Raw genomic sequence first — 56671 nt, forward strand, 5'->3', positions numbered from 1 at the left:
TTAGCTAACAGTAATTACAGCGGTGTCAGTGAAACCACCGTCATCAGTTCGTACCGTAATAGTTGCGGTCTGTCCGGTTGTAGCCCCTGCTTTAACAGTGACAAGGCCATTTGTATCTACGGTTGCGACATTTGCATTACTGGTCTGATAAGTGACCGCTTTATTTGTTGCGCCTGATGGCGTAATGGTTGGTGTTAGCTGTTGAGTACCACCAGCCGCCTTTGATGTGGTTTTAGGTGAAACGGTGACACCCGTTACAGGCGTTTCATGCGGAAACCCCACACTCAGCAATTCACCATCAACAACCATCACAATTGCTGTACCGCCGCGCTGAGTGTTTGATTCGAAGCGAAAACGACTTTTATCGCCAGAATTGGCAACGCCCCATTCCATATAGCCGGTAGTGACGTTTCGGCCTTTCGGGACTGCCAAATCACCCACTTTCGGGGATTCACCCGATTTTACCGCTACGCGGATCGGACCATTTTCAACGATACCAATCGGGCAATTGATAGTGACAACACCGATACGGGTGTTACTGCCAAATCCCGGCATGGCTGGCATGTTGGAATGTGCCGTAACCGCAATACCGATGGCATCAGTAACATCACCACCATCAGGTAATGCAACACAGGTAGAATCGTTACCTGACGTGAGTTTTACTGCATCACCGGGCGCGACTTCACCACCAGCGCGGCGGGAAGATACACGGGCAGAGGAGCGAAAAGACGGCAGGACAGCTAAATCACCGGGCAATCCCGCGTCAAAATCACCTTTAATTGTGGTCTGCATTATTTTGCGGCCTCTTTTTTGCCAAACATGCGGGACTGATAATCACTGTGCGCATCATTGCTTTTGCCTGCACCTGATTCATCGTTGTTTATGCGTGGATTACGCGGCTTTTGCTCAAACTTTTTACCGCAAGCCACCAGCGCCATTGATAACGCAACATCAACCTGTTCATCGCTCCAGCTATCCATGTTCACTTCTGGATTTGCCTTACGGATGATGGCCTGCTTAACGAGACTGATATCGCCCAGGCTGTCGGTATTGATGTTCAGTCGTTTAGCCGTGTCTTTAAGCTGATGCTCCTGACGACCGTCAGCAACGCCGCGCTCGTAGGCTTCATTGCTGGCTGAATCCATATTTACCAGGCGGTTATTTGCTTTAAGCAAGTCACCTCGTACTGTGCTAAGGTCACTGGTGAGCGTTTTTTTGTCCGTCTCCAGTTGTTCGATTTTGGCTAACGCTTCTTCTAATTCCATCGGTTCACCGTCCAGATTGAATGTTGCTGTCTTTACCCGTGGGTTGCGCACTATGCTCAGGTGGTTGTAGTTAATACCCTTCTGCACCGTGTCAAACTCTTGCCCGTCTGGGGCTCGTCCCGTTTGTTTGGGCTTTTCGTCACACTGGTAGCCAGCCGACGCCCCGCGTAATCTTTTGTCCTGCTGAATCAGGCGAATGGATCTCTCATCCTGAACCAGAGCGCGGGCTACCAATTCATCGCCCTGACGCATTACGGCAGTAACCACACCAGCACTGACAGCCCGGTAATTTTTTGACGTCACCAGACCATTACGAGGATGTGACACCGTAACAGGCTTGCCGATTAAGGTATTCATTGAGTCCTGGTTAAACAATTCATCGGCTGAGCGGTACTCTTTTGCCGTGAATGCATCACCGCGATTGCGGTCATAAACCAGTACGCCCGGACGGGCTATAGGGATATCAATCTGGAGATAACCTTCCGGGGTTATCTCCCATTGTTTTATTGCATCAACGTTAACCTGTGTTTCTTGCTGCAATTTCTTTCTCCGCTTCTTCCACATCCGACGCAGAGAACAACCATTCAGGAAAACAGCGGCAACCGTTAGGTTGACCCGGATTCCCGTCTCGTGGCGGTCTGGTCGGCGTGTATGCCTTACCTTCGCGCCCAACATGCTCTTTTCGCTCGCGTTCGTCTAACATGCCCCGCCAGCGGTATATGCTCATCCCGGCAATACGTGCATTGGCTTCCTCAAGGTTCCATGCCTGATTGCCAATCTCATTGCGGGCAACGTTACGGGCTCGCCGGAAAGGTATCTCCATTTCATCAGCCAGCTTATTAGCGATGTAATCGACGCCGCGCCCCTCGCGTAACCCCTGCTGTACTGTGTTAATCCCGCGTTGAAGTGCTTCATCAGAAACATTCTCCATACGCCCCATACTTTCGGTTAACCAGTCGGCGGTTTGCTGCAATAGCTTTTTATCACCGTCATAAATATCGACCGCTATCAGGTCTGCCATGTTCTCATGCGGAATTGTTATACCCGGTGCAAGGTCAACATTTGCGGCGGCTTTAATGATGAGCCTGAAATCATCCAGAGCAGAATCGGCAAGTTGCGTGGTGGTGGTATTTATCGCTGGCAGTGATGGGATAACACAGGTTGTGCGTAGTGAATCAGATAACTTTGCTACCTGTTCGGAGACTGCCCCCGCCGTGTCTGGCGTAGCTGGTAAGCCTTTTTTCAGGTCAATCAGGCTTACACTATCAACGCGGAAACGCTGGTAATAGCTTTGCCAGTATTCATCGGTGAAACCAAAATTCCCGTTTGCGATAGCGCTCTGTATTTCATCGGCGGTGCGGTTAATGATGCGAATATAAGTATCAGGCTTAGTGTTTGTTACTCTGGCAAAATCTTTAGCCAGATTTATACCTGCCTGCCTTCTGACTTCACTGATGACATACGCCGGAACCGCGCCAAACTCCCCATCTTTTAATAACGCGGGTATTGCTTTGAGGAAAATAGACGCATCAGGCAATAGCTCCTGAGTTACAGACCGTATAAGCCTTTCTTGTTGCTCCCGCGTCATGCGGGAATAGTTTTTACCCGCTCGTTGCCTGATGTAAACGCGCACTTTTTTAACCGTTGCGGCGGCAATAAAATCTCCCAGCACATCATCAACGGATACATCTTTACCATCAGCCGCATCAATATTGAGATGTGCGCCGGATTTACCGATTGCCCGGTAAGTCTTTAAACAGGCTTCGCGAACCCATTTACAAAAAAGCCGGGTGTTATCACCCAGCTTTTGCGCGTAAACCAGTTCTATAGCCAGTGGATAACCAGCGTCATAACGTGGTTCACTTTTCGGCATTATTGGCCTCACTATTGCTGTTTTCGGTATTGTTCTGGTTCAAATCCTTGTCATTCTGGTCATCAATTGTGCCTGTTGCTGGCGCTGTCTCAGTCAGGAGTGTTACGGCGGCGGTTTCCTTCGCGGTTGCCCTGGCTTCTTCGCTGGTGATGGCTCTCATCTGGTAATAAAGTTGCGCCGTTTCCGCTACCTTCTTGTCCCTGTCTACCTCGCGGTCAATCTGCCCCTGAGATTTGTTAGGAATAAAGTCAGCTTTTACGCCCAGATAGCGCAACGTCAGCTTTTTAAGTGCCGGGATAATGTCATTGGTGGTGATGTGAGAAACAAGGTTTTGCCATTGCGCATCGGCGCTGGTATCGCTGTTAGATAAGCCTGACCGCCGCTCAGCCAGCATTGATACCGGAAATCCCGTTTCAGCGCACACCAGTTTGATAGCCATATCAACAAGGTCAGCGGTTCCCGTCATACTGGACTGTAAGCGCGTTATATCTTCATCTTTATCTATTGCCACCATGTCATTCAAATGCCTGGTAGCTGCGATACCAGCCAGACGACGCGCCGCCATAGCTTCGCCCTTCGCTGACTTTAAATCTTCTGCAAGTTCATCTTTTTTATAAATATCCTGTACGGACAGCGACAAAATACTGATGATTAACTCATGAGACAGGCCAAGACGTTGTAACGATGCATAAGGTTTACAGAGAACCGGCTCGCCAAATTCGACACCTGCACTACCGTAAATCGGTTGGTATTCTGGATCGCCAAAAAGGAGTGAATCATCTTGCTCAATAAAAACTTCGCCACCAATCGGGCTTTTAAGCTGAATACGCCAGCCTTCCGGCAGACCGAAAAGCGGATCGTTATAATCAGAAAACCAGTCATTTGACGGTGTAATCCAGTTTGCGCCGTGGCTTCTAACCCAATCATCACCCATGACCAGTACCGACCAGCCCTGATGACGTTTAAGCACAGTGGCACGTTCGACGCTCTGCCAGATACGCATATCATCAAAAAGTTGTTTTATTTTTTTATCATCTTCCGGTTTATCGGTGATGATATCGAACCCGTTAAGCATCGCTGCAGCAACCGGTTCGCTGATGATGCGCCAGCCTATCCCGGATGTTTCGCCAGCCAGAGCCGCCACCAGTGGAATTTTTCCCTCTGCGGCTCTGGCCTTCATCCGATTTGCCGTTGGCGAACCCATCCCGGCAGCACCTTTAACACCATGTGACACGCTTTCCATCATGGTCACGTAGCTGTCAATGTTGTAGCTGGCAGGCTGTAAGCCCTCTTTTGTTAGAATTCCCTCAGTGGGAATTAAGCTGGTTTTGTTCGTCATTCTATAATTCCTGATTTCATGCGTACCAGATGGGGGAATATGGCGTCGGCATAGTCCGTGGACACACCCAGCCGTTTTTTAACTTTCGGTTTTGCTTCAATTTTTATCTTGTCTTCTGGCGTGGTTTCCCACATGACACCAGTAGAATCAGAAAGGATGCGATCGAGATATCGGCGTGGTATCTGGTTTGAAATAGCAAATAAGCCATCTGGCGGCATAATTCCCGTTTCCATCCACCGAACAGAGTCATTAACCGCGTCACGATACGCCCACCACGCCTGAGCACGTAGGTTTTCAAACGTATCGCCGTTCGGCCTTCCACCGCGATAGCGTGATTGCTTGCGCAACACTTCGCCCTGAGCCACAAACTTACGAAATTCAATGTCTGAATCGTCGTATTTGTTAAGTTCGCCTTTAACACCTGAACCAACGCCCACAGAGTCATAAATCAGTACGGAACAACCTTCTTCTGTTGCCAGCTTTAACGCCTGTTGCGCTAGTTGAACAGTGTCACGTGCCTGTAATCGCTCCATACGGTACAAAAAACGCCCGTCAAAGAATGACAACACCGAATCATCATCACCTTCATCGGCAACATCGAGCACCGCTGTTTTAACGCCTGTTCGACAGGCTTTCGCCAGTTTTGAATCAGGCGACACCACCAGCTTTTCCAGATGACCACGGTTGACGACTGCGCCCGGTAAATCACTGACAGGAACACCATTCCAGATGTTGTCGTACTTATCCGGGTAATATTTCAGGGTGTAGCGTCGCTCTTTATCCAGAGTCGAATTAAAGTACGGGTTGTGATACCAGTTCACCTCCTCTACAAACCAGTCATCCTCAGCGTTGAGCACGAAACGAACGTATGTTTCATCCCAAGCGAAAGCCGGGTTAAAGGTAATCCACAATTCAGCACCTTCACGGCGTAGTGTCGGTGCAAGCGTTTCCCATGCCTCAGCAGATATCGCGTGTGCTTCTTCCACCCAGCAAATATCCACGCCTTCAATGGATTTAATGCTGTCGAGATTTGACTGAAAGCCCAAAAAACTGAATTCCGCGCCAGATTTAGCCTTTATACTGTTCTGCGTTATCGTGAATTCAGACTCATAACCCAGACGGCGTATCGTGTCGCTAAGTAGCTTATGCGATGACGCGTCTATAGATTTCTGTACCCTACGCAAACAGAGAATTCGCAGGTCATAACGTACAGTCAACTCAATTAGCGCTTCAGCAATGCGCCATGATTTACTGGAACCACGACCACCACGCAGACACTTTACGCGGTGCGGCCTAGTAGTCAGCTCTCGCATTGTTCGCCGCCACTCTGACATTTTCTTTTTGTCAGATAGCCAGTAGTTACGGCGCTCTAAGTCGTTCTCTGGCGTTATTTCAATCGCTGTCATCGCCGCCAATATCCCTGTAGATTTCAGTCAGCGTGTCTCGCGCGATTCGTTTGCCCTCGTCCGTTATTGGTTTACTTACATCGACACCCGCCAGCGAAAGTATCCGCGCCGCAAGGTGAGATTTATCAAGCCCTTCAACCTGCCAGCCATGCTTTGTGCGTTTAATATTCTTCACAGCGCGGGTATCAATCGCTCTTACCATGCTTTTGTATACCTGTGGATCAAGCCCCTTTATCTGGTCAATTTCCCGTAGCTGTAGCATTACATCTGCTGCATCCGGCGCACGAAAACGGGCTGAAAGGTCAATTAATGCCTCCTGTCTGCCAAAAATATCTTTAGCAATGATGTGTTTTCGATAAACGCTAACGGCCTGTTGTATCTCGTTGTCTTTAAGCAACTTTTCAGCCTGATAATCATCATTGAAACCTTTGTATTCTCTGTTGCGAGATTTTGCATAGCTGAATCCAGGCGCTTCCCGCTCACTGGCTACCAGCTTTGCAAACACATCATCTCGTTTACTTATTTTTATGGTCACAACGCCCCCTTTGTGAGGCTTGCAGCGTAGCGAGGAAAAAGGAGGATCAAAAACAGCGTTACCGCTGGCGTGTAGTACAAATAAAAAAAAGCCACTCCGGGGGCGGAATGGCTCAACATCACAAAGAGTAAGGCAATGGCTAAACAGGCAGTTCGCTACCTGTCCGTGGCAGATGCCATTATGGTTTTTTGATGAGATAAGACAAAAGATAGTGCGAGAGGTAACAATAGATAAAGAAAAGCCGCCCCCGAAGGAGCGGCGTTTAAAGGTGCTCAGGCTGTACATCGCAGTCAGAAAGGCGGGGTGTTACCCCCGCCCTGATTTAGCGACTCTCCTTAGCTTCGTAGGCAAACTTTGCCGCCACTTGCACACCTCCCTGTCCTATTGACGCTTCGCAAAGCGTCCGGTTTAGAGCGGTATATGCCAGTAGCGCCGCGATATAAATCGCGATGAACAAAAAAACTCCTTTGTAAAACAAAGTTGCCTCCTTAGTTATGGGGAGGCTATAATCGGATTGCGAAGTCACGATAAGAGCCTCGTTGGTTAATGAAAATTGACCTTCGGGGCTTTTCTCTATCTGCCGCACGGTAACATGAGACAGATAGCCTCAAGCACCGGGCGGGATTATACCCACATCCCATAGCTCACTGCAAAATTTCTATCCCTTCCCCATCCGACTTATTTGTAGTCTTTATAAGATGTTATGCCTCTACATGGTCTAATTAACCAGTGTAATCTGGCCTTTGACTTGCAATACACTCTGAAACTTTTTCGATTACACCCAGGCAATTTTCGATAAAAGCATCATCAACTTTTACAAGTCCAGTTACGCCAGAAACATCCCCTTCCTCATAAACGGGAGTATTGGGGGTTTCAACCAAAAAACCTAGTGCGTTAATGTTAGCTACCAGTTTGTAATAGCTTGCCCCATCACCGTGTTTAAGGGCATTAATTGCAAGATAATAATTATGAAACTCATCTTTAAGCGCTTGTTTTCCTGCTTTTTCCAGTATCGACTCTGCTTCTTTAAAGCCGTTTTGACAGTTAAGCCCCCTTTGTAGGTGCGCCTCAAAGATAGAGAACAAGCCTACTGCATGAATCATCTTTTGAAGATTGAGTGCCTGTAAATTTTTGACTGGTGGTGTCGCCCCGGTTTCATTCAATTCTTCTGCCGTTTTCTCATACGCATCGTTTATAGCGTTTAACGAAAAGTGAGTACATCTGTATGCTAGTTCGGTGAATTGATGCATTAGATTTAAATTCCTTACATAGCCAAATCCGGCCTTGATTCTAATTTGTAGTTGAAATAAGATCTATATAGGTGCTCAAAACACCTTTAACCAGCGGATAAGTCACCCCGTCAGCGTGATTTTTTTGTGCCCGTATTTTATGCTCTGATAGCTTCTGCTATGTGAGTTCTGAATTATGGGGTGGAGTGCGGAGAATAGCGCGGTGCATACCTGCGTAATAATCCCGCCGTCTGGTTACGGTTTTGAGCTCCACCCCGCCCATCTCAAAAGTGGGTTTTCAGTCTCATAACCAGAGAGCACAAAATATGTCTACTTTACTCACTATCCCCGATGCCGCCGAACTGCTGGCACACACCCTCGCCGCCCTGAAAGCTGCTGGCTATGCCAGTGCCGCTATGATGCCCGTTCATCGTAACGACTCAAACGAAGTCGAAAAAACGGAAACGCCAGCCACAACCGCGCCAGAAGTCTATGTAGCACCCGGCAAACAGTACGCTAATGCACAAGAAGCGCTGGCGCACATGGTGCGCGAACTGAAAAACCCGCAACGCGACAACTACAACGAAACACTGGATTTTACGTTTGCTTCGCTGGCGCAACTGCTGGACTTATTACGCGAGCCGATTTACCAGCATGGCCTGATGCTCAAACAGGAGTTTGAGAAAGGTGATGAACTGCCTTTAGATATGGTGACAACGTTTATCCATATCCCAACCGGCACGGAAGTTTCTTTCCGTCTCCCCGCCTACATCAAAGAAGATAAACGCCTGGATGAATGCCAGCGTGTGGGCGCGTCGTTTACCTATTTTCGCCGCTATGGTCTGCGTCAGGCGCTGGATATTACTGACGGTGATGACGATATCGACCAGGCTGATTCTAAACGTGAACGCCGGAAGGCTCGCGCACTGAACAGTAGCCGCAAGTGGAAGCCGACCACCAGCGCCCGGACAAAACCAGAATCCATCCTCAATGTGCTCGTTGCTTCTGGTGAGTTTTCCGGTAATGCCACCATCGCGCAGGCTAAAGCCCGTAACCCGTTTCTGCGTACACCTTCTGAACTGGCAGAGGATTTTATCAGCGGCGCAGATCGCATTATGGACGATGAAGGCATAGCGCGTGATACCGTCGCCCGTTTTGGCCTGACCGATACATTCTGGCAGGATTTCTACAGCGGCTATCGTGTTGATGGTGATGAACTGGTAGACGATAAAACCGGGAATCATGTTACTGCTGATGTGGCTATGGCGATTGCTGAATCAATCACGTCATGGGCTGTTTCTGCCGCTGATGCTAACAGTGTTGTTGATACCCGCGATATGGTCAGCGTTGTTACATCACCTTCTTTTGTACCTGACAGACGACCAACCACCCCGGAAGAAGAAGCCTTTATTTCTGCTGTTGGGGTTGGTCATGATGATGAGATAGCGGAAATCGCAGAGCGTCTTTTAGGCGCTGATATCGCTATGGGGCTGGATATCAAAGCCGAACGCAATGACACGCGCTACGCTCGCCGCAACTGGCTCAATGCCTGCAAGGTGTTTTACTCCAATGCGCTGCTTGCCGGAAATGTAAATTTTGATGCGCTTCCCTCCCTGCTTGCACAACCTGAGTCGCAAATTGAAGCACCCGACGAAATGCAACAAAAAGCCGATATAGCGCGTGAAATTGCATCGGGTAACAGTGAAACAGATATCAAACTGCAACAACTACATGAAATAGCGAAACGATGCGACACGCACACAGCCAGCTATATTGATACTCTCATCCTGCATGTTGAATGCGACGGGCTAAACACAGATTTGCCCGTATACATCCCAGAATCAGATTTACCGTACTGATTTGCGGGGTGTTCAACATGAAAACTATAGAAGAAAAGTTACAGTGTAACTTTGAGCGTCAGCGCACGTACCAGCAACGCGCCATTGAGCGCCAGCGCGAAAAACAGGCTAATCCTGAATGGCGTCAGGCTCAGTATGAAAAACAGCGGGAACGGCAATCCCGCAATATTGAACGAGCAAAAAACAAACCGTTTAATCGCGGATTAAAGGGGCGAACACCCCGCGCCGCTGAACGGTCATTGATGGATAAAATAGGTGCGTTACCCTGCATTGCGTGTTATGTGCATGGCGTGATTAATGAAGTTGTCAGTTTGCACCATATCAACGGACGAACGATTACCGGCGCTCATGCTTTTGTATTACCGCTGTGCAATCACCATCATCAAAATGCAGCACCACCAGTAGTACGCGCTATTTATTCCTGGCTGGTTCCCGTTCATGCAGATGGTAATTGTGGCGGCAAAAGTGCATTTGAGGCTCTCAACGGCTCTCAGGAGCATTTATATAGTCTTTGCCTTGAAATGATAGCCTGAATGCCTGACAGCGCCGCCAGTGCTAATCTGGCGGCGTTACCGCTCGCCCCCTTTACTGTATCCCTTCCCCGTCATGTCTTTTAATCACCCCGACACGATTAAAAGAGGTGTTTATGTCCGAAAATAATTACGGCGCCTTAATGCTCAAGTCTGCACTTGATACCAGTGTGGATGTAACCAAAATTATTGCGCCCGGTATATACCCGGTAACTCAGGGCAATGCGAGCGCCCCTGATTCAGTTGCTGGCTTGCTTACCGTTGCACCTGTTCCATTAGGATCAAAAGTTACTTTTGAGAGACAGGATTCCAGCGTTGTCTATTCATTAATTAATGGGAAATGGGTAAAACCAGCGGCTACCGATGTTTCTGCGCTGGCATTGTCTACCGTTTCATTTTCGACAGGGACGGATTTTAACAACGCGCCAGCAGGTTCGACGTCTTTTGTATATGGCGCGGCATTAAATGCTCCGCCCGTTAACTGTGCTGTTATTGACTGGTGGGGGTTGCATGGTCCGTTCGGTGATAATCCCGGATACAGAGGGCAAATAGGTGCAGATTATACTAATGGACGTTTGTATTTCAGAACGTTTAACGGTGATAACAATACCTCTACTCCGTGGGATATTCTGTATTCAGGCAGGAATCCCCCGCCTGTATCCTATCCTGTCGGTGCTCCTATTCCGTGGCCTTCAGATACACCACCAGCTAACCACGCCATTATGCAGGGACAAGCGTTTAATAAAGCTGCCTATCCGTTACTTGCTGTAGCGTATCCATCCGGCGTTATCCCTGACATGCGAAGCCAGACGATAAAGGGCAAGCCTGATGGTCGTGCTGTATTGTCTCAGGAGCTGGACGGTATTAAATCACACGACCACGGCGCAACGGTTGCATCTACCGACCTCGGAAGCCGTGACACCACCGGATTTGATTACGGTAATAAATCTGTTTCGGCTTTTGACTATGGCACGAAATCAACAAGCAGCGGAGGCGAACACGCCCACGCGTTAGATGTTTATTATCTCAACACCTCCCAGCAGGCTGCGAAAGTCGGTGCAGGTGGACAGTGGGCTGGCGGGGTGGGAACTCAGGGAACTTATGCAGGTGGGGCGCATGCTCATTCTGTTGGTATTGGTGCGCACGACCACATTGTTGGTATCGGAGCACATGCCCACTCTGTCTACATTGGTGCGCACAGCCACGGCGTGACCGTTTCGCCGTCTGGTCATGCAGAAAACACCGTAAAAAATACCGCATTTAATTATTTAGTGAGGCTTGCATAATGGCTTTTAAAATGACCGATTCCAACCGGGTAATCACAATCTATAACCTTTCATCTTCGACGAATGAATTCATTGGTCAGGGTGATGGATTTATTCCTGCTAATACTGGCTTACCCGCATACAGTACCGATATTGCACCGCCGTCAGCGAAGGGCGGTTTTGTCGCTGTATTTAATTTTGAGTCAGAAAAATGGTCACTTATTGAAGACCATCGAGGGAAAACGGTTTACGACATTCAAACAGGGGAAGCCATCACAATTAATCAGTTAGGTGCGCTACCGGATGACGTTGTTTCCATTGCGCCCGAAGGCCATTTTATGAAATGGGACGGGAATAAATGGGTGCATGATGCTGACGCAGAAAAAACAGCGCAGATTACGCAGGCGACACAACAAAAAGAAAGTCTGCTGGCTCTGGCGGCTTCAAAAATTGCCCCCTTACAGGACGCAGTTGATATTGGTATTGCAACAGAAGCAGAAACGACACTTTTACTGGCTTGGAAAAAATACCGCGTTTTACTTAACCGCATAAATCCAGATGATGCGCCTGAGATTAGCTGGCCTGATATGCCAGCATAGACCACAAAGGCCGCACTATGCGGCCTGTTCTTTTTTTGCCCCTTTGTGATGCACTTCCCATAGTGTTATCCCTATCGAGTCGCAGAAATCGCCCAGGTGGTTTAACCCTGACCATTCCCGGATACCTCCCCTTGCCGCTTCCACAAATATTGCCGCATCCACAGAACGATGCAGCCCGAATAACCGCCATTTCCCTTTATCCGTTTTGGTCGCCACTATGCGTGTGAATGTGCCACTTTCGTAAAAGTCGCGGAATGCCGGTTTTTTGCGTGTTGTTACTTTCATAAAAGACAAATCCCCGAAATGTTATTAACAAATCGGGGATATGTTGACACAAATCGACGGAATGACTTTTTAATTTCTCAGCGGTCACGATGCCTGAGCAATATCCCGCGCTGATGGTAATGGGTTGCTGTATACCATGCCGCTGATTAGCGGCGCTGTGTTCATCTGGCTTTCATTCTTCCGCTTAAGCGTAATTGACAATGCGCGGCTTGTTTCCTGACTTGTAAGGGGCTGCGTGGACAGCAAAATCATCGTTAACGGGATGACCACCAGCCCGGATTGCTCCAGAAACCGACGCTTACCGCCCAACTTGTACTTTGCGGCGATGCCCGTCACGCCAAGATTGAGATAGTTAGCCGGGGCGGTATCCGTTGCCGTTTTTGCGGGGCAGAAGATAACCGCTTTATCGAAACCTGAAACCGTAAGCTGTAGTGCTGATAAATCTGGTGGTGCTGATAACGGGGCGTTTTCGCCGTGGTATATCTCCAAATCGCACACAACGCGCTGTAACGGATTTTGAAACTTTAGCGACCACGAACCAGCAAGAAGCCCACCAAACACATCTATGGTGTGCTGTGGGTATGGTATACAGCTTATTGGCGCACTGCTGCCGCGTATCTCTGCTGGCATAAGCCAGTCAGGTACAACGCTGGAATCGTCAATTGCCGCCCGTTCAAGGTCGGATATTGCTACCAGTTCTTCCGGTGTTAATGCCATTATTTCCCCTTAGCTGTAAGAAGCTGGTCAATGTGCGCGGCTTTGGCGTACAGGTCATTAAAGATGTAATTTAATTCTGAAAAATCAACGGTATCACCCTGAATCGGCTCCCCTGTCAGGCTGATGTAACACGGTCTGAAACCATCAGCCTGCTTTGTAGGTGATGGTTGTTTGACGCTGGCATATTTCGAACCGCGAAAAGGATAGATGCGGCTTATAGTCGCAAAGCTATTCATCACGCATTTACCCTGGCTAATAAATCACGATATTTTTTGTATAGGTCATTGAGAATGAAATTCATTGTTTGTGCCGATACACCATCCCCAAACACCAGATTACCGTTTTCATCAAAATACGTTGGAGCAAAGCCGGTAGCCTGCAATTCTTGTGATGGTTCCTGCTTATTGGGGATATCGGTTCCCCCTTGCCCTTTATAGGTTTTATCTGTTTCCGCCCAGCTATCCATTTTTCACCTTCATTTGTTTGACTGTTACCAGCGTACTGAATGGCGTAATTAGTTCGCCGCCGTTTACCGTCGCAGTGCCATCAATACGGGTTAACAGAGATTTAAGCGCTCTGACTCTGACGCCTTGCGTTGCAGTTGCCCGGATCGTTTTTTGGGTTTTCTCGTATCGGATGCCAGCCCATACGCAAGGGAAAGCATTTCCGGGGAACATTGGCGCATGATGGGTGAGATTCACATTTGGCGGTGTTGCAGTGCTGTAGATATCCCCGCCGAACGTGGCAGATACAAGAGAATCGGAGAGCTCAATATCAGGAGCCATACCACCACACTGCACAAACACTGTACGCAGAGGCACACGATTAAAGGCCGCGCCTATTGCGCCAGTGCTTAGCCCTACCCGATTTAGCGGTAGCCAGACAAGTTTGTATACCTGCTGCATGTATGCGCCCACTGATGGCCTTGATTGCGTGGAAACGCTTTGTTCGCCTCTGGCTTGTTGCAGCGCATTACGATAATCATCATCGTCGCGCCCTTCTCGCTGAATGCTGTATTGCTCCCCCCATGCGTCTAAAAGCGTTCCCGTTGAATCTGCCAGAGAAAACCCTTTTTTCATGTATTCAATCGCTGCAGCCATGCTGCTGTTGCCGGATTTTAGCCCTGCGATTAGGTCAATATTTCTCTGGATGCGTACTTTTGACGTCAGGCGCTCTTTTGCTAACTGCTCAGGGCTTTTAATTACAGGTTCCATCAAACCACCGTTACCGATGTTGAATCAGTGACCGCAATAATGCCGCTGCCTACAGAAACATGATTATCTGTTGGCGGGGATATAATGCCGATTTTTACTGTTACGTCCGTCAGTGTTGAAAATGCTGTTAATAAACGGGCATATATTTGACCAGCAAATACATCTTTTCCCGGTGTAAGCTGTGAAAAATAGGCCGTTACGGTGTTTTTAGCCACGCTGATATAATCTGCTGGCCTGCCCGTTGTTTCCTTATCCCATATATCGCCTGACACACTGACATAAACAAGTTGAAAGCTCTGGCGGCTGAAATAAACCGTTTCCGTTATCTCTCCATCGGTCGCTGTTGCGGATACATCACCATGAAACCCACATTCAGCGGCGGAGGCATCATAAATAGCCTGTGCTATTTCATTATCGTCACCACCAGCGACAAAAACCTGAATTGATTTACCGGGTATTCCCTCCGCATTAGTGTTAATTCCCCGGTTAACCTCAACAGAAGCATAAGAGACACCGCTGACGGCTAATACGGCATTTTTAACGCCGGGGCGCGATGCGCTGATGTTCACTCTGGCTGCTGCCGCTGCTATCTGTATGCGCTCACGATATGACTCATCGTCTTCGATGAGATAACCCTTAACACCGTTTGCCAGTACCAGAATGTCATTGTTTGCAACGTAGCCAAACAATACCGATGGAAACTCGGTATTGCTTTGGTAGTAAGCGGTTGCAGGTATACCAGCACGAACAATTTCAAACACATCATCAGCAAAGGAAAACGGAATAATTGTTCTTCCATCAGCGGCATAAAGCAAAGTCCCGTATGATGATTGATATGTTGTAAGGGATGTTTCAGCCGCTGTGATTTGCGTGTACAGGCGGCTAAGTATCGAGTCTGACGTGTCACCAGCCTGAAATTGTGTAGAGTGCGGTTTGCCAGAGATGTTAATGGTAAATGTGTTTCCGCTGGTGATGGCATCCTGACGGACTTTTAACACAAATCCAGTAGCTGACTTTCCATCTTCTTTTACTTCGTGGTTTATAGCCCACTCGCCAGCGCTACCAGAGATAGTAAACCCATCACCAGCGCTGATGACCTGCCCCGGCTGTAAAAGGTAAAGAACATAAGCCAGCGAGCGAGTAAGACCATAACGATGAAGGTTGAAACGCTCGCCAAGACCGTCTAACTGTGCGCCCTCTGCCATTGAAATGAAAAAGCCGGAAAATACCCAGCCAATCGCCTCAATGATGTTTAAGTCATCTTCCGAAACTATCGCTATTGTTTGCCCGACCAGTGAGTCGCCATCGGGGTTAACATCACCCAATGCGCCCTTTAGCTTTTCGTATTTGTCGCCTCTTAGCTCCGGCAATCTGGCACCGTGCCAGCCACCATTATTCACTAATTCCACTTGTTACCTCTGTGCTTTCTGAGCCAATGTAGACCGCAAAGCGGATTGTGTAATTTCCCTTCACATCGTTAATGGCGGTGGTTTTAGCGTCGCTGACTTCTGGTGTGCGTTTGGCCTCAGCATTAATCATATTGGAGACAATCGACGCTGGCAGGCGTGATGCCATAATGCCAGGCACCCACGGCAAACCCTGAGTTTCATCAAGCCACCATTCACCGCGATTTGTCCCGACTCTTATTTCTGCCTGTTGTGCTACACCATCAATGCCGCCGTCTAACACAAAATCGCCGTTACGAAGAATCACCCCATTTTCGTCCTGCATAATGTCCAGCATCAGTAATTCATCCCCTCAACGAACGCCAGTTTCGAAACCCATACAAGGCATCTGCTTGTACCTACTGACTCAACCCTTTGCACCAGACCAACGGGAATGATTCTTTTACCCCTGCACGTAGGCATAACCAGTGTTAATGATTCGCCTGGCTGCGGTCTGTGAGTGGAAAGGAAGCAACCTTTCATACCGTGTCGATATTGTGTTGTTGTGATGTTCATTCTGTGTGCATCCACTTTTCAACGTGAACCACCGTTACTGCCGCATCCAGTGATTCAATATCCAAAAGGTCATCAAGGTCGAAACCTTCCCCTGCATCGTTCAGCATCTGCGCCATTGCTGCCAGATGTGGTAATTCAAACGGCAAATCGCTGTAAAAAGGCATGAACTGGTCTTTGCATTCGCGACAGGTCGCCATGACCATATAAAGGGGCGCATTAATCAGTGGGATGCACTCGACGCGATCCACAACAAGCCCGGTACGTTCAGTAATGTTGATAATCTCGCCCTTTCTGATGGTTGTGCTGTAGTCACCAGCCATCAGAAAGCCTTTGTTTGAAAGCGCAATTTGCGCCGCATCATCATTCAATTTCATGTCGTTTCCTTATGAAGGCTTGTTAGTCTCTTTGCCCTGACCATTTGAAATGTGGGTATGGTCTTTACCTGACTTACCGCCGCTGATATGGTCAGCCGCTTCGCTTTTCCCGGTTACTTTCACGTCGCCGCCAAATTCAGCGTTGCCACCGCCTTCAGCGCCCTGACTGATAGCGCCGGAAATCGTTAAATTCCCGTTTATGGTGGTCATGGGGGCAGTCATATCGATGCCGCCCGGTGCGTTAACGGTCATTTTGTTGCCCGTAAAGGCAAAGGTTGCGCCCTGTCCGGTATCACCTTTAATGCTCCCGTCATCCCATTCGATGAAGGCGCTACCACTGAAAACGCGTATGCCGGGGCTATCTGGCATCTGATGAATTGATTTGTCGGAAAAGCCGCACAGGGCAACGGCATTTGAGAAGGTTTTATGGTCTGGTTCGTCACCGTCGCCGTGGGATAGCGCTATCAATAAGCATTCATCACCCGGCAAAACTCGCCCGCTGATGCCAGACTTGCCGCCATCCCAGACCAGAGTAATAAGGCGCACATTTTCAACCACTGGATAATCGACAGGCTCTGGATTGTCGCCAAATGAACGTTTTGGCGTTGGCCTGACGGTTGCGCGGCCTTCACCTACCGATACAATCACAGCTTCCAGAGCAAAAATTGCTGAGTTAAGCGCCTGCTCTACGATTGCGTTAACCTGACTTCCCGTCCTCATGCAATGATGCCCTCCCATGAGGATGACCATGCCTGACGGTCACGCGTACTGAATCTGTGGGAAATCTTTTTAACAATGATGTTCCAGCCTTCTCCCATAGAAGGCGACGAAAGCTCTACCTGTTCGCCAATCTCAACACCACCACGTAAAAGCGACTCCCAAGTAATAGCCTCAATAACGCCCATTTGACGGCGAGCGCCTTTTGCGTAGTCAACCTGAGAGCCTTTAGGAGGCCACTGGTATGTGGTTATGCTTTTGTCGTGTTTCTTCTGGATTTTGTCTTTTTCTGATGGGTTCTTTTTTTTGGTGCGCTTTGGTGAATGGATCTTCAAAAATGGAGCGCCAAGTAAGCCCGTTTCAGGTGAGAAAATGGCAGCACCAGTGAGAACAGAATCACCGGCTGTAACAACTATCGACTGATATTGAAGTGACCATGTGGCATTAACTGGCTTACATAAGCTGGTCAGTACATCGCGGGATAATGCAACGCCGCTGACATTCTTAGGCAATACTAATGTTGCTGCAGTTTTCGAAACCTGACACCCCAGCCCCATATCTGACGCAACCAGCGACACCGCCTCTTTGAGGTTTTGCCCCTTTTTAAAAGTGCGAGATGTGACGCTGGCGCGAAATGGAATAAGCGCCTCATAAATTTTCATTTTCAGACCGTAAACCTCGTTAGGCTTAATGGTTACGGCGCTGATTAGCTCCCCCTGAAACAGGGTGAACATGCCTTCATCTATATAGCCAGCGGCAATGCTGACAGTTGAACCAGCCTGAGCGATTGCATTTTGCGTCTGAGGCGTAAGCCCCCACATGGTCAAGTCAGCTTCGTTCGGCTCTTTTTCATCGTCACGCACAGATGAAAAATCCACATCTACATCCGTAATGTGGATCGTCTCGCCATCTGTGCAATTAACGGTTATCTCGAACTGACGCCCGTAAGCCATAAAAATCACCTCCTTATATAGGAGTGATTTAAAGGCAACGCCCAGGCTAATTACAGAAACGCCGCCAGCGGTAATGCGTCAATATTTAGTACAAGGTTGAATCTGTGGATAAACATGGCGAATACCGACACCTGCACGATTTATGTTAGTGGTCAATATCGCTTTGAGGTGGCGTTAATGCTGATTTTTAATGTGGATAACATTTATCGTGCCAGCTTCAATGTTGCACTTTTGTTTTAATTGTTGTGGATGGTTTTTGCACATTTAATATGTAACATCCCCGCCGCCTTTGAACGGGCAATTATTTACCCGTTACAGTTTGGAGCCAGAAAGTGATAGAAAACGCCTGGTGCTGGTGGAAACAAGCCTGAGCGCGGTTTAAATTGTTTTCGCTTCCTGCCTCATGCCAGCTTTCCACTTTTGTGACTAACTCATTATCTCCATGTCAATATGTTAAAACATCTGGTCGGATGAGGCTGTAGAAACATTTCCGAACTTTTTTATGGAGTTCTCTCTTTGTGTGAGGCTATCATTTTGATTTATAGAGAATTTAAATGATGCCATCTTTTCCGGCTTTATTTCAGACAGAAACATTTATTAATGGTTATGTGGTTTTTGTCTATTCTTCGAACAATCCCATCATATTTTTCAGAATGTCCAACCTTATATATCCGTTTGCCTCACCTATGTACGCTTATGATTTATATGGTGTATTTTGTGGCTCAATTTTTTTGTTTTGTGTTGCTGGCAAAATACAATGTATTGACGACAAAAAACGCACATAAATTGCATTAAAAACAACCAATTTCTGCAATTGATTGTTTTTATTGAGTTAAATATTCTTCCGTTGTTTTTGTCTATAAATTGACTTTAATCACATTACTTTGTTATGCGTTATGGTTCTTATAAACTTATCCACATAACACATATTTAACTTTGTTGTTAACATTTTTAACATTACTTGTGTTTATATTTTGTTAAGTGGGATTTAACGATTTATTCACACAAACTTTATTGGATGTGTTTTTTGCAGGCATAAAAAAACCCGGCAAATGCCGGGTGTGTTCTGCTGACGTTATTTAGACCATGCTACTGAATGCCGTTTCTACTTCTGCTGCGCTCAACGTTGCTATGTCCCGATAAAGTGCTATTGCTTCCTGAGTCGTTTTGCGACCTCCCATCAATATCTTTTCACCCTCACGACTAATCATTTCCACTCGATAAATATCAGGTTTCGCTTTTAGGTTTGTACGCAATTGGAGTAATTTAAACAGACAATGTCTCGGATATTTCTTTTGATACATTACATCATTATCTTTTATTGCTGGCACTGACATTCCCTACCCCCTGACCTGTAAATATTCTTCTATCGAGTTAGTTAATATTTTTCTCATTGCTGCGAATGGTGGCGACTGTAAATAAACAGATGGTACATCTTTGACGGCGTGGTTAAGTATTAATTCTGTTGCAAGAAAATCCTCACCACGAACAGCAGCAGAAGTACGGAACAACTTACGCAAATCATGACAACGCCACTTTATACCAGCGCGGGATATAGTTGTTACCAGTGTGTTATATTTTATTTCTGATTCCCCGATTACAGATAGCCACTCATCTATCAGTGGAATGTATTTAACTGGAATAGGTAAAAGCAGGTCAGCATGCGTCTTTGTGCAACGGTCTGGAATAAACAGCCTGCCACCCGATATAAGAGAGTTGCTGGATAATGAGAGTGTTTCAGACGCCCTTAGCCCGAAACATAACATCATTCGAGCGGCTGTTCTGTATGGTTCGCGTAGAGATTCTATTTCGTGAACGACGGCGGTGTATTCATCAATGCTTACTCTTGCTGGTTTACTTAATGCCCGATGGCGCTTAATTCTCTTTCCAATTGCCCTTGCTGCGGTTCGCATAGCCTCCAGCATTCTACCCAGTGAACCGGGCGCGGCTGGTTTGAATTTGATATCAGCATGAATCACCCAGGCAACGACAGCAGCAACACAATCAATGCGTTGACGGATAGTTGACGCCGCCAGCCCACTATCTATGCATCTGTCGGCATATCTAACCCATGTATCCGGTACGCTGGCGGCGCGAACACCAAGAGAAAGGACAGGCTCCAGCATTCGAACAGCATGACGCTCGTTAATGATGGTTTTTTCGCGCAAACTGACCGCCTGAGCACGGCGGTCAACCATAATCAGCAAATCACTCAGCATTTTATTAATATTTACCTCGTAATTTAGAGCAAAAATATCTACAGGCCACACATGCCAGACTAATTATTTTTTCAATGATAATGATTCCCACCATGAAGAATGTAAGTACAGGCCAGAAAATCGCGAATAAAATAGCTTCACGCGGATTTCTTTCAAGGTCGCATTTCGCATCTCTCCATAGGGAGTAATAATACATGGCGGCAAACCCCAAAATATATGCCGCTAAAAATGCAAAACAGGCATGATTAGTCATTAGTACCACCACTCAGACTATGTGTATGACAGCCCGTAAACGCAGTAGGTTCTGCAATATGTAAATGACCTAAATTACAATAAAAGCTAATGCAGCCAATATGCGCAAGCACCCCATGTGGAATACATTCACCTTCAATTGGTGCTACGGAATATATCGAGTCTGTCCCCGGACATTCGCGCAACAGGCCATATATACGCTCATAAATTCTGATTATGACGGACTGCTTACTGTTAACATCTTCGGTGTAGTCATGGCGTACCTGCTCACGTTCCGGCGCTGGCTGCGGGGCGGTGTAGAGTGGCTTGATATTCCAACCTTTTGAAAACCAGCTATCAGCAATATTACGACTTCTTGTTATTGCTGGAATACCGATACCATTATCAGAATGGAGCCACGCCACTGGCTCTGCGTTATCAGCTTTGCGGCGTTTCTGTAGTTCGCGTAGAGCAAACACAGCATCACCCAGCGCCATTCCCGTTTCAGTACCGTTCAAGCGGTACGAATCGCGGGTAAATTTGAGCAGGATTTCGTGTATACGCTCGTCTGTTAGTTCTGGTTTATTGGTCATTTAATTAATCTCCGGCAAACGGTAAAGCGGGATAACCTTTGCACCCTCGCCACTTTCATCGTCAGCGGTCTGTAATTCATCGCTAAGGTGCGCCGGGTTACTGCTAACACAGTGCTCTGCAAAATATGCCATGCCGTCGCAGTCTTCTATGCCGTACATGAAAGGCTTTACCGTTAGTACTGCCAGTACGATTTCAGCCAGTGCCAGATTTTTAGCCGCCGCTACATCATCAGGCCGCGCATCAACGGCGCATTGCGCCAGCATCCGGCAATCTTCCGCCCATTCTGTTAGCTGGTCTTTGGTGAATTGCGTTTTATTATTCATTGATAATCACCTTAATAGCGAACACCTTCACTGGCTTATCGCCGAAATGTGGGTGTGTGATTGTTTTAATTTCGTATCCGTTGTATTTCACGCTCAAGCGCCGGGATTTATCGTCGCGGCGTGGATAGCCCTTAGTGATAATCAAGCGGTCATACTTTCTGGGAGCGATAAATTGGTCTTCGAGAACCAAGCGGGCGCGCCAGTATTCGTTATAAAGCCGATATTCTTCCGTTTTTTCGCCTTGCTTCATGGCGTCGAAGTATTCGCCCTTCACTGCTAATTGCAGGTTAACCATTCTGTTATCGCCCCTTATGGGGCGACCTCCGTAAGTTGTTTATTGATACCGCGCTTAGCCTCTTGACGCGCTCTATGTTTATTAGCGCGAGTCTCTGATTCATAACCGTTTCCCTTGCGATACCCACGAGAACGACACAGAGCGCAAATACAGCCATCTACTGAATAAAATTTTCCGTATGGTTTCATTTGTCGTAATTACCCTTTAACAGCCAGCGCTGTACGGATCGCATTCGCGATAGCAGCGTAAAATGCGGCATCCTCATAATTTTGTTGCCCTGCCCATTCAAAAATTACGGCAGTAAATTTCATATTGCTGATGACTGTTGATGTTGAATCGCTACGGGCATACAGAGCCACCCATACCCCCGGCTTGATAACCTTGCTCTTAACAACACCCAGCGCCGGAATTACTCCGCGAATGGCTGAGGCATGACGTTTAGCTGTATCCTTGCTCACCCCTTCACGTTCACTGCGGTCTGCCACCAGCCTTAACGCTTCTTCAATAAGGTCACGCGATAATCTTCGCTCGTTTCTTTTGGTCTTAATTTTGTCCATTCAAATCACCTTTATTAATCACCCAGGCTGTTGCATTCGGACTTAAACGAACCTCAGTTACCAATCCACGCGAAGCCATATTTTTTAGCTTCTGGCGAATGTCATACTGGAGAATTACCTTGTCAGGGTGTACGCGGCACACAGCCTCACGAATGAAGCTGGTATGCATCTTCTGGTCTTTCAGTGTTGGGCTTGTCCAGCGCTGAAAAACATCAAAAATATCCTTATCCGTAATGATGTAACGGCGCATTGCTACCTCTTTGCCTTTTCTTCAATAACCGGAAAATCAATACCAATGCGCAGAGCGGCAGCGGTATTAAAAATCAAACCTATGCGTGGTGTAGCTTCCAGCCCTTCAATGCGGCGTATCGTCGAGCGCATGACGCTAACCAACCCTGCAAATTCTGTTTTATCCATACCTAATTCACGGCGTAAAGCACCGCTAACAAGCAGGTCTGTTAATTGACCTATCGTCATACGGCGCTTTTCTGCCATGACCTTTTTTACTGTTTCATTGGACATAAAACCCCCTTACGAAATGCTTACCACATACTGGTTATCGCTCAATTTAAAGGCGTGGATAGCCGTTCTGGATGCAACCCAGCCATCCTCACCACGTAGAAGTAATGGAATTGTTTTTTCACTGTTAATTAAATTTTCTATTACATTTTTAGTGTTTTCGTCATTACCAGTGTCAAACATAAGCGCACGTTGTTTAACTTTGATAACATTGATCTTTTCAGATCCAGTTAAATATTTGACCAGAGTTATCTCTTTTTCCTTAACAGGATTAATCATGAGGTTTTCAATTGAGTGCTTCATGTTTACCCTGTGAGGGTTTTTATATTCAACTTCCCCGGCAATGCTTCCGTTTTCCATCAACCACACAATATCTTTCAATGGGTAATGACTACCCTGAATTAATACGTGTTCTTCCCCTTCCCGTACTCTGATAAATACCGGATTACCTTGTTCACCCATCCCTTTACGGGATTTGCGGAACAACTGCCCATCACGGTATTCAAAAAGTTCATGACACTTTTGAAAAAGCCATGCCTGATTAATATCCTCACTCCCTGATGTTGCTCCATTGATTAAATCAGCGAGGCAGGAAACATCAGCATCGGCAACAGACTTAAGCGCAGCACGCATCACATCAGGCAGTTGTAAGCCACCATTTTTAACGCGCTCTTGAGCGCGACTATAGGTTTCTTCGTCTGCCCTAAACTGAATAATTTGTGTTCTTTTGCTCATGTTTTTCTCAAATTAAGTTAGGTGGAATGTAAATCCCGGTTGAAAGCGCTTTATGAAAAGCGTTAGCCATACGACAAGAGTTAATTTCGTCCTTTGACATTGCTGGACGCGGTTTTATAGCCTTCTTCTTTTCTTGCCGTGCTGATTTCAGGGCGCGAGTAATTGCCCCGCTTACAAAGAAGTTTTTTTGTGCATGTTTCAGGTGATAAAGATATTTTCCAGTAGATTCACATTTGATCTTCTCTATTTCCACATAGGGAGAGCGAAACATGTTCCAAATTCTACGAGCGATGTTCTTTGCAGTTTGTTTTTTAAATTTGGCGTTAACTTCTTCTCGGATTTGGCTCATTGACATGTAACGACCTGTCATAATTTTAACGAGGTCTTTCGCTGTTACATTGCGTTTTAACTGGTTGTAAGCCAACAGAAGTGACTCACGAAAGTAGTCACGGGCAGAGCCGCCGAACGTCTCAGCCCCCTTTCTTGCCAGTTCCCACGCATGCCGGAAAATCAGAGCAAAATCACGCATGATGCGCCCCCTATGCGTTTCGGCTGAGATTCTTAGGATGTGTGGCAATGAAAATGCCGGGATTTTTTCCGTGCGGTGCTACGTGAAAAAACAGGCCGCGACGTGATATTTCGGAGAGGATTTTTGCTGTGCGTTCAGGTAAAGACTGAACATTTTGGCGTGGTGATATATCGGATACTTCATCGCCGAAAAGATGAGCGGTGTTACTACCCTCACCCATTCGGCAACAAATCAAGAGTAAAGCATTAACAACATGCTGTGTGTTGCTGGTTTTGGTTAACTTCACACTCAATATAGCCATAACATTCACCCATAATATCTATGGACTACGTGTTATCGCTCTACCGAATGTATATTATGTTAAATGCAATTTGATACGTACTCAGTTGAATCCCCATGTGGCCCACGTTTGGCCATTGACCTCCTCTGCTCATTACAATCATGAAAGCCTGAGAAACAGAGTTCGTTCCTGCAGTTGAGATGCTTTGAATCCGTGGTGAAGATAAAAACGTTTAGCTTCGTCTGTGAGCGCATGCACCATAACGGCACGCACGCCAATATTTTCTGCCACTTTGTAACACCGCAGTACCGCATCGTGAAGCAGATCGGCCCCTAACCCTTTTCCACGAACAGAAAGATCTACGGCCAATCTGGCAAGGATAATTACGGGTATTGGATCTGGCATGTTACGCCGAAGATTGCCTGTTGCTTCTGTGTGGTTGACGCTACCAGTGGCCAGTGAATAAAAACCAGCGACTTGTCGCGAGTCTGTTTTGCAGACAACAAACGTCCTGGCTGCGCCGAGAGCCTGATTTTTTAGTCCTTTTTGCTTTAACCAATCATCGAGAACAATTTCTCCGCTGACAAATTCCGCCAATTGATGAATGTGAGTTAGTGGCTCAGGTGCGGTTACAAATCCCACTGTGGTTTCCTTGCCAGTAGCTTCCTGATAGCGGGATCTTCGGCAACCGGAGCATCAAGCATCTCGATAAACTCAGCGTATTGTTCATCATTAAAATTAAACACTCGGCGATCGAGAATGACGTTCTCTGCCGCCTGGCAGGCCATTTCCAGAATAAAGTCTGTACGCGATTTATGTAGAATCTCTGCGGCCGTATCAATAAGCGCGCGTTGGGATTCTTTAGCTCTAAGGTTGAGCTGGACATCTGATTTCATTATTAAGCCTCTTGTATAGCAATTGCTTTACAAGCATACCATATGGCTTATGTATAGCAACAGCTATACAGTCTCGTACAACTCAATACTCTGATAAGCAACAATAAAAAACCCGCCAGTGCTGGCGGGTTATGGCATGGTTTGTCTCTACAGTTAAGGAGTTACCATGTTAAACCAGAAATCAAAGCTATCTAAATACCCGAGGAACTCATCAAGCTTGGCGTGATTGCCGGAAATTTGCACATCGCCCTTCTCTTCTGCCTGTTTCAGCGACTCTTCCTTGAGAATAATTTTGTTCAACGTTGCACGGTTAAGCGTAATGGAGGCATCAGCGTTGCTGGCCTGTACATCAGCGCTATGGTTAAGAACACCGTTTTCCAGTTCCAGTTTGTATTTACCGCCGTCAGCACCTAAATCGACGTTGAAGACTGCCTGCGCATTTGCCGCTTTTTCTCCGTTAATATGTACCGCGAGATAATCAAAGAACATCTCAGGTGACATGGCTTTAACGGTATCCGGGCTGGCGGTATTTGGCGTCGCGCCTTTTACCACACCGTTGCGTAATTCTTGTGCACCAGTCAGATAAAAATTACGCCATGGACCGGACTCAGCCTGGTAACCCATTTGTTCAAGGGCATCGGCTTCCAGATTACGGGCTTCTTTATTGCTCGGATCAGCAAAAACGATATTGTTAGTGACTTGCGCCACCCAACGGTAATTGCCCTGGGCGTAATCCGTTTTCGCTTTTTGCATGATTGCATCAGCGCCGCCCATATAATCGACATATTTCTTCGCGGCATCAACGGGCGGTAATTCATTCAGTGTTGCCGGATTACCGTTGAACCAGCCGAGGTAAAAGACATACGTTGCTTTCACATCATGGCTGACAGAACCATAGTATCCACGGCTGGCCCATGATTTTTCCAGACCAGACGGCAGTTTGAAGTTAGCAGCGATTTCGTCACGGGTCAGCCCCTGGTTAGCCATGCGCAGCGTCTGATCGTTGATGTAACGGTACATATCACGCTGACTTTTCATTAACTTCACCACATTTTCATTACCCCAGGTCGGCCAGTGGTGCTGAGCAATAATAATGTTTGCCTTTCCACCCCAGCGGCCAATAACGTCATTGATATATTTTGACCATGCCAGCGGATCGCGGATCTTCGCGCCACGTAATGAATAAGTGTTATGCAGCGTATGGGTGACATCCTCTGCAGCTTCGATCATTCCCTTCTCTTCTACATACCACAGCATTTCAGAAGGTGCTTCCGATCCCGGCGCCATCATGAAATCATAGGTTAGACCGTCGATAACTTCTTTCTGCCCGGTGTGGGTAATATAGTTAGTGGGTTCAATCAGCGTCACCGTACCGGCGGAGGTTGTCGTTCCCAGACCCGCACCGACCTGACCTTTTGCATCCGGTTTCAACAGATTGCCATACATGTAACTGGCTCGGCGACTCATGGCGTTACCTGCCATAATATTTTCAGATACAGCTTCCTTCATAAAACCAGCCGGTGCATATACCTTCACTTTACCGGACTTCACATCCGCTTCATCAATCACGCCGCGGACGCCACCGTAGTGGTCAACATGGCTGTGCGTATAAATGACGGCAACAACGGGTCTTTTACCGCGATTCTTATAATAAAGGTCCATTCCCACTTTCGCGGTTTCTGCCGATACCAGCGGATCAATGACCGTAATACCCTCTTTCCCTTCCATAATTGTCATATTCGAGAGATCAAGATTACGGATTTGATACACGCCATCGGTGACCTGGAACAAACCGCCAATATTGATCAACTGCGACTGACGCCACAGGCTTGGATTAACCGTGTCGGGGGCTTTTTCGCCCTCTTTGATAAAGGCATATTGCTGAGGGTCCCAGACAACATTTCCCTGCTTACCTTTAATCAATTCACTGGGAAGCGGAGCAATAAAACCTTTATGTGCGTTTATAAAATCGGTTTTATCAGTGAATGGCAATTGACCATATAAGGCGTCATTCGCACTTTTGGTCTGAGCAGTCGCATCTTTTGCCCCTTCCTGTGCCAATACAGGTAGTGATATTAATGATGTTGAACACACACCAGCTAAAGCCAGATAACTTACTAGTTTATTAAGTTTCATAAATCCTCGCTAATAATATATTATCAAGAAGAAAGAAACCCTGCTGCTCTGATTGTTGAGAAGCTTCCGTAATACTGTATTTATCAGGTTTCTATGATCTAATGCTCGTAGGCTAACATGGTCTTATGAAACAATGTAATGCAATGACATTTATTTTTAAATTTCCTTTTGTTTTTATTTAAACAAAATAGCTGTAGACACCTGACTGTATAAAAAGATAATGGCTGGCATCCATTGCCTTTAGAACACTATATATGCGCACTCTCTATCTACTTCTCATCACTGGGATACTTTCTGGCTGTAATACTTCTCCCCCAGAGAAAGTTGTTAAAATCAATAAAATGGTGATCCCTGTTGTTCAGGCACAACCCGAGTCAAAATCAAGTAGTGACTCGGCATCCCTGTCCTTATACCAGGATAATAAACAGCAAATTGAAAACGTCGTGATTTCGTTAAAAAATGAATATCTTCATGAAGTTAAGCCAAGAGAGATGTTTGACGTTCATAGCCAGGCATACCAGGTTTATGCTTCTTTAACCAAGCTCGAACAAATGCAGAAAATGAACAATTTTTATTATAAGGAGCATAATCAAACAGGACTGTTAAGCATTAATCAGTCCGTGAACTCTCTTATTGAATAACAAGAAATCCTCCTCAGAGAATGATGAGGAGGTTTTTTTTACGATTGATATATAGCATGCCACTACAATAGAATATTAAAGTTAGATAATCGATTTGTAACTTGTTTGTGGGTTTATTTAAAAGCGCTCAGGCAATTTATTGATGGAAGTAAGATACCCTCCGCGTTCAAAATCAATATACCCTCCTTTTTTTAACGCAGATACAACATTTAAAACACTGCTGCGCGATAAGTGGGTCCGATCCTGAGTATAATCCAAAATAGAGACTCGCTTGCGAGTCTCTTCCGGTAACAAAATCATCTCTTCGAGGTGGTTACGTATCACTGAATAAGTACGCTGCTGTACGACTAAATCATCACGATAAAAGAGATAGCCCGTATGATATGAAAGCACTGCCGCCGCATCTTCCCACAAGCCTTGTTGATGAAAGAGTTCTCGTGCTTTATCGGCATCGACGCGTAATAAGGTTGATTCAGCTTCAGCGCGCAATAAATGGCCGTGTACCGGTTGGATCATTTCGGCAATACCGAACAGATGGGGTTCATAGACGGTCACGATTAACAGACCATCAGAAGAACGTAAAATGGACAGCTCCCCTTGCAAAAAAAGGTAGAGTTGAGGCTTATTCTTGTATTTCCACATGATACGCCGCCGCGGCACAACCTTCATCTTTTCTGCAATCGGTTCAAGTGCTTGCATTAAACGTTGTATGCTTTGTTCTGGGCGTACCGGAGGTGAAATTTGCATAATCAAACCTGTATTATTTAGATTGAAAACAATATGCTTTTACCTATATTCCATGAATGGTAGTACAGATTCATATTAAAACCATAAATTGCTCAATAATAAAAGTACAAATTTGTTTTTATTTAAACGAGCGTGTGTGATACGACCACCAGCAGACGGTTACCAGACACTGTCGGATAGATAATCCGCTATGGTGACTATTAACAATGCGTGAGATATTTAATCGGGAATAACGGCGCTAGAATTGATAGCTGTAGTTGACACTGGCAAACCATAACCACGGGTTCTTATACTGGCCTGCAAAGATATCAGATTTGACGTTGGACGACTGCATGTGCAAATACTCAACGGCAACGCCAATATTGCTGGCTGGCGTAATCTGGTACTGTGCACCGGTGGCAAGTCGCCATTCATCGCCGGTTGGCATCGAAAGCGCTACATCACTTTGCGATTTGTACGGTGAACTGTCATACGCAATACCGGCATTAATGCGCCACTGCTCATCGGGATGATATTGCACGCCCAACGCTGTATGCCATGTATCTTTCAGACGATTATCACGATCGCTTTGCTGACCATTTATTGTAATCTGCGGGCTGCCAAACTGACTCCAGTCCTGCCAGCCAAGATCGCCCATCACTGACCATTGACAGTTGATATCGTGAACCAGACTAAACATCACCTGCTGCGGAGCACGGACCTGTGTGGAGATCGGCAGATCATATCCAATATTAGGTATATTGGGAAAACGCGCTGTCCCGTCTATATTAAAATGATAATCAGTCTTGCTGGTCCAGGTTACACCCGCCCGAGTATTGTCAGTTATGTCCATTAATAACCCAAGGTGGTAATTCATCGCCCAGTCATGATCGCTTTGTTTCTCATCGTGGCCATCGACATCTCTGCTTAGCGACAGAAAACCATAGTTTAGCCCTGCAGCTGCGCCAACCGACACCTTATCACTTAGTTTCCATGCAACGGCGGGACTCAGCGTCATCGCAACCATGGTACTTTGTTTAATTAACCGATCCCCTGCCCAGTTGCCGAAGTCGATACCTAACCCATAGTTACCGTACAAACCCAAACCGGCAGAAACGGTATCACTCAGCCGTTGCGTATAAAACATGCTGGCATTGGGGAAAAGCGTCATTACATTACCGGGGCTTTGTCTGCCATCTGTCGTATTATTCAGCGTATAGGGAATATCTCCGCCCATCGCCTGTAATCCACCGGTGACCATATGGTCAGGTAAACGAGTCATCCCCGCAGGGTTCGTTAACAGCGTAGAGGCATCCTGAGCACGAGCGGCCTGCCCTGCACCAGCCAGTGCGGTATCCTCCGTTCCGATTTCATAGAAATAGAGCGCACTGGCGTGACCGACCGACGAAAAGATCATCCCGGAGAGAAAAATTATATTTTTTTTCATTATATTACCTGTTTGGAGGGGCGTTCTTTACTAAGGAAGGTGCGAACAAGTTCCTGATATGAGATCATCATATTCATCCGGAGCGCATCCCAGAGGGACATCATGAGCCATCAACTCACCTTCGCCGATAGTGAATTCAGCACTAAGCGCCGTCAGACCCGAAAAGAGATTTTCCTCTCCCGCATGGAGCAGATTCTGCCATGGCAGAATATGACCGCTGTCATCGAGCCGTTTTATCCCAAGGCGGGCAATGGCCGACGGCCCTATCCGCTGGAGACCATGCTGCGTATTCACTGCATGCAGCATTGGTACAACCTGAGCGACGGTGCCATGGAAGATGCCCTGTACGAAATCGCCTCCATGCGCCTGTTTGCCCGGTTATCCCTGGATAGCGCCCTGCCGGATCGCACCACCATCATGAATTTCCGCCACCTGCTCGAGCAGCATCAACTGGCCCGTCAATTGTTCAAGACCATCAATCGCTGGCTGGCCGAAGCAGGCGTCATGATGACCCAAGGCACTTTGGTGGATGCCACCATCATTGAGGCACCCAGCTCGACCAAGAACAAAGAGCAGCAACGCGATCCGGAGATGCATCAGACCAAGAAAGGCAATCAGTGGCACTTTGGCATGAAGGCCCACATTGGTGTCGATGCCAAGAGTGGCCTGACCCACAGCCTAGTCACCACCGCGGCCAACGAGCATGACCTCAATCAGCTGGGTAATCTGCTGCATGGAGAGGAGCAATTTGTCTCAGCCGATGCCGGCTACCAAGGAGCGCCACAGCGCGAGGAGCTGGCCGAGGTGGATGTGGACTGGCTGATCGCCGAGCGTCCCGGCAGGGTAAAAACCTTGAAGCAGCATCCGCGCAAGAACAAAACGGCCATCAACATCGAATACATGAAAGCCAGCATCCGTGCCAGGGTGGAGCACCCGTTTCGCATCATCAAGCGGCAGTTCGGCTTCGTGAAAGCCAGATACAAGGGGCTGCTGAAAAACGATAACCAACTGGCGATGTTATTCACCCTGGCCAACCTGTTTCGGGTGGACCAAATGATACGTCAGTGGGAGAGATCTCAGTAAAAACCGGAAATAACGCCAGAAATGGTGGAAAAAATAGCCTAAATAGGCTGATTCGATGTGTTTGCGGGAAAAAAATCGGCCCAGATCCGCGAAATTTTAATCAGCGAGTCAGCTTGGGAAGAAATGACCTGCTTATTCGCACCTTCCCTAAACGTAGGGTCAACTATCACACGGTATTGATTTATGCTAATAGCATAATCAGGCATCAGGAATGATGTCGTGTTAAATTTCATCCAATATTAAATTTTATAATTCAACACAATAACATCTTAAAAGTCGACTTAATGAGAACTCTTCTTAATAAGTGATTTGACATAAATTCTAATGTAAAGAAATGAAAATTTAATCTTTTCATAAAAAAGTATGAGTGAAGTCGCCAACGGAAAAACCATAGTTATGATCATCACATAACTGTAATATGCGTTTTAAAAAGTAAAACCTTTACAGCCTTGAGGAGACCTTGTCTTCTCAAAACTGCGTGTCTCGAATATACCTTTAATTTCAATGGGGCACGATGATCATCAACCGCTCAAACCTAATATATAAGTGAGGTGCATATCTTACTGTGCTAACTAAATTTCAGGAGAATAATGCTAATCAAGTCGTAGATACTTCATTTTTTTAAATATGGAGTTTTAATCATGCAATAACAATCAGGTATCTGATACGACTCATTCTTCTGTCATTTTTTGTAAGCGGAAGAAAAGAGTGATGATAGCTAATACAGGTAAAGATAGGGGTAATGACTTATGGCCTCACAATATGACTTTACTGTCACCCTGCACGATCTTGCTTTTATTCTTAAGCAGATCAAAATATCCGAAGCGGCAACTAACCCAGATGGTAGCGTTAATGCTGAATTGCTTAGAGAATTAGTTTCCAGCCCGCTATTACCTTATGGACTTCGCACGGTAGATGGTTCATGGAATAATCTTCTACCGGGTCAGGAGTTATATGGCTCTGCCGACCAGACAATGCCGAGATTAACCGCGTTAAACTGGCAAGATGCGGACCAAATGACCAGTTATATCCAAATTGGTGGCACCGTTATTGATGCCGATCCACGTATTATTAGTAACTTAATTTCCGATCAAACGGCATCTAACCCAGCCGCACTGGAGGTATTTAACGCGTTAAAAGATGCTCCCGGCGGGGGGACTATTACAGGAGACGGAGAAACGTTATCCATTCCTAACCAGTCTCCCGATATCGGTCTCTCCCCTGCTTTTAACGGCTGGATGACCTTCTTTGGCCAGTTTTTTGACCACGGCCTGGATTTGATTCCCAAAGGAGGCAACGGTATCGTTTTCATTCCGCTACAGCCGGATGACCCTTTATATGTGGAAGGGTCGTCAACAAACTTTATGCTACTAACCCGGGCAACGGTGGATGAAAATCGAGAGACAGTAAACCTGACGACCCCCTTCATCGACCAAAACCAAACCTACACCTCCCATCCTTCACATCAGATTTTCATCCGCGAATACGTCATTATTGATGGGAAACCTGAGCCTACCGGGAATTTATTAGGCGGTGCGAACGGTGGACTGGCGACCTGGGCCGACGTTAAAAACCAGGCTGAAACCCTGCTTGGCATTAAACTCACCGATCAGGATGTGTTTAATGTTCCCCTGCTGGCTACGGATCGCTATGGTAATTTGATTTTAAGTGAAAATGGAAAGGTACAGATTGTTACCACCGGGGGACTGGTTGAAGCCAACGGCGGTCTGTTGCCTGAGGGAACATTCCGCACCGGCCATGCGTTTCTTGATGATATTGCGCATACTGCCGCGCCAAAAGCGGGTCTGCTGGCAGATGATGACACTGCGATTGGGGGCGAAGGAGCGCAACCGGCAGGAACCTATGATAACGAACTGCTCGATCGTCACTTTATTACCGGTGACGGGCGTGGGAACGAAAATATAGGTTTAACCGCGGTGCACGCCGTTTTTCACAGCGAGCATAACCGTCTGGTTGAGCAATATAAAACAACACTGCTGGAAACCGGTGATATCGACCTCATTAATCAGTGGTTGATGCCCAATCATCAAATCACGGAATTACCTGCCGATACCAGTACGCTGGTATGGAACGGTGAGTACCTATTCCAGGCAGGTCGTTTCTCCACGGAAATGCAATATCAGCACCTCGTCTTCGAGGAGTTTGCCCGTACCGTACAACCCGCCGTCGATCCGTTTGTCTTCTCCAACACGGCGGATATAAACCCGATGATCTTTGCCGAGTTTGCGCATGTGGTTTACCGTTTCGGGCATTCAATGCTGACAGAAACCGTAGCGCGCACCGACATTGATATGCAAAGCGGTGATATTGACCTGATTTCAGCATTCCTGAATCCGGTAGCATTTAATCAAATCAACGGGGCCACCGTCACGGACGAGCAGGCTATTGGCGCAATTGTGCGTGGTATGACGCGTCAGGTGGGTAACGAAATTGATGAATTTATTACCGATGCTCTGCGTAATAATCTCATCGGCCTGCCCCTCGATTTAGGCGCGCTTAATATAGCCCGTGGCCGTGACACCGCAATGCCGACGCTGAACCAGGCCCGCGAGCAGTTTTTTGCATTAAGCGGTGATAGTCAACTGAAGCCTTATACCAGTTGGGCTGACTTCACTACCTACCTGAAAAATCCCGCTTCAATCATTAACTTTATGGCCGCCTATGGTCAGCATGAGCTGATCCTCAATGCCACCAGCCTTGAAGGTAAGCGTGCAGCGGTAAACTTCCTGTTGTTTGGTGATGCTAACAATGCCCCGCCTGCGGATGCGATGGATTTCTTTAACAGTACCGGAGCGTGGGCAACCAAAGAGACCGGCCTGAATATGGTCGATTTCTGGATTGGCGGGCTGGCAGAGCGCAAAAATGAATTTGGCGGCATGCTCGGCTCAACCTTCAACTTCGTCTTTGAAACACAAATGGAAATGCTTCAGGACGGCGATCGTTTCTACTATCTGAGCCGCGTTCAGGGACTGAACTTACTCAATGAACTGGAGGCCAACTCGTTTTCCGCGCTGGTAATGCGTAACAGCGATCTTGGTGATGAGGGATCCTCCCACCTGCCCGCAAATCTGTTCCAGACACCGGACCATATTTTTGAAGTGAACCGCGTGCTGCAAACGGAAATCGACCCGAAATGGGGTAATCCGCTGAAGGATCTGCTCTCGCCGTTGTTGGTGCGTCGCGACCCAGGTGTGGATGTTGACGGCGATAGTTTTGCCGATGGCGGGTATCTGAAATATACCGGCGATGGGCATGTGGTGCTTGGAGGGACGGCAGGCAATGATACGTTAATCGGCGGTAAAGGGATCGACAGTCTGTGGGGTGATGGCGGAGATGACCGACTGGATGGCGGCGACGAAGCAGACGTGGTCCATGGCGGTGACGGTGATGACATTATTACCGATACCGGTACGCCTGTTGGTGATGCGGACTTCCTGCACGGTGATGCCGGACATGACGTTATCTTCTCCGGTAACGGAAACGATCTGGTCTTTGGTGGCAGCGGTAGCGACTTCGTGGTGGTCGGCGAAGATGCACAGGAGGTCTTCTCGGGTCAGGATAACGACTTTGCGCTTGGCGGCTCGGGTGGTGATTTCCTGATGGGCAACGAAGGCGATGACTGGCTGGAAGGTGGCGACGGGTTTGACACGCTGGCGGGTGACAACTCTGAGTTGTTCTTCAACAGTACCATTATCGGTCACGATGTTCTTAACGGTCAGGGTAACGACACCGACTACGATGGCGAAGCCGGTGACGACATCATGGTTCAGGGCGCGGGGATCCAGCGCAATAATGGCATGGCCGGTTTCGACTGGGCTATCCATAAAGGCGACCCAAATGGCGCTAACTCTGACCTTGGGATCCCTATTTTCGTCAACCAGCAGGAGTTTATTCTACGCGACCGTTTTGATCTTGTTGAAGGGCTGTCGGGCTGGAAATACGACGATATCCTGACCGGGACAGAACAGCCGATAGGTACTGCGCCTGTTCAGGGCGTTCCCCTCTCTAACAACCTGACCCAGGAAGGTGCGGATCGGATCACCGGTTTACAGGCTATTCTCGGCGTAGAGCGTTCTACAAACCCGGACGCGGTGCTCCTGAATCCTGATGATGGTAGCGATATTTTACTCGGCGGTGGCGGTAGCGACCGCATTATGGGTAAAGCCGGTAACGATATCATTGATGGTGATGCATGGCTCAACGTGCGTATTGCCGTTACGGGTATGGCAGGACTCACCAGCGCCGAAGGTATGGCTGAACTGAAATCGTACATGCTGGCCGGCACGCTGAAACCGAATCAACTGTCGATTGTGCGAGAAATCCTGCATGAAGGTAACGGCACGGAAACTGACGTCGCGGTGTACCGTGATGTCAGCAGCAACTATGTCTTTACCCGTATGGCAGACGGTAGCCTGCGCGTCGATCACGCCACGCCGGATGCCGCGCTGAACCTGAATGATGGCATCGATCGTCTGTTGAACATCGAAAAACTGGAGTTTGGCGATGGGAAGCAGCTGTGGGTGACGGCGCAGCAAGCGACGGGCGATCTTACCATCAGCAATCCTAACCCTTCGGTGGGCGACCTGCTGCGCGTCAACGCGGCGAACTTGCTGGATGGTAACGGCCTGGCGGCGGATGTGGCCATTACCATGACCTGGCAGGCATTCGTCAACGGCCAATGGCGAGATCAGGCAACCGGCGTTGAGTTCAGAGTGCCGGGCGCTATTCAGGGCGCACCGCTGCGTGTGGTAGCCAGTTTTAACGACCGCATGGGTGATGCTGAAACCCTGGTGTCGGCACAAACTCAGGCGATCCTACCGCGAAATCAGGCCACGACCGGTGTGCCGGTAATTAACGACCTCACCCCAACTGAAAGCCTGACGCTGACCGCGGTGGTTTCAGGCATTGCTGACGCCGATGGTCTGAGCGGCGGTAATTTCACTTATCAATGGAGAATGAGTTCGCCAATCGGATTCGTCAACATTAACGGTGCGACTTCCGCCACCTATACGCCGGGTCAGGCTATGGTCGGCAGAACATTGCAGGTGGTCGTTACCGTCGTCGACGATGAAGGCAACCCCCCTGTTGTCCTGACGTCGACCACCACCCAGCCCGTGGGCGATCTGGTTGTGGGTACCAACGGGGCTAACACCCTCGTCGGTACTGCCTGGAGCGATATCCTACGCGGTGAAGGCGGTAATGACACCTTACTCGGCGGAGCAGGTGACGATCTGCTCATTGGCGGTGCGGGAAACGACAACCTCTCTGGTCAGGCGGGGCAAGATATTCTGCAAGGTGATGCCGGTAATGACACGCTTGATGGCGGGCTTGGTGCCGACAGTATGACCGGCGGCACGGGCGATGATACCTACATTGTTGATGATTTCGGTGATGTAGTTATCGAGGGGGTGAATGGCGGCACGGACGTTGTCCGAACCAACCTCAGCAGCTACGACCTCACCGATAACGTGGAAGAACTGGTATTTACCGGCAGCGGTAGTTTTATCGGTACTGGTAATGCCATTGCGAACACCATTACGGGAGGGACCGGTAACGACTATCTGTTCGGCATGGGCGGTAACGACCTGTTGTTTGGTGGTATCGGGAATGACTTCCTCGATGGCGGAGATGGCGCTGATAACCTGCAAGGTGGAGTTGGCAACGACGTCATGATTGGCGGCGCGGGCACGGATACCCTCTCCGGCGGTAGCGGGGACGATATTCTCAATGGTCAGGAAGGTAACGACATTCTGGACGGTGGTGCCGGGAGCGATATCTTCGCCTTTGGTGCCAACTTTGGGCAGGACCGAATTACCGGTTTTGACAGTAACCCCAACGGCGGGCAGGACTTCCTTGATCTCGTCTTGTTAGGTATCAACGCGGGTAATTTTGCCAGCAGCGTGTCTATCACCGGAAACAATGGCAACACCATTGTGACTATCGGTACAGATACCATCACATTGGTGGGCGTCAACTCAACCACCGTGAATATTGGTGACTTTTATCTGGAAATGCCCACTACCCTTGCCAGCAACAATGGCAATAGTTCATTGATCGTATAAGGAGAAGACTATGTCGCGCCAGCATACGCCAACAGAACTGAATGATGCATTAAAGGGAACGAAGCCCACTTTTCTGATGCTGTTGTTTTTTAGTTGTGTGATTAATATGCTTATGCTGGCGCCGGCAATTTATATGCTACAGGTTTACGACCGTGTGCTGGTCAGTAAAAATACCACCACGCTGTTAATGTTGACCTTATTAATTGTCGGCTTGTACATCGTTATTGCCATGATTGAATCTGCCCGCGCGCAGGTTATGGTCAGACTTGGCAACCGGCTTGATATAAAGCTAAGCCAGTTGGTCTTTAACGCAGCCTTTAAAAGAAAGATGGTTACCGGCGATAACAACCCGGCGCAATCTTTAGCCGAGCTGGATCAGGTTCGTCAGTTTCTTTCCGGGAATAGTCTGTTCGCCTTACTGGATATTCCCTGGACGCCGATATATCTGTTCATCGCCTTTTTGGTCCATCCCCTGCTGGGATACCTTTCTCTCGGCGGAATAACGTTATTATTCATTCTGACGCTGGTATCTGAAATCTCTACCAAGCGCCCGATTCAGCAAGCGCACGCCTTAACCATTAACAATGCCAGCAAACTGAATAAACAGCTGCAAAACGCCGATGCCATTGAGGCGATGGGTATGCTCTCGACCCTGAAGTCCAACTGGCAGGAGCAACATAACAAAGTGCTGGCGCTACAAACGCAGATTGCCGACAAAACGGCCGGGTTAAGCAGCCTCAGCCGCTTTGTGCGGGTGTTGCTGCAATCTATTGCGCTGGGTGCCGGGGCTTTACTGGTGATCGGCGGCCATATTACTCCGGGCTTGATGATCGCCGCCTCGATCATTCTTGGCCGCGTCCTCAACCCGGTAGAACAAGTTATTGGCAGCTGGAAGCAGTTCGTGCAGTTTCGTAGCGCGTGGCATCAGCTCTCAACCTTGCTGAAGGAGTATCCGGCACCGAAAGAGGTACTGACCCTGCCGCGTCCGAACGGCAACATCAGCGTCGAAAGTGTCTTCGCTGCAGCCCCCGGCCAGCCTTCCCCGCTACTGCGTAATATCTCATTCCAGCTGGAGCAAGGTGAAGTTCTGGGGATTATCGGCCCCTCAGCCTCAGGGAAAACCTCGCTGGCAAAGGTTCTGGTTGGCGTCTGGAAACCGATATCAGGGAAAGTCAGATTAGACTGCGCAGATATTTGTCAGTGGGATAAAGCGCTACTAGGCCCGTCTATTGGCTATCTGCCGCAGGATGTGGAACTGTTTGACGGTACCATCGCGCAAAATATTGCCCGCTTCGCGCAGAATGACAGTGAGCTTATCGTCGCCGCCGCATTACTGGCAGGCGTTCATGAGATGATCCTGCGCTTGCCACAAGGTTATGACACGCTGTTGGGCGCAGGTGGATACCAGCTCTCCGGCGGGCAGCGGCAGCGCATCGGACTGGCACGCGCCGTGTATAACAATCCTGCGTTCATCGTGCTTGATGAACCGAATGCTAATCTTGACGACGCGGGCGAATTTGCACTCGTTAAAGCCATCAATACCCTGCGTACACAGGGACAAACTACCGTCATTATCTCACACCGCCCGACGCTGCTCGGCGTGGTCAATAAGGTTTTGCTGCTTAACGATGGCGCCATACAGGAGTTTGGTACCCGCGATCAGGTTTTTGCCCATTTGCGTCAGGCCAACGTACTGAAACCGGTGGCTACGCCTTCTCCATCCACGACTGAACAGCAACGTGAGGCCTGATGATGAAAAAGAATCCCCACAACACGGTATCTGCTGGCGTAGATACCAATATCTGGTCGCCGATTATCCGGGGCGTGATCGTCATTGTGCTTGGTGTCGGTAGTTTTATATTCTGGGCAGTGCAAGCTCCATTAGATGCGGGCGTGGTCGCTGATGGTACGGTAACCGTATCGAGTAACCGCAAAACTATTCAGCATCTGAGCGGCGGTCGGGTAACGGATATCTTTATCAAAGAAGGCGACTTCGTGAAGAAAAATCAGGTTCTCGTCCGGTTGGATAAAATGCAGCTCGAAATGCGTTTCAGCGCGTTAAATGCCCAGTATATTTCTGCAAAAAGTATCGAAGATCGCCTGTTGGCAGAACGCGATGGTCTGGATGCGATCGTCTTTAATACGACGCTGACGCAGCAATTCTCTGGCAATAAACGGCTGACAGAAGTCAGAAATCTGCAGGCCAAGCTTTTCGATACGCGTCGCAAAACGATTCAGGACGAACTGTCGATGATTGAGGAGACGCTCGATGGTCTGGTTGGGCAAACGGATAATCTCAATAAAATAAAAGGCTATCGCGACCACCAGTTTTCTCTGATTAACCGGGAGTTGGGGGCTATTCGCGCTCTGAGCGAAAAGAACTATTACCCCAAAGCTCAATTACTGGTGCTGGAGCGCGAAGCGGCTGAAATATCTGGCAGCGTTTCAGAAGATATTCTTAACATTGCCAAACTGAAATCGCAGCAAAACGAATTAAAAATTAAAGCCTACCAGGTGCGTCATCAATATTTACGTGAAGTTGAGTCTGAACTGACGGAAAACCAAAAAGAAGTGGCAATGCTGGAGGATGAACTGGTGTCCACCCGTCACGAGCTGGATAACACCGAGATCCGCTCACCGATTAACGGTATCGTGCTGGATGTTAAAGTCAGTACCGTGGGCGGCGTCATTCAACCCGGCGAACATCTTATGGATATTGTCGCCGCCGGACAACCGATGCAAATTGATGCCAAAATACCCGTGCATGCCATTGATAAACTGGTCCCCGGCTTAACCGTTGATGTGCTTTTCCCTGCCCTTAACCATGCTCTGTTGCCGTCGGTTCCGGCCCGGGTTCTGACTATCTCGGCGGACCGCTTAATTGATGAAACCACTCAGCAGCCTTACTACCTTGCGGAAGTACAGGTTTCAGCAGAGGGCGCGCGTTTGCTGGGCGATTACAAAATTAAAGCGGGAATGCCTGCCAGCGTGACGATCAAGACCGGTGAACGAACCCTGATGAGTTACCTGTTTAAACCGTTGATTGCCCGTCTGGAACTGGCTTTTAAAGAGTATTGAGCCATCCATTGCCGGTATGGCGTACGGCTTGTCGCGCCATACCGCTTTCTGCCGTTGCTGGCAGCTTTGCTTTCTTGTAACCTTCTTTCCGTCTCACTACTGACAAAATCTGGAACCACTGAACTGGACTTCATATGAATGCTCATATTTCTAAAGACCCTTTACATGGCGTAACGCTTGAAATGCAGGTCAATGCCCTGGTTGAACGTTATGGTTGGGCTGAACTGGCGCAACGCATTAATATCAACTGCTTTAAAAATGAACCGAGCGTTAAATCCAGTCTGAAGTTTCTGCGCCGTACGCCGTGGGCGCGGGCAGAAGTTGAAGCGCTGTACCTTGATTCGCTGCATGACCTGGCCTCAAACAACACCCCCGAACCGGCCTTCGATCCCTGGGCTAACAGCCGCAATAAAAAGAAATAAGAGCAAAATCAGATGGCAGCATCCGGTTTCTTTTCAGGAAATTATCAGAAAAAACTGGCGAAGATTCTCGCCCGTTCTCGTGCCAGACTACCGCTGACCAACATGAAATGGTTTGCTGTACTCGTAGGCAGTATGTTGTTACTGGGCAGCTGTTCTTCACAACCGCCCGGCCCCAAAACCACTCCGCTACCTCCGGTGAGCAAACCACAGCAGAGCAAGGAGCCAGTGCGCGGGATCTGGCTGGCCACGGTTTCTCGTCTTGACTGGCCGCCTATCTCATCCGTGAACATCAGTTCGCCTGCCGTACGCATCAGCCTGCAGCAAAAAGCGCTGACGGATAAGCTGGACAACCTGAAACGGCTTGGTATAAACACCGTTTTTTTCCAGGTTAAGCCCGATGGGACCGCATTGTGGAAGTCAAAGATTCTACCGTGGTCAGATACCCTGACCGGTACGATTGGCCAGGATCCGGGTTACGATCCGCTGCAGTTTATGCTCGATGAAGCGCATAAACGCGGAATGAAAGTTCATGCCTGGCTTAACCCCTACCGCGTGTCCGTAAACACCAAACCTTCGACGGTCTCTGAATTAAACAGCACGCTTTCACAGACGCCGTCCAGCGTATACGTCCTGCATCGGGACTGGATCCGCACTGCGGGCGAGCGTTTTGTGTTAGACCCCGGTATTCCCGACGTGCGCGACTGGATCACCAGCATCGTGGCGGAAGTGGTTGAGAATTACCCGGTTGATGGCGTGCAGTTTGATGATTACTTCTATACCGAATCTCCCGGCTCTGCGCTCAACGACAGCCAGACCTTCAGAAGATACGGCCAGGGATTCGCTTCCAAGGCTGACTGGCGTCGCGATAACACGCAACGGCTGATCGCCCAGGTTTCGCGGACCATCAAGAAACTCAAGCCTGAGGTTGAATTCGGCGTCAGTCCTGCAGGCGTGTGGCGCAACCGTTCGCACGATCCAGCGGGCTCCGACACGCGCGGCGCGGCAGCGTATGATGAGTCGTATGCAGACACCCGCCGTTGGGTGCAACTAGGTTTGCTGGATTACATTGCACCGCAACTCTACTGGCCTTTTGCCCGTGACGCAGCGCGTTACGATGTACTGGCAAAATGGTGGGCAGATGTCGTGAAATCAACCAACACCCGCCTCTACATTGGTGTAGCGCTGTATAAAGTTGGTGAACCATCGAGAAAAGAGCCAGACTGGACGGTAAAAGGCGGTGTGCCGGAACTGAAAAAGCAGCTCGATTTAAACGAATCCGAACCGTACATCAACGGCACGATCCTGTTTCGCGAAGATTATCTTAATCAACCGCAAACGCAGGAAGCCGTGACCTATATTCGTAATCGTTGGGGACGTTAATAGTTGTCCTGAGTGGGAAGTCTGAGCCAGACGCTCACGTAGCGGGTAAATTTCCCCACAAAAACGCCGGCGAACATGCCGCCTGTAATGATAGCCAGAGCGCTCATTGCGGGTTGACGTAAAACGTCGGGAGCAATGGCGTTAAGTACGCCAAGAACGTACTTAACGCCGAATGCCAGCAACATAAATGGCAATGCGGAATAATCTGCCGGACGATGAATACTCCGCGGTGCGCTACTGCGGCTCAAACGGTCTGGGTTAATTAATATGTAGCCAATTATCGCGCCGCTGATAATACCTATCATCCACTGGATATAGGTAATGAGGGTCGGGTCGCGATAAGTTATTAAATCGTAGATATCCCAGAACAGAAAAATAGCCGGGATCAGCGCCAGCTTTTCCAGCGTGACGGTGGCGGGTGTTCTGGCTTTAATCCCTCTGTAAAGTAGAAAGGCAAACAGCAGATACACCCAAACTGGCGTGTGTTCCAGCATACCCAAGACAAATTCAGCCATAACATTGCCCCGCTCAGATTTAATTCTTCGCTAAGTGTAGCGGCTGTATCTGCGTTACCGGGACATTAACCGACGGACATTATCATCAATTTGTTTCTGAATCGTCTTCAGCGTGGATTGCGTTATCTGATCGGGGTATTTGTCCCTGGCGATGGCCCTCAATGCCGTGGCAAAGTGACAGACTTTTTCGATTATGCCGTTCACATGGTCAGCAGATAACTCAGCTTCCTGAACGCCAAGCGACTGAAGGTGCTTTCTTTCGATATCCAGCGCCTCTCCCAGCACGTCCATTTGGTGATACCCGCCAGGCCCTTCGCACCAGGTGACATCGTAAGCCGGAGCCAGAGTCCAGTCTCCATCGGCTGACATTAAATAGGCAAAATTCTTCGGATGATCGTCGCGGTTGTTAAATGCCACGTTGAAAACCACGCGTTCGAACGCTTTTGCCTTTTCTCTGACATCATTGGTACAAATCTGCGTGGCGCGCAGAAAATCCCGGTAGTCTAAAGCGCCGGGTATCTGGTAATTTGCCCCGGTAAGTGCCGCCAGGCTCTGCATAGGAATACGTATCGACTGGTCACGGTCGAAACGGCGAGTGGCAAATGCCGCCTGTCCGCCGGGCAGATTGAAATACGCAGTATCGGGCGTGGTGATCCCACATTGGCGCAAGCATTCAGCATAAACCGCTTCGATGGCACATACCTCAGCATGCTCATGCCGGGCGGGAAATTTAATCAGCCAGCTTTCGCTCCCGGGTAGCGGCGCCGTGGTGAATTTAGACGTGACAGTGTCACGATAAAGTAACGCCTTAGGCCTTGCTCCCTGTGGCGAACCGCCCATCTGGAGTAGTTTTTGCAAGAATTCCCCGCCTTCGCCGCTCAGGACTTCCTGAACCTCAGCGGCCAGTTGTGCGAGAGGAACATCCTCTTTTGACAGCGTCTCGGCATCTGACTGAACGGGCTGGAATGTCATGGCGCCCATCGCGTTGTTGCCGACCCAGGTTAAGCGCTCCAATGGACCAATGCGTGCTGCGTTGAGCCCGCGGCGTTTAAATAGTCGGTCCATCAACAGCATACCCCAGCCGTCAGGTAGCGAATCATAGACTGGCCCAGGTAATCCCAGCTGATGAGCCGGGAAATCCCTGCGTAAACGGGGACCGTTCAGCGGTAACATCAGTCGGGACAGTTCCAGCCCCTTACGTAAGGCCTCTTCACTGTATTCAAAGGCGATCAACGGACGTCCGGTCAGGGCTGTGGAAGACACCAGTTTGCCCCACAGCCATTTCTCACCCCAGCCTTCATAGAAGACATCAACTTGCTCAGGCATCAGAATTTTTCCTTTTGATCCGCTGACGTGCCGCGCTCTTTTCGTAACGCAAAATATCATCCAGACTATCAATCCTGGGTTTGAATAACCCCTCCAGCGCATCGCCATAGCCTAACACCATCGCGACTTTGACCAGATTCTCAAATCCTACATTTTTCCCCGCTTCCAGATTCGACACGGTATTCACACCGACCCCTGAACGCGCGGCAACATCAGCCTGCGTCATTTGCCGGGCGAGTCGTTCTTTACGCAATCTGTCGCAAAGTAGTTTGACGATATCGGCTGCAGTATTTAGCGTTAAATCCATAATATTGGCTCTTATTGGGATAAAAACGACTTTACACCCAATATTATAGAGTTAAGTGGGGAATGATTCAAAACCTTATAAGACACAATAAAAAGGAGTTAAACCGGAAAATCTTGCTTAAGGGACATTATACTGGAGTTATCCGGGCACAAGGTCTGCACCCGGAAATGATGCCGTTATCAGGCAACGGAAGGCTCAGGTAGTCTGAATGACGAAACCAGCATTGCCAGTTGTTCCGCCTCCTCTTTCAGCGCCTGCGTCCGTGCTGCGGCATCATCAATTAATGAGGCGTTTTGCTGAACGGTGCTGTCCATCTCGGTAACGGCCAGCGTAACTTCGGATACGCCCTTACGTTGTTCTTCACCCGCAACGCGTATTTCCCCCATCAACTGGCGCACCTGACGCACATTGTTGACCAGTTCTCCCAGACGCTCACCGGCATTGTGAATTTGCTGACTTCCGCTACCAACATGAGAAACGGATTCATCAATCAACGTTTTAATTTCCTGGGCGGCGGTGGCACTGCGCTGAGCCAGCGTGCGCACTTCGGAGGCCACGACGGCAAACCCTCTGCCAGCATCGCCCGCTCTGGCTGCTTCAACCGCGGCATTCAGGGCGAGAATATTGGTCTGGAACGCAATGCTGTCGATGACCGCGACAATTTCCACCATTCTGCCGGATGAGGCGCTGACGTTATCCATTGTTGAGATCACGCCCTGCATCACATCGCCGCAGCGGTTGGCCGTTTGCGCGGTGCTATCGGATAGCTCATCCGCCAGTTGTGTATTACTGGCGTTTTGATGAACGGTCGCATTTAACTGCTCCATAGCCGCCGAACTCTCTTCCAGCGCAGCGGCCTGCTGCGTTACGCGAGATGAAAGCTCCATATTACTGTCAGCCAGGCTAACGGCGTTATTCGCTACCACTGTGCTACTGCTTCTGACGGTGATCAGGATGGCCGAGATTTTATCGACGAACAGGTTAAACGCCTCGGCGATAGCCGAAATCTCGTCTTTGCCACGAACATCCAGACGACGGGTAAGATCGCCTTCTCCCTGCGCGATGTCATCAAGTGCCTGACGAGTATCATCGAGACGTGAAATTAGTCGACGAACCACCAGCCATGATCCCACCAGCAACAGCGTCATGATAGGGATCAATACTTCCAGAACGTCCTGCATCATCACTTTGGCAAGACCGACAATACGAGATTCCGGGGTTGCAAGTCCTACGACCCAGCCGGTATCTGGCATCGGGAACAGCATTACCTGTGACGCGGTATTCAGGACGTTGTCGTTTGCCAGCGTGATAGTCTTCACCCCATCTGTCGGGCGCAAAGATTTCAGACCGTTTTGCACCGGGATAAGCCACTGCGCGCTTTGCGCCAAATCGTTAATGGTTTTATATTTTGCCAGGTCGGCCTGCGGGAAATAGAGAATTTGTCCCTGCTTGTCTACCACAAATGCGTAACCACCGGTGCTGTTTCCCTGCTGCTGCATGAAAGTGGCGACGTTATCCAGACGGATATCAGTGGTAGCGACACCGGCAAACTTGCCCGCCTGTTGATAAGGCACGCTGCATGTCACCATGTTGACGCCTGAACTGGCATCCTGGTAAACGTCAGACCATAAACAGCTGTTTTGTGAATGGCCTTTGGCCAGTTGATACCAGCTTTCATTGTGGTATCCACTCGATCCTTCGACGTTATAATCATTGGAATACACCAGCTTTCCTTCAGCATTCCGCGCCCAGAAAAAGCTTCTTTTCTCCACACCTGCGGTGAAGGCGTCTGGTTCTGGCCAGATGCCGCCGCCGGTTATAATCGAGTCTTTACCTTCACCAATAAGATGCGGAACAACGCTTTGGTACAGTGATTCATCGTTAGGCAACACTTCAGCCAGTCGCGACAGGCTGACGGTCTCACCTTCAATTCGGGACAATACGGTACTCAACTGACGGGTTAAACCTTGCCCTGTTTCTTCGATCAGAGCGGTGTTGATTTCAACGACGCGCGGCTGACCGCGCCAGAGCATAATCACCACGATAACAAGGGTCGTTACTGCAAGCAGCAGAATGCCGCCGATGGTTAAACGCGTTGAAATACGAGTAGGATACCAGGCCATACAAACTCCTTCTGCAAAAGGCTAACTTTTATCCAGTATCGGCACAGGCGTTTATATCTTTATAAAGTTTTCTTAAGTATCACAAAACAAATTAGTGACAGCGTCACAAATAACAAAACCCAGCACTTTGGCTGGGTTTTAATAACGGTTTAATCTTATTTAGATAATTCTTTTTTGATTTCGTCTTTTATTTTACTTAATTCACTCTGCGGATGTTTCTTACAAAGTTCAACGGTCAGAGGAACTGCAGTCGTAACGGTTTCGTTATAGTCGACGTAGTCACCACCTTTGAAGTCTTCGTCTTCATTGAGCACCCAGAAGGCCACCGGAGCCATAGTTTGTGGGTTTAAATCAATAAACTCCTGGCAGTTCATGCCTTTCGGAGTCACTTCAGTTTTAGCGTTATCTGTTGCTGCATTGACGCTGACACTGGTTAACAGCGCTGCGACCAGAATACCTGCTGTAGAAAGGGAGAATTTATTCATTGTAGTACTCCATTTATAATATAAATAATATCTACACTTGCGCTTAACACCGTTAATGTAGCTCGCGAAAAATAATACCCCTACAGTCATAAGAATAAAGATTGCTGTTATTGATATGGCTGAAATTTATATTTCCCATTACTGATTCTTATGTCTGAGGGATAAATGTTGCCCACAATGTGATCGTTCCGACGAAATCAGCAGATTCATACCCCTCTTCCTCTACCGTTGCACCAAAACTGAACTACGCTGCACAAATGTTGATCATTGGTTAATGAATATCGGTTGGTTTTTAACAAAAACAGCCGGCGTGCCGCTGTTACGCACATGGCACGCGTCCTGCATTGTTAATTCGCTAACAGAAATACGGTATCTGACAGGCAACTAACAGCGAGAAGGTAATGACAGCCAAACCAGAGTTATTTACCCGCATAGAGCAAACCTTTAGCCAGCTGACGCCCAGCGAAAAGCGCGTGGCCGGGTGGCTGTTAGCCCATGCTGTGCAGATCCCATTTGAAACCGCAGATGGCATCGCCAAAGCAACCGGAACCAGCGGCATTACCGTCGGACGTTATCTGCGTAAACTGGGCTTTCGTAACCTGGAGGATGCAAAAGCGAGTCTGCGTGAGCTTCCCGTTGTTCCGTATCAGCCCTGGGGAATGAATGAACGACTGGACTCCTGGCACCAGCAACAAAGCCTGCCGGATCGGGCACAGCAGTCGCTGTTACTGGAGATCGACGCCATTACCCACGTCTATCAACTTGCCCAGGGTGAGACGTTTCAACGCATTGCACAGCAGCTGGCGCATGCGGAAGCCGTATACATCCTCGGGATCCAGTCCACCCGCGGGATCGCCAACGCCTTTTTTAGTCACCTGGAATACCTGCGACCTAAAGTCTGCTACTCCGAAGGCCTGTCCGGCAGTTGGGTAGAGTCGCTGAACTCGGGATTCAGCCAGCCTTACGTGGTTATTACCGATATGCGCGCCTACTCCGCTATTTCGCGACAATATTGCCGCGTCGCCACAGAACGCTGTATTCCGCTGGCGCTCATTACCGATGTGTGGTGCCCATGGGCCAGGGATTATTCCATTGATTTACTTCAGGTAAAAACTGACACCGGGCATTTCTGGGACTCACTGGCACCGGTGAGCTGTCTGTTCAACTTATTACTTTCTGCGGTGGTGGCGCAACTGGGTGACGCCCTCGCAGGACGCCTGCAAACCAATCGCCAGTTACAACAACAATTTGGTCAATTCGAACAATAAACAGGAAACGTGCTATGTCAGAACTCCCAGAACTGGTCGATCTGTCGGTGATATTTCCGTCGCTGCATATCGATCTTAAATACGCTACTGCCGACAACATTACCGGCGCACCTATCTACCGGGAAGCGCGTTGTCTGTTGCACACTGAGGCGGTAACCGCGCTGGCTAAAAGCATCAGCATTGCGCAACTGGCCGGCCTGCAGCTTGTGGTGTACGACGCGTATCGCCCCCAGCAGGCGCAGGCGATACTGTGGAATGCCTGTCCCGACCCGCAGTATGTTGTCGATGTCGCAATTGGTTCCAATCACAGTCGCGGAACGGCCATTGACGTTACGTTGATGGACGATCGCGGCCATCTCCTTGATATGGGGGCCGGTTTTGATGAAATGCACGATCGTTCCCATGCCTGGCACCCGTCTGTACCTCCGGCAGCGCAGCGTAACCGCCTGCTGCTCAATGCCATTATGTTTGGCGGTGGTTTTGTCGGTATTAACAGTGAATGGTGGCATTTTGAATTACCTGATGCCGCCCGTTACCCGCTGCTTGACGATCAAATAGATTGTTACACTGTCACGTCCATAACAACACAACATCCCCTTTAATTCTGGAGCCTGGTTATGAAGACTACACCTGCGTTAAACGCGTTTTTCCGCCCCGCTCTGATAGCCGTTGCGTTAGCGTTTGCCCTGCCCGCCGCACAGGCTGCCGTTCCCAAAGATATGTTGGTGATTGGTAAAGCCGCCGATCCGCAGACGCTCGACCCCGCCGTGACCATCGATAACAATGACTGGACGGTTACCTATCCCTCTTACCAGCGGTTGGTTCAATACAAAACCGACGGAGGTAAAGGCTCCACGGAAGTTGAAGGTGATTTAGCCAGCGGCTGGAAAGCCTCTGACGATCAGAAAGAGTGGACGTTTACCCTGAAAAACGATGCCAAATTCGCCGACGGAACGCCGGTAACGGCAGATGCGGTAAAGCAATCCTTTGAACGTTTGCTCAAGATTGGTCAGGGACCTGCGGAGGCTTTCCCAAAAGATCTGAAGGTCGACGTCATTGATAACAACACGGTGAAATTTACCCTCAGCCAGCCGTTTGCCCCGTTTCTGTATACGCTGGCAAATGACGGTGCCTCAATCATTAACCCGGCCATCTTAAAAGAGCATGCCGCAGACGATGCCCGCGGATTCCTGGCGCAGAACACGGCTGGCTCTGGTCCCTTCATGCTGAAGAGCTGGCAAAAGGGACAACAACTGGTGCTGGTGCCTAACCCGCATTATCCCGGTACAAAACCGACATTTAAGCGTGTCTCAGTCAAAATCATTGGTGAAAGCGCCTCCCGTCGCCTGCAATTGTCGCGTGGCGATATCGACATTGCCGATGCGCTGCCTGTTGACCAGCTTGCCGCTTTGAAACAGGAAGGCAAAGTGAACGTGGCGGATTATCCCTCGCTGCGCGTGACCTATCTGTATCTCAACAACAGTAAAGCCCCGCTCAATCAGGTGGATTTACGCCGTGCCATCTCGTGGGCCACCGATTATAAAGGCATGGTCAACGGGATCCTGAGCGGCAACGGGAAGCAAATGCGTGGCCCGATCCCTGAAGGCATGTGGGGTTTTGACGACAAGGCCATGCAGTACAGCTTTGATGAAGCCAAAGCCAAAGCAGCGTGGGACAAAGTTGCCACCAAACCTGAAAGCCTGAGCTTCCTGTACTCCGATAATGACCCTAACTGGGAACCTATCGCACTCGCCACCCAGGCAAGCCTTGGCAAACTGGGCATTAAGGTGAAACTGGAAAAACTGGCAAACGCCACCATGCGCGACCGCGTGGGCAAAGGCGATTACGACATTGCCATTGGCAACTGGAGTCCGGATTTTGCCGACCCGTACATGTTTATGAACTACTGGTTTGAGTCAGATAAGAAAGGCTTGCCGGGTAACCGTTCGTTCTATGAAAACGGTGAGGTCGATAAACTGCTGCGCAGCGCGCTGGCCACGACCGATCAGGTGGCCAGAACCAATGACTACCAGCAGGCGCAAACCATCGTGATTGATGAAGCGGCCTACGTCTATTTATTCCAGAAAAACTATCAGCTGGCAATGAACAAAGACGTCAAAGGATTTGTATTCAACCCCATGCTGGAACAGGTCTTCAATATCTCCACCATGAGTAAATAAGCCACGTTTATGCGGAGCCGCTCTGGCTCCGCAAGGGGAAGCTAATGACGTTCTGGAGTATTTTACGCCAGCGATGCTGGGGACTTATTCTGGTGGTTATCGGTGTTTGCGTAATCACCTTTATTATTTCACACCTGATACCTGGCGACCCCGCGCGACTGCTGGCGGGCGATCGCGCCAGCGATGAAATCGTCGAAAATATTCGCCAACAGCTGGGGTTGAATCAACCGCTGTATGTCCAGTTTTTTCGCTATGTCAGCGATATTTTTCACGGCGATTTAGGCATATCCATTCGCACCGGACGTCCGGTACTGGATGAGCTGCGCATTTTCTTCCCCGCGACCCTTGAATTGGCTTTCTGCTCTTTGTTGCTGGCGCTGGTGATAGGTATCCCGCTGGGTATTTTGTCTGCGGTCTGGCGTAACCGCTGGCTTGATCACCTTGTTCGTCTAATGGCAATTACCGGTATCTCCACGCCTGCATTCTGGCTGGGGCTGGGGGTTATCGTGCTGTTTTACGGTCATCTGCAAATTTTACCCGGCGGTGGGCGTTTAGACGACTGGCTGGATCCACCTGCTCACGTCACCGGTTTCTACCTGATTGATGCTCTGCTGGAAGGCAACGGCGAAGTCTTTTTCAATGCGCTTCAGCACCTGATTTTGCCATCGCTGACATTGGCTTTTGTACATCTTGGGATCGTTGCCCGTCAGATTCGTTCCGCCATGCTGGAGCAACTGAGTGAAGATTACATACGTACCGCCCGCGCCAGCGGGCTCCCGGGCTGGTACATCGTGCTGTGCTATGCATTACCTAACGCACTTATCCCATCAATCACCGTCCTGGGCCTGGCGCTGGGCGATCTGCTCTACGGTGCGGTATTGACCGAAACGGTCTTTGCCTGGCCTGGCATGGGCGCCTGGGTGGTGACCTCAATTCAGGCTCTCGACTTCCCGGCGGTAATGGGCTTTGCAGTGGTGGTCTCGTTCGCCTATGTGCTGGTCAACCTGGTGGTGGATTTACTCTATCTGTGGGTAGACCCTCGAATTGGACGTGGAGGTGCTGAATGATGCTCACACAAGAAACACCGACCGCCCCTCAGACTGCACGCCGCCGCACGGACTGGGCCAAACTGTTCTGGATGATGAAAAGTAGCCCGCTGACGCTGGTTGGCGGGGTCATCATCGTATTGATACTGCTGCTGATGGTGCTGTCGCCGTGGATAACACCCCACGATCCGAATGCCATCAATTTGAGTGCGCGCCTGCTGCCCCCGTCAGCCGCTCACTGGTTTGGAACCGATGAAGTCGGTCGCGATCTGTTCAGCCGCGTTCTGGTAGGAAGTCAGCAATCTGTCGTTGCGGGTCTGGTGGTAGTGGGTATCGCCGGGGGATTGGGCTCACTGCTGGGTTGCTTGTCGGGTGTCATGGGCGGGCGTGCCGACGCGATAATTATGCGGATGATGGACATTATGCTGTCCATTCCTTCGCTGGTGCTGACGATGGCGTTAGCCGCCGCGCTGGGTCCAAGCCTGTTTAACGCCATGCTGGCGATTGCAATCGTCCGTATCCCTTTCTATGTACGCCTCGCCCGCGGTCAGACGTTAGTGGTGCGCCAGTTTACTTATGTACAGGCTGCCCGGACCTACGGCGCTTCACGCTGGCATCTGATTAGCTGGCACATTTTACGCAATTCTCTGCCGCCGCTCATTGTGCAGGCATCACTGGATATCGGCAGTGCGATCCTGATGGCCGCCACGCTCGGGTTTATCGGTCTGGGCGCCCAGCAACCCAGCGCTGAATGGGGGGCGATGGTCGCAATTGGCCGCAATTACGTGCTTGATCAGTGGTGGTATTGTGCTTTTCCCGGCGCCGCCATTCTGATTACCGCCGTGGGCTTTAATCTCTTTGGCGATGGTATTCGCGATCTGCTGGATCCGAAAGCCGGAGGAAAACAGTCATGACACAACCCGTACTGGAAATCGAAGATTTGCATCTGAGTTTCCCCGGCTATAAAGCTGACGTGCATGCGCTGAACCACGTATCACTGCACATCAACCGCGGAGAAATCGTTGGTGTGGTGGGTGAATCCGGTTCCGGTAAGTCCGTGACCGCCATGCTCACCATGCGTCTGCTACCGGAGGGAAGCTATCGTATTCACCAGGGACGCGTTTCGCTGCTGGGTGAAGATGTGCTCAACGCCAGTGAGAAACAAATGCGCCAATGGCGCGGTGCACGTGTCGCGATGATCTTTCAGGAGCCCATGACAGCACTGAATCCGACCCGCCGTATCGGCCAGCAAATGGTGGAGGTGATCCGCCATCATCAGGCGTTAAGCCGCACGGATGCCCGCCAGAAAGCCGTCGCTCTACTCGAAGAGATGCAAATCCCGGACGCGCCGGAGGTCATGAAACGTTTTCCGTTTGAGCTTTCCGGCGGTATGCGCCAACGCGTGATGATTGCGCTGGCCTTTTCGTGCGAGCCGGAGCTTATCATTGCCGATGAACCGACCACTGCACTGGACGTCACGGTGCAACTGCAGGTGCTGCGTTTGCTGAAGGTAAAAGCGCGCGCCAGTGGAACAGCCGTGTTATTTATCAGCCATGATATGGCGGTGGTTTCACAGTTATGCGACCGGTTGTATGTCATGTATGCCGGGAGTGTAATTGAGAGTGGCCCGACGCAAACCGTTATTCAACGCCCGACTCACCCTTATTCCATCGGCTTGCTGAAATGTGCACCGGAACACGGCGAACCGCGCGCATTGCTGCCCGCCATTCCCGGCACCGTGCCGAACCTAACCTGCTTACCTGCTGGATGCGCGTTTCGCGAGCGCTGCTTTGCCGCTGGTCCTCGTTGTGAAGAAACGCCGGCGTTAAGTAGTCAGGGAGGTGCAGATCAACAATCTGCCTGCTGGTATCCGCAACTGGAGACAACACATGTCTGATTTTTTACTGGCGCTGCAGGATGTTCATGTCAACTTTCCTGCGCGTAAAAACTGGCTTGGCAAGGTTACGGAACGGGTGCATGCGCTCAACGGTCTGGATTTACAGATTCGCCAGGGTGAAACGCTGGGGATTGTTGGCGAATCCGGCTGTGGAAAAAGTACGCTGGCGCAACTGTTGATGGGCATGTTGAAACCCAGCCAGGGAAGCTATTCTCGCCGTGGTGATAAGCAGCATAACGGTATGCAAATGGTCTTTCAGGACCCTCTTTCATCACTGGATCCGCGCTTACCGGTGTGGCGGATAATTACCGAACCGGTGTGGATCCAAAAACGGAGCCCGGAACGTGAACGACGCATGCTTGCCGAGGATTTGGCACGACAGGTGGGGATTCGTCCTGAATATCTCGATCGATTGCCGCACGCGTTTTCCGGTGGACAGCGCCAACGTATTGCTATTGCCCGGGCGCTATCGTCAGAGCCGGATGTTATCGTCCTTGATGAACCCACTTCAGCGCTGGATATCTCCGTGCAGGCGCAAATTCTCAACCTGCTGGTGTCGCTACAGGCGCGCAGAAACCTGACCTACGTATTGATATCGCATAACGTGTCGGTGGTCCGCCATATGAGCGACCGTGTGGCGGTGATGTACCTCGGGCAAATTGTTGAGCTGGGCGATGCCCAACAGGTTCTCACTCACCCCGCCCACCCGTACACACGATTATTGCTGGACTCGGTCCCTACAACGGGCGCACCGCTGGCGGAAGATTTAGTGTTACGTAAAACCGAGCTACCGGGAAACCGAACGTTGCCCCAGGGCTGCTTTTTCCGTGACAGATGTCCATTGGCAACCCACGGTTGTGAGAAGAAACAGGCATTGCTGAAGAGTGATACCGGATGTGACGTTCGCTGCTGGCGGGCGGTTACATGACCTGAGCCGTTGAGAAAAGTCAGGTGCGATACGCCTTTTTCAGTGAATCCACCAGTACCTCGGAAGCGGTAGATAATTTATGATGCGCCGAACGCAAAACCCCGATCCGACGCTGGATCACCGGCGTATCCAGATCGATACAGGTTGCGCCTAACTCTGTCATTTGCGTGCGGCATAGTGCAGGTACGGCGCTACCGCCCAGACCGTTAGCCACCAGACGGCCAACGGTCACCAGTTGATGGCTCTCCAGCGCTACTTCCAGCGTATGTCCGCTTTGCACCAGTTGTTCTTCCAGCATCAGCCGCACGGCGGACGGGCGTTGCAGGGTGATAAAATCCAGCGTCAGCAGTTCGCGCCACGCTATACGATCCCTGTCTGCCAGTCGACAGGTTGGCGGCACAATCGCGATAAAACGATCCACGCCGAGCGGCGTGAAATGCAGATGTCCCGAATAGTCCGGCTCGAAGGCTATGCCCATCTCGACCCGGCCTTCACTGACCATTTCAATCACGTGTTCATTGATCACATCGTGAACCGTTACGTTGATACCGGAATAAGAATCACGAAATGTTTTCAGTACCGATGGCAGGACGTTAGCGGCAAATGAGGGCATGGCGGCGATCGATATTTTACCGCGCTGCAGCGTAAAGCGCTGGCGCATGGCTTCTTCCGTATTCTCCCAGTCCGCCAGCAGCTGTCGCCCCATATTCAGCAGCGTTTCTCCCTCCTGCGTCAGGGTCACTTTGCGGGTCGTTCTTAACAGTAACGCCCCGCCCAGCGAATCTTCCAGTCCTTTAATCGCCAGGCTTAACGCGGGTTGCGACATATTCAGTCTTTCGCTGGCATGAGCAAAATTCAGAGTGTGAGCTACCGCTAAAAATGCGCGTAACTGTTTGATGCTCATTCCCATTTCGCATTCCTTTAACTTGTTGAATACCTTTAATTAACATTAAATTGATAAAAAAACCCAATGAGTGAGTCACAAATTTAAAATTAACAAATCATTTTTCACCCCCAATGATGTCGGCAAGGACAACTGGGGAGGCAAGTGTATGGCTGGACTGGATAAACGTGTTGCCACTTATCAAGAGGCGCTGGAAGGACTGACCGACAACATGACGCTGCTGGCAGGTGGTTTTGGTCTATGTGGGATCCCTGAAAACCTGATTACCGAAGTACGCCGTCGGGAGGTTCAGGGACTTACCGTTGTATCAAACAACTGTGGCGTGGATGGCTTTGGCCTTGGCGTGCTGCTGGAAACGCGTCAGGTGCGCAAAGTGGTCGCGTCCTATGTGGGGGAAAACGCCCTGTTTGAGAAACAGGTGCTTAGCGGCGAACTGGAAGCCATCCTGACGCCACAGGGTACGCTGGCAGAGCAGTTGCGCGCGGGCAGCGCGGGGATCCCGGCATTTTTTACCGCGACCGGATATGGAACCCCCGTGGCGGAAGGGAAAGAGGTTCGCGAGTTTGCCGGACGCCCTTACATCCTTGAGCAGGCGATAACCGGTGATTTTGCGTTGGTTAAAGGCTGGAAAGCCGACTGGTACGGCAACGTCATCTATCGCCACACCGCACAGAATTTTAATCCGCTGATGGCCGCCGCCGGGCGCATTACCGTCGTGGAAGTCGAAGAGATTGTCCCTCCCGGAGAACTGGACCCTGCTGCGATTCACACTCCCGGAATTTTCGTTAACCGCATTATTCAGGGGCAGTTTGAAAAACGTATTGAACAACGCACCCTGCGCCAGAAAGGAGCCTGACATGTTAACGCGTGAACAAATGGCGATGCGCGTCGCCCGCGAGCTGCGCGACGGTTATTACGTCAACCTTGGGATCGGCATTCCCACGCTGGTGGCAAATTACATCCCTGATGGCATGGATGTGATGCTGCAATCAGAAAACGGTTTGCTGGGTATGGGCCCGTTTCCCACAGAAGACGAAATTGATGCCGACATGATCAACGCCGGGAAACAGACTGTGACGGCGCGCAAAGGCGCGGCGATTTTCGACTCGGCGCAATCCTTCGCCATGATCCGCGGCGGCCACGTTGATCTGACGGTGCTCGGTGCTTTTGAAGTCGATGTTAACGGCAATATCGCCTCATGGATGATCCCCGGAAAAATGGTGAAAGGCATGGGCGGCGCGATGGATCTGGTTGCCGGAGCCGACAATATCATTGTGGTAATGACCCATGCTTCCAAAAGCGGTGAGTCCAAACTGCTTCCCGCCTGCACCCTGCCGCTGACCGGCGTGGCCTGCATCAAACGTGTGCTTACCGACCTGGCTCTGCTGGAAATTACC

The 56671-nt window shown here is 49.3% G+C and carries 59 protein-coding genes and 2 pseudogenes (1 of these 61 only partly in view); 21 read left to right on the forward strand and 40 right to left on the reverse strand.

What is annotated here, in order from left to right; all coding sequences use genetic code 11:
* The 7 genes from C2U43_RS12250 to C2U43_RS12285 all read right to left on the reverse strand — a co-directional run bounded on the left by C2U43_RS12250 (position 1) and on the right by C2U43_RS12285 (position 7668).
* The gene (locus C2U43_RS12250) at positions 1-792 is read right to left on the reverse strand and encodes an Ig-like domain-containing protein (RefSeq protein ID WP_071446436.1); all 792 of its coding nucleotides are present in this window, start codon (positions 790-792) and stop codon (positions 1-3) included.
* The gene (locus C2U43_RS12255; RefSeq protein WP_071446435.1) at positions 792-1805 is read right to left on the reverse strand and encodes a DUF2213 domain-containing protein; all 1014 of its coding nucleotides are present in this window, start codon (positions 1803-1805) and stop codon (positions 792-794) included. Before C2U43_RS12255 ends, C2U43_RS12250 begins: the two co-directional genes overlap by 1 nt.
* On the reverse strand, positions 1783-3138 hold the full coding sequence (locus C2U43_RS12260) for a phage minor head protein (protein ID WP_071446434.1): 1356 nt from the start codon (positions 3136-3138) through the stop codon (positions 1783-1785). Before C2U43_RS12260 ends, C2U43_RS12255 begins: the two co-directional genes overlap by 23 nt.
* The gene (locus tag C2U43_RS12265; protein WP_071446433.1) at positions 3125-4477 is read right to left on the reverse strand and encodes an anti-CBASS protein Acb1 family protein; all 1353 of its coding nucleotides are present in this window, start codon (positions 4475-4477) and stop codon (positions 3125-3127) included. The genes C2U43_RS12260 and C2U43_RS12265 overlap by 14 nt, the downstream gene beginning before the upstream one ends.
* Positions 4474-5883, reverse strand: a complete 1410-nt coding sequence (locus C2U43_RS12270) for a PBSX family phage terminase large subunit (RefSeq protein ID WP_071446432.1) — start codon at positions 5881-5883, stop codon at positions 4474-4476. The genes C2U43_RS12265 and C2U43_RS12270 overlap by 4 nt, the downstream gene beginning before the upstream one ends.
* Positions 5870-6418, reverse strand: coding sequence for a hypothetical protein (locus tag C2U43_RS12275; protein ID WP_103285207.1), 549 nt, complete (start codon positions 6416-6418; stop codon positions 5870-5872). The genes C2U43_RS12270 and C2U43_RS12275 overlap by 14 nt, the downstream gene beginning before the upstream one ends.
* 722 nt (positions 6419-7140) lie before the next feature.
* A complete protein-coding gene (locus C2U43_RS12285; protein WP_071446430.1) occupies positions 7141-7668 on the reverse strand; it encodes a hypothetical protein in 528 nt (175 codons plus the stop codon).
* Between the two features lie 305 nt (positions 7669-7973).
* Here C2U43_RS12285 and C2U43_RS12290 point away from each other — a divergent pair, with 305 nt between their 5' ends.
* The 4 genes and pseudogenes from C2U43_RS12290 to C2U43_RS12305 all read left to right on the forward strand — a co-directional run bounded on the left by C2U43_RS12290 (position 7974) and on the right by C2U43_RS12305 (position 11900).
* A complete protein-coding gene (locus tag C2U43_RS12290; protein ID WP_071446429.1) occupies positions 7974-9506 on the forward strand; it encodes an ERF family protein in 1533 nt (510 codons plus the stop codon).
* Between the two features lie 17 nt (positions 9507-9523).
* Positions 9524-10039 (forward strand): Ref family recombination enhancement nuclease, encoded by a 516-nt coding sequence (locus C2U43_RS12295; protein WP_071446428.1) that lies wholly within the window; start codon positions 9524-9526, stop codon positions 10037-10039.
* Between the two features lie 611 nt (positions 10040-10650).
* Positions 10651-11322: pseudogene (locus C2U43_RS29775) on the forward strand (tail fiber protein); the annotation flags it as partial.
* The gene (locus C2U43_RS12305; RefSeq protein WP_071446427.1) at positions 11322-11900 is read left to right on the forward strand and encodes a tail fiber assembly protein; all 579 of its coding nucleotides are present in this window, start codon (positions 11322-11324) and stop codon (positions 11898-11900) included. The pseudogene C2U43_RS29775 and the gene C2U43_RS12305, both read left to right, overlap by 1 nt.
* 15 nt (positions 11901-11915) lie before the next feature.
* Here C2U43_RS12305 and C2U43_RS12310 read toward each other — a convergent pair whose 3' ends face one another.
* The 25 genes and pseudogenes from C2U43_RS12310 to C2U43_RS12425 form a co-directional block, all read right to left on the reverse strand.
* A complete protein-coding gene (locus C2U43_RS12310) occupies positions 11916-12185 on the reverse strand; it encodes a hypothetical protein (protein ID WP_071446426.1) in 270 nt (89 codons plus the stop codon).
* Between the two features lie 84 nt (positions 12186-12269).
* Entirely contained in the window at positions 12270-12902 is a 633-nt protein-coding gene (locus C2U43_RS12315) for a hypothetical protein (protein WP_071446425.1), read from the reverse strand.
* Positions 12902-13138: a hypothetical protein gene (locus C2U43_RS12320; RefSeq protein ID WP_071446424.1), complete on the reverse strand. Its 237-nt coding sequence runs from the start codon at positions 13136-13138 to the stop codon at positions 12902-12904. The genes C2U43_RS12315 and C2U43_RS12320 overlap by 1 nt, the downstream gene beginning before the upstream one ends.
* Positions 13138-13368: a hypothetical protein gene (locus tag C2U43_RS12325; protein WP_008324324.1), complete on the reverse strand. Its 231-nt coding sequence runs from the start codon at positions 13366-13368 to the stop codon at positions 13138-13140. Before C2U43_RS12325 ends, C2U43_RS12320 begins: the two co-directional genes overlap by 1 nt.
* On the reverse strand, positions 13361-14116 hold the full coding sequence (locus C2U43_RS12330) for a hypothetical protein (RefSeq protein ID WP_071446423.1): 756 nt from the start codon (positions 14114-14116) through the stop codon (positions 13361-13363). Before C2U43_RS12330 ends, C2U43_RS12325 begins: the two co-directional genes overlap by 8 nt.
* Positions 14116-15525 carry a baseplate J/gp47 family protein gene (locus C2U43_RS12335; protein ID WP_071446422.1) on the reverse strand — a complete coding sequence of 470 codons (1410 nt, stop codon included), beginning with the start codon at positions 15523-15525 and terminating at the stop codon, positions 14116-14118. The genes C2U43_RS12330 and C2U43_RS12335 overlap by 1 nt, the downstream gene beginning before the upstream one ends.
* Complete coding sequence (locus C2U43_RS12340) at positions 15509-15859, reverse strand: hypothetical protein (protein WP_008324318.1); 351 nt, start codon at positions 15857-15859, stop codon at positions 15509-15511. The genes C2U43_RS12335 and C2U43_RS12340 overlap by 17 nt, the downstream gene beginning before the upstream one ends.
* Positions 15860-16073: 214 nt before the next feature.
* Positions 16074-16451: a hypothetical protein gene (locus C2U43_RS12350; protein ID WP_071446421.1), complete on the reverse strand. Its 378-nt coding sequence runs from the start codon at positions 16449-16451 to the stop codon at positions 16074-16076.
* 9 nt (positions 16452-16460) lie between these two features.
* Positions 16461-17171 (reverse strand): phage baseplate protein, encoded by a 711-nt coding sequence (locus C2U43_RS12355; RefSeq protein ID WP_071446420.1) that lies wholly within the window; start codon positions 17169-17171, stop codon positions 16461-16463.
* Positions 17168-18121: a hypothetical protein gene (locus C2U43_RS12360; protein ID WP_071446419.1), complete on the reverse strand. Its 954-nt coding sequence runs from the start codon at positions 18119-18121 to the stop codon at positions 17168-17170. Before C2U43_RS12360 ends, C2U43_RS12355 begins: the two co-directional genes overlap by 4 nt.
* Before the next feature lie 1079 nt (positions 18122-19200).
* On the reverse strand, positions 19201-19458 hold the full coding sequence (locus C2U43_RS12365) for a hypothetical protein (RefSeq protein WP_071446418.1): 258 nt from the start codon (positions 19456-19458) through the stop codon (positions 19201-19203).
* Between the two features lie 3 nt (positions 19459-19461).
* Entirely contained in the window at positions 19462-20340 is an 879-nt protein-coding gene (locus C2U43_RS12370; protein ID WP_071446417.1) for a tyrosine-type recombinase/integrase, read from the reverse strand.
* 4 nt (positions 20341-20344) lie between these two features.
* Positions 20345-20593, reverse strand: coding sequence for a hypothetical protein (locus tag C2U43_RS29370; RefSeq protein WP_131820543.1), 249 nt, complete (start codon positions 20591-20593; stop codon positions 20345-20347).
* A 274-nt stretch (positions 20594-20867) separates the two neighbouring features.
* Positions 20868-21164, reverse strand: a pseudogene (locus C2U43_RS30195) (hypothetical protein); the annotation flags it as partial.
* Positions 21165-21488: a hypothetical protein gene (locus C2U43_RS12380; protein ID WP_071446416.1), complete on the reverse strand. Its 324-nt coding sequence runs from the start codon at positions 21486-21488 to the stop codon at positions 21165-21167.
* The gene (locus C2U43_RS12385; RefSeq protein ID WP_071446415.1) at positions 21481-21783 is read right to left on the reverse strand and encodes an ASCH domain-containing protein; all 303 of its coding nucleotides are present in this window, start codon (positions 21781-21783) and stop codon (positions 21481-21483) included. Before C2U43_RS12385 ends, C2U43_RS12380 begins: the two co-directional genes overlap by 8 nt.
* Before the next feature lie 197 nt (positions 21784-21980).
* The gene (locus C2U43_RS12390) at positions 21981-22340 is read right to left on the reverse strand and encodes a hypothetical protein (RefSeq protein WP_071446414.1); all 360 of its coding nucleotides are present in this window, start codon (positions 22338-22340) and stop codon (positions 21981-21983) included.
* Positions 22327-22590: a hypothetical protein gene (locus C2U43_RS12395; RefSeq protein ID WP_071446413.1), complete on the reverse strand. Its 264-nt coding sequence runs from the start codon at positions 22588-22590 to the stop codon at positions 22327-22329. Before C2U43_RS12395 ends, C2U43_RS12390 begins: the two co-directional genes overlap by 14 nt.
* 2 nt (positions 22591-22592) lie before the next feature.
* The gene (locus C2U43_RS12400) at positions 22593-22862 is read right to left on the reverse strand and encodes a helix-turn-helix domain-containing protein (protein WP_071446412.1); all 270 of its coding nucleotides are present in this window, start codon (positions 22860-22862) and stop codon (positions 22593-22595) included.
* A 9-nt stretch (positions 22863-22871) separates the two neighbouring features.
* Positions 22872-23594, reverse strand: a complete 723-nt coding sequence (locus C2U43_RS12405) for a hypothetical protein (protein WP_071446411.1) — start codon at positions 23592-23594, stop codon at positions 22872-22874.
* Positions 23595-23601: 7 nt separating this feature from the next.
* Entirely contained in the window at positions 23602-24123 is a 522-nt protein-coding gene (locus C2U43_RS12410; RefSeq protein WP_071446410.1) for a hypothetical protein, read from the reverse strand.
* Positions 24124-24133: 10 nt separating this feature from the next.
* Positions 24134-24424 (reverse strand): hypothetical protein, encoded by a 291-nt coding sequence (locus tag C2U43_RS29375; protein WP_158654535.1) that lies wholly within the window; start codon positions 24422-24424, stop codon positions 24134-24136.
* 138 nt (positions 24425-24562) lie between these two features.
* Entirely contained in the window at positions 24563-25045 is a 483-nt protein-coding gene (locus C2U43_RS12415) for a GNAT family N-acetyltransferase (protein ID WP_103285208.1), read from the reverse strand.
* A complete protein-coding gene (locus C2U43_RS12420) occupies positions 25033-25299 on the reverse strand; it encodes a type II toxin-antitoxin system TacA family antitoxin (RefSeq protein ID WP_103285209.1) in 267 nt (88 codons plus the stop codon). Before C2U43_RS12420 ends, C2U43_RS12415 begins: the two co-directional genes overlap by 13 nt.
* 153 nt (positions 25300-25452) lie before the next feature.
* A complete protein-coding gene (locus C2U43_RS12425; protein ID WP_103285210.1) occupies positions 25453-27435 on the reverse strand; it encodes an alkyl/aryl-sulfatase in 1983 nt (660 codons plus the stop codon).
* Positions 27436-27689: 254 nt separating this feature from the next.
* On the opposite strand from C2U43_RS12425, the gene C2U43_RS12430 reads away from it, so the two are divergent.
* Complete coding sequence (locus C2U43_RS12430; protein WP_103285211.1) at positions 27690-28076, forward strand: hypothetical protein; 387 nt, start codon at positions 27690-27692, stop codon at positions 28074-28076.
* Between the two features lie 117 nt (positions 28077-28193).
* Here the strand turns inward: C2U43_RS12430 and C2U43_RS12435 are convergent, their stop codons facing one another.
* Positions 28194-28823: a winged helix-turn-helix transcriptional regulator gene (locus tag C2U43_RS12435; RefSeq protein ID WP_103285212.1), complete on the reverse strand. Its 630-nt coding sequence runs from the start codon at positions 28821-28823 to the stop codon at positions 28194-28196.
* A gap of 238 nt (positions 28824-29061) precedes the next feature.
* Positions 29062-30249 carry an OmpP1/FadL family transporter gene (locus C2U43_RS12440; RefSeq protein WP_103285213.1) on the reverse strand — a complete coding sequence of 396 codons (1188 nt, stop codon included), beginning with the start codon at positions 30247-30249 and terminating at the stop codon, positions 29062-29064.
* Positions 30250-30351: 102 nt separating this feature from the next.
* Here C2U43_RS12440 and C2U43_RS12445 point away from each other — a divergent pair, with 102 nt between their 5' ends.
* The 7 genes from C2U43_RS12445 (at position 30352) to C2U43_RS12475 (ending at position 42295) form a co-directional block, all read left to right on the forward strand.
* Entirely contained in the window at positions 30352-31332 is a 981-nt protein-coding gene (locus C2U43_RS12445; RefSeq protein WP_000019450.1) for an IS5-like element ISKpn26 family transposase, read from the forward strand.
* Positions 31314-31547 (forward strand): hypothetical protein, encoded by a 234-nt coding sequence (locus C2U43_RS30060; RefSeq protein WP_327004421.1) that lies wholly within the window; start codon positions 31314-31316, stop codon positions 31545-31547. Before C2U43_RS12445 ends, C2U43_RS30060 begins: the two co-directional genes overlap by 19 nt.
* 534 nt (positions 31548-32081) lie before the next feature.
* The gene (locus C2U43_RS12455; protein WP_103285215.1) at positions 32082-37415 is read left to right on the forward strand and encodes a peroxidase family protein; all 5334 of its coding nucleotides are present in this window, start codon (positions 32082-32084) and stop codon (positions 37413-37415) included.
* A gap of 10 nt (positions 37416-37425) precedes the next feature.
* A complete protein-coding gene (locus C2U43_RS12460) occupies positions 37426-39165 on the forward strand; it encodes a type I secretion system permease/ATPase (protein WP_103285216.1) in 1740 nt (579 codons plus the stop codon).
* On the forward strand, positions 39165-40493 hold the full coding sequence (locus tag C2U43_RS12465) for an HlyD family type I secretion periplasmic adaptor subunit (RefSeq protein WP_182315360.1): 1329 nt from the start codon (positions 39165-39167) through the stop codon (positions 40491-40493). The genes C2U43_RS12460 and C2U43_RS12465 overlap by 1 nt, the downstream gene beginning before the upstream one ends.
* Before the next feature lie 134 nt (positions 40494-40627).
* On the forward strand, positions 40628-40915 hold the full coding sequence (locus C2U43_RS12470) for a VF530 family DNA-binding protein (protein ID WP_032943454.1): 288 nt from the start codon (positions 40628-40630) through the stop codon (positions 40913-40915).
* 12 nt (positions 40916-40927) lie between these two features.
* The gene (locus C2U43_RS12475; RefSeq protein WP_103285218.1) at positions 40928-42295 is read left to right on the forward strand and encodes a glycoside hydrolase family 10 protein; all 1368 of its coding nucleotides are present in this window, start codon (positions 40928-40930) and stop codon (positions 42293-42295) included.
* Here C2U43_RS12475 and C2U43_RS12480 read toward each other — a convergent pair.
* From C2U43_RS12480 to hdeB, 5 genes are all read right to left on the reverse strand, one after another.
* Positions 42292-42810 carry a DUF6622 family protein gene (locus tag C2U43_RS12480; RefSeq protein WP_100272463.1) on the reverse strand — a complete coding sequence of 173 codons (519 nt, stop codon included), beginning with the start codon at positions 42808-42810 and terminating at the stop codon, positions 42292-42294. The two genes, C2U43_RS12475 and C2U43_RS12480, sit on opposite strands and share 4 nt — an antisense overlap.
* 54 nt (positions 42811-42864) lie before the next feature.
* Positions 42865-44136: a type II toxin-antitoxin system HipA family toxin gene (locus C2U43_RS12485; protein WP_103285219.1), complete on the reverse strand. Its 1272-nt coding sequence runs from the start codon at positions 44134-44136 to the stop codon at positions 42865-42867.
* Positions 44129-44443, reverse strand: coding sequence for a helix-turn-helix domain-containing protein (locus tag C2U43_RS12490; protein WP_032943458.1), 315 nt, complete (start codon positions 44441-44443; stop codon positions 44129-44131). Before C2U43_RS12490 ends, C2U43_RS12485 begins: the two co-directional genes overlap by 8 nt.
* A 179-nt stretch (positions 44444-44622) precedes the next feature.
* Entirely contained in the window at positions 44623-46566 is a 1944-nt protein-coding gene (locus C2U43_RS12495; protein ID WP_032943460.1) for a methyl-accepting chemotaxis protein, read from the reverse strand.
* A 155-nt stretch (positions 46567-46721) separates the two neighbouring features.
* Entirely contained in the window at positions 46722-47051 is a 330-nt protein-coding gene (gene hdeB / locus C2U43_RS12500) for an acid-activated periplasmic chaperone HdeB (RefSeq protein ID WP_003019999.1), read from the reverse strand.
* A gap of 401 nt (positions 47052-47452) precedes the next feature.
* Between hdeB and C2U43_RS12505 the strand changes: the two genes are divergently transcribed.
* Genes C2U43_RS12505 through C2U43_RS12535 form a run of 7 tightly spaced genes read left to right on the forward strand, consistent with a single transcriptional unit; the run spans position 47453 to position 54370 of the window.
* On the forward strand, positions 47453-48319 hold the full coding sequence (locus tag C2U43_RS12505; RefSeq protein WP_103285220.1) for a MurR/RpiR family transcriptional regulator: 867 nt from the start codon (positions 47453-47455) through the stop codon (positions 48317-48319).
* Between the two features lie 14 nt (positions 48320-48333).
* On the forward strand, positions 48334-48921 hold the full coding sequence (gene ddpX, locus C2U43_RS12510; protein WP_008784783.1) for a D-alanyl-D-alanine dipeptidase: 588 nt from the start codon (positions 48334-48336) through the stop codon (positions 48919-48921).
* Between the two features lie 15 nt (positions 48922-48936).
* Positions 48937-50499 carry an ABC transporter substrate-binding protein gene (locus C2U43_RS12515; RefSeq protein WP_100272460.1) on the forward strand — a complete coding sequence of 521 codons (1563 nt, stop codon included), beginning with the start codon at positions 48937-48939 and terminating at the stop codon, positions 50497-50499.
* A gap of 44 nt (positions 50500-50543) precedes the next feature.
* On the forward strand, positions 50544-51566 hold the full coding sequence (locus C2U43_RS12520) for an ABC transporter permease (RefSeq protein WP_008784784.1): 1023 nt from the start codon (positions 50544-50546) through the stop codon (positions 51564-51566).
* Positions 51563-52459 (forward strand): D,D-dipeptide ABC transporter permease, encoded by an 897-nt coding sequence (ddpC, locus tag C2U43_RS12525; protein ID WP_003832993.1) that lies wholly within the window; start codon positions 51563-51565, stop codon positions 52457-52459. The genes C2U43_RS12520 and ddpC overlap by 4 nt, the downstream gene beginning before the upstream one ends.
* Complete coding sequence (locus C2U43_RS12530) at positions 52456-53442, forward strand: ABC transporter ATP-binding protein (protein ID WP_103285221.1); 987 nt, start codon at positions 52456-52458, stop codon at positions 53440-53442. The genes ddpC and C2U43_RS12530 overlap by 4 nt, the downstream gene beginning before the upstream one ends.
* Positions 53435-54370, forward strand: a complete 936-nt coding sequence (locus tag C2U43_RS12535) for an ABC transporter ATP-binding protein (RefSeq protein WP_103285222.1) — start codon at positions 53435-53437, stop codon at positions 54368-54370. Before C2U43_RS12530 ends, C2U43_RS12535 begins: the two co-directional genes overlap by 8 nt.
* Before the next feature lie 19 nt (positions 54371-54389).
* Here C2U43_RS12535 and C2U43_RS12540 read toward each other — a convergent pair whose 3' ends face one another.
* Entirely contained in the window at positions 54390-55280 is an 891-nt protein-coding gene (locus tag C2U43_RS12540; protein WP_003020016.1) for a LysR family transcriptional regulator, read from the reverse strand.
* A 142-nt stretch (positions 55281-55422) separates the two neighbouring features.
* Between C2U43_RS12540 and C2U43_RS12545 the strand changes: the two genes are divergently transcribed.
* Positions 55423-56130 (forward strand): CoA transferase subunit A, encoded by a 708-nt coding sequence (locus tag C2U43_RS12545; RefSeq protein ID WP_103285223.1) that lies wholly within the window; start codon positions 55423-55425, stop codon positions 56128-56130.
* Between the two features lies 1 nt (position 56131).
* A protein-coding gene (locus C2U43_RS12550; protein WP_008784789.1) for a CoA transferase subunit B crosses the window boundary here: on the forward strand, positions 56132-56671 show its 5' portion. The gene runs 117 nt beyond the window's last position; only the first 540 of its 657 coding nucleotides appear in the window; its start codon is at positions 56132-56134; its stop codon lies off the right edge, out of view.

The sequence above is a fragment of the Citrobacter freundii complex sp. CFNIH9 genome (assembly GCF_002903305.1).
GTDB classification, from domain to species: Bacteria; Pseudomonadota; Gammaproteobacteria; order Enterobacterales; family Enterobacteriaceae; genus Citrobacter; species Citrobacter portucalensis.

Excerpts from the sequence above, each read along its gene's own strand:
- C2U43_RS12435 (WP_103285212.1), bottom strand. The coding sequence starts at position 28,823 with ATGCAAATTTCACCTCCGGTACGCCCAGAACAAAGCATACAACGTTTA.
- C2U43_RS12370 (WP_071446417.1), bottom strand. The coding sequence starts at position 20,340 with ATGCTGAGTGATTTGCTGATTATGGTTGACCGCCGTGCTCAGGCGGTC.
- C2U43_RS12445 (WP_000019450.1), top strand. The coding sequence starts at position 30,352 with ATGAGCCATCAACTCACCTTCGCCGATAGTGAATTCAGCACTAAGCGC.
- C2U43_RS12455 (WP_103285215.1), top strand. The coding sequence starts at position 32,082 with ATGGCCTCACAATATGACTTTACTGTCACCCTGCACGATCTTGCTTTT.
- C2U43_RS12290 (WP_071446429.1), top strand. The coding sequence starts at position 7,974 with ATGTCTACTTTACTCACTATCCCCGATGCCGCCGAACTGCTGGCACAC.
- C2U43_RS12315 (WP_071446425.1), bottom strand. The coding sequence starts at position 12,902 with ATGGCATTAACACCGGAAGAACTGGTAGCAATATCCGACCTTGAACGG.
- C2U43_RS12270 (WP_071446432.1), bottom strand. The coding sequence starts at position 5,883 with ATGACAGCGATTGAAATAACGCCAGAGAACGACTTAGAGCGCCGTAAC.
- C2U43_RS12265 (WP_071446433.1), bottom strand. The coding sequence starts at position 4,477 with ATGACGAACAAAACCAGCTTAATTCCCACTGAGGGAATTCTAACAAAA.
- C2U43_RS12320 (WP_071446424.1), bottom strand. The coding sequence starts at position 13,138 with ATGAATAGCTTTGCGACTATAAGCCGCATCTATCCTTTTCGCGGTTCG.
- C2U43_RS12260 (WP_071446434.1), bottom strand. The coding sequence starts at position 3,138 with ATGCCGAAAAGTGAACCACGTTATGACGCTGGTTATCCACTGGCTATA.
- C2U43_RS12285 (WP_071446430.1), bottom strand. The coding sequence starts at position 7,668 with ATGCATCAATTCACCGAACTAGCATACAGATGTACTCACTTTTCGTTA.
- hdeB (WP_003019999.1), bottom strand. The coding sequence starts at position 47,051 with ATGAATAAATTCTCCCTTTCTACAGCAGGTATTCTGGTCGCAGCGCTG.
- ddpC (WP_003832993.1), top strand. The coding sequence starts at position 51,563 with ATGATGCTCACACAAGAAACACCGACCGCCCCTCAGACTGCACGCCGC.
- C2U43_RS29375 (WP_158654535.1), bottom strand. The coding sequence starts at position 24,424 with ATGGCTATATTGAGTGTGAAGTTAACCAAAACCAGCAACACACAGCAT.
- C2U43_RS12515 (WP_100272460.1), top strand. The coding sequence starts at position 48,937 with ATGAAGACTACACCTGCGTTAAACGCGTTTTTCCGCCCCGCTCTGATA.
- C2U43_RS12420 (WP_103285209.1), bottom strand. The coding sequence starts at position 25,299 with ATGAAATCAGATGTCCAGCTCAACCTTAGAGCTAAAGAATCCCAACGC.
- C2U43_RS12545 (WP_103285223.1), top strand. The coding sequence starts at position 55,423 with ATGGCTGGACTGGATAAACGTGTTGCCACTTATCAAGAGGCGCTGGAA.
- C2U43_RS12355 (WP_071446420.1), bottom strand. The coding sequence starts at position 17,171 with ATGAGGACGGGAAGTCAGGTTAACGCAATCGTAGAGCAGGCGCTTAAC.
- C2U43_RS12440 (WP_103285213.1), bottom strand. The coding sequence starts at position 30,249 with ATGAAAAAAAATATAATTTTTCTCTCCGGGATGATCTTTTCGTCGGTC.
- C2U43_RS12465 (WP_182315360.1), top strand. The coding sequence starts at position 39,165 with ATGATGAAAAAGAATCCCCACAACACGGTATCTGCTGGCGTAGATACC.
- C2U43_RS12360 (WP_071446419.1), bottom strand. The coding sequence starts at position 18,121 with ATGGCTTACGGGCGTCAGTTCGAGATAACCGTTAATTGCACAGATGGC.
- C2U43_RS12325 (WP_008324324.1), bottom strand. The coding sequence starts at position 13,368 with ATGGATAGCTGGGCGGAAACAGATAAAACCTATAAAGGGCAAGGGGGA.
- C2U43_RS12380 (WP_071446416.1), bottom strand. The coding sequence starts at position 21,488 with ATGAATAATAAAACGCAATTCACCAAAGACCAGCTAACAGAATGGGCG.
- C2U43_RS12495 (WP_032943460.1), bottom strand. The coding sequence starts at position 46,566 with ATGGCCTGGTATCCTACTCGTATTTCAACGCGTTTAACCATCGGCGGC.
- C2U43_RS12485 (WP_103285219.1), bottom strand. The coding sequence starts at position 44,136 with ATGCCTGAGCAAGTTGATGTCTTCTATGAAGGCTGGGGTGAGAAATGG.
- C2U43_RS29370 (WP_131820543.1), bottom strand. The coding sequence starts at position 20,593 with ATGACTAATCATGCCTGTTTTGCATTTTTAGCGGCATATATTTTGGGG.
- C2U43_RS12540 (WP_003020016.1), bottom strand. The coding sequence starts at position 55,280 with ATGGGAATGAGCATCAAACAGTTACGCGCATTTTTAGCGGTAGCTCAC.
- ddpX (WP_008784783.1), top strand. The coding sequence starts at position 48,334 with ATGTCAGAACTCCCAGAACTGGTCGATCTGTCGGTGATATTTCCGTCG.
- C2U43_RS12530 (WP_103285221.1), top strand. The coding sequence starts at position 52,456 with ATGACACAACCCGTACTGGAAATCGAAGATTTGCATCTGAGTTTCCCC.
- C2U43_RS12425 (WP_103285210.1), bottom strand. The coding sequence starts at position 27,435 with ATGAAACTTAATAAACTAGTAAGTTATCTGGCTTTAGCTGGTGTGTGT.
- C2U43_RS12475 (WP_103285218.1), top strand. The coding sequence starts at position 40,928 with ATGGCAGCATCCGGTTTCTTTTCAGGAAATTATCAGAAAAAACTGGCG.
- C2U43_RS12340 (WP_008324318.1), bottom strand. The coding sequence starts at position 15,859 with ATGCTGGACATTATGCAGGACGAAAATGGGGTGATTCTTCGTAACGGC.
- C2U43_RS12310 (WP_071446426.1), bottom strand. The coding sequence starts at position 12,185 with ATGAAAGTAACAACACGCAAAAAACCGGCATTCCGCGACTTTTACGAA.
- C2U43_RS12400 (WP_071446412.1), bottom strand. The coding sequence starts at position 22,862 with ATGTCCAATGAAACAGTAAAAAAGGTCATGGCAGAAAAGCGCCGTATG.
- C2U43_RS12350 (WP_071446421.1), bottom strand. The coding sequence starts at position 16,451 with ATGAAATTGAATGATGATGCGGCGCAAATTGCGCTTTCAAACAAAGGC.
- C2U43_RS12535 (WP_103285222.1), top strand. The coding sequence starts at position 53,435 with ATGTCTGATTTTTTACTGGCGCTGCAGGATGTTCATGTCAACTTTCCT.
- C2U43_RS12490 (WP_032943458.1), bottom strand. The coding sequence starts at position 44,443 with ATGGATTTAACGCTAAATACTGCAGCCGATATCGTCAAACTACTTTGC.
- C2U43_RS12470 (WP_032943454.1), top strand. The coding sequence starts at position 40,628 with ATGAATGCTCATATTTCTAAAGACCCTTTACATGGCGTAACGCTTGAA.
- C2U43_RS12480 (WP_100272463.1), bottom strand. The coding sequence starts at position 42,810 with ATGGCTGAATTTGTCTTGGGTATGCTGGAACACACGCCAGTTTGGGTG.
- C2U43_RS12295 (WP_071446428.1), top strand. The coding sequence starts at position 9,524 with ATGAAAACTATAGAAGAAAAGTTACAGTGTAACTTTGAGCGTCAGCGC.
- C2U43_RS12520 (WP_008784784.1), top strand. The coding sequence starts at position 50,544 with ATGACGTTCTGGAGTATTTTACGCCAGCGATGCTGGGGACTTATTCTG.
- C2U43_RS12330 (WP_071446423.1), bottom strand. The coding sequence starts at position 14,116 with ATGGAACCTGTAATTAAAAGCCCTGAGCAGTTAGCAAAAGAGCGCCTG.
- C2U43_RS12390 (WP_071446414.1), bottom strand. The coding sequence starts at position 22,340 with ATGGACAAAATTAAGACCAAAAGAAACGAGCGAAGATTATCGCGTGAC.
- C2U43_RS12365 (WP_071446418.1), bottom strand. The coding sequence starts at position 19,458 with ATGTCAGTGCCAGCAATAAAAGATAATGATGTAATGTATCAAAAGAAA.
- C2U43_RS12430 (WP_103285211.1), top strand. The coding sequence starts at position 27,690 with ATGCGCACTCTCTATCTACTTCTCATCACTGGGATACTTTCTGGCTGT.
- C2U43_RS12505 (WP_103285220.1), top strand. The coding sequence starts at position 47,453 with ATGACAGCCAAACCAGAGTTATTTACCCGCATAGAGCAAACCTTTAGC.
- C2U43_RS12385 (WP_071446415.1), bottom strand. The coding sequence starts at position 21,783 with ATGGTTAACCTGCAATTAGCAGTGAAGGGCGAATACTTCGACGCCATG.
- C2U43_RS12305 (WP_071446427.1), top strand. The coding sequence starts at position 11,322 with ATGGCTTTTAAAATGACCGATTCCAACCGGGTAATCACAATCTATAAC.
- C2U43_RS12250 (WP_071446436.1), bottom strand. The coding sequence starts at position 792 with ATGCAGACCACAATTAAAGGTGATTTTGACGCGGGATTGCCCGGTGAT.
- C2U43_RS12410 (WP_071446410.1), bottom strand. The coding sequence starts at position 24,123 with ATGCGTGATTTTGCTCTGATTTTCCGGCATGCGTGGGAACTGGCAAGA.
- C2U43_RS12405 (WP_071446411.1), bottom strand. The coding sequence starts at position 23,594 with ATGAGCAAAAGAACACAAATTATTCAGTTTAGGGCAGACGAAGAAACC.
- C2U43_RS12460 (WP_103285216.1), top strand. The coding sequence starts at position 37,426 with ATGTCGCGCCAGCATACGCCAACAGAACTGAATGATGCATTAAAGGGA.
- C2U43_RS12395 (WP_071446413.1), bottom strand. The coding sequence starts at position 22,590 with ATGCGCCGTTACATCATTACGGATAAGGATATTTTTGATGTTTTTCAG.